The sequence below is a fragment of the Scandinavium sp. NPDC088450 genome (assembly GCF_044900545.1).
GTDB lineage: Bacteria > Pseudomonadota > Gammaproteobacteria > Enterobacterales > Enterobacteriaceae > Scandinavium.
In genome coordinates, this window is sequence record NZ_JBJDNI010000015.1 from 57,672 (window position 1) to 113,878 (window position 56,207).

Genomic DNA, 56,207 nt, shown 5'->3' on the forward strand with positions numbered 1-56,207 from the left:
TGTGCTGGCAGGGCGCGTGTATCGTGCACGATGAATTCAAAACGCAGGCACTGGCTCGGATGAAAGCGCTTTATCCGCAAGCGGCCATTCTGGTGCATCCGGAATCGCCGCAGTCAATAGTGGAGATGGCGGATGCGGTGGGCTCAACCAGCCAGCTGATTGCGGCAGCGAAAACATTACCCAACCAGCAGCTTATCGTGGCGACCGATCGCGGTATTTTCTACAAAATGCAGCAGGCCGTGCCGGAAAAAGAGCTACTGGAAGCGCCGACCGCAGGCGAAGGCGCCACTTGTCGCAGCTGCGCGCACTGTCCGTGGATGGCGATGAACGGGCTGAAGGCGATTGCGGATGGACTGGATCACGGCGGGGCAGAACATGAGATCCATGTTGATGCGGCGCTGCGAGAGGGCGCATTGTTGCCTTTGAACCGCATGCTGGATTTTGCGGCTACACTACGCTCATAACTATCGGATCATAACCACGGCCCTAACCCGTTGTTAACTTTATGACGTCACGTCTGCGGAGATAAAATGGATTTCTTTAGCACGCAAAACATTTTGGTTCATATTCCCCTTGGCGCAGGGGGATACGATCTCTCATGGATTGAAGCCGTAGGCACGATCGCCGGCCTGTTGTGTATCTGGCTCGCGAGCCTCGAAAAAATCAGCAACTACGCCTTCGGTCTGATCAACGTCACGCTGTTCGCGATAATCTTTTTCCAGATCCAACTGTATGCCAGCCTGCTGCTGCAACTCTTCTTCTTTGCCGCAAATATCTACGGCTGGTATGCCTGGTCGCGACAAACCAGCCAGAACGAAGCAGAACTGCAAATTCGCTGGCTACCGTTGCCCAAAGCGCTCACCTGGCTTGCTGTGTGCGTGGTGGCGATTGGCCTGATGACCGTGTTTATCAATCCTGTGTTTGGCTTCCTCACCCGTGTGGCGGTCACGATAATGCAGGGCCTTGGCCTGAAGGTGTCGATGCCGGAATTGCAGCCAGACGCTTTCCCGTTCTGGGATTCCTGCATGATGGTGCTGTCGATTGTGGCGATGATCCTGATGACCCGTAAATACGTTGAAAACTGGCTGCTGTGGGTGGTTATCAATGTGATAAGCGTGGTGATTTTTGCGCTGCAGGGCGTGTATGCGATGTCGCTGGAGTACCTGCTGCTGACCTTTATCGCGCTGAACGGCAGCCGGATGTGGATAAACAGCGCGCGTGAACGAGGCTCGCGCGCGCTTTCCAGCTAGTGGTGATGATGGTGGCTGTGCCCGGATTGCACTTCGTTAAGATGGCATTCCGGGCCGCTGCACGGTTGATATTCCATCTGAATCGTGGCGTGCGCTATCTGGTAGTGATGCTCCAGATAGTGCTGAATTTTTTCCAGCAAAGCATCGTGGTCGTGAGGCGGAATCACGTGCACATGCAGCGTCATGATGGGTTTCTCGCCCACCTGCCAGACGTGAACGTGGTGAACATCCCGCACCTCGGGGATTTCACGACGCAGCCCGCGTTTAAGGGCTGAAATATCCAGTGAACGGGGCGCCCCTTCCAGCAACTCATTCACGCTCTCCTTCAGCAATTGCCACGCACTCTTAAGCACCAGGCAGGAAACCAGCACCGAAAGAATCGGGTCAATCGGCGTCCAGCCGGTGGTCAGAATCACAATGGCCGCGACAATTGCCCCTACGGAACCCAGTAAATCCCCCAGCACGTGCAGCGCGGCGGCGCGAACGTTCAGGTTTTTCTCTTCACTGCCGCGATGCAAAATCCAGAATGAGAGAATATTCGCCAGCAAACCTGCGACAGCAATCACCATCATGGTAGCGCCGGCAATCGGCTGCGGGTCACGGAAGCGTTGCACGGCTTCCCAGACAATCAGGATAGTAATCAACACCAGCGCGATGGCATTGACGAAAGCGGCAAGCGTCGTCAGACGAAGCCAGCCAAAAGTGTGGCGGGCATTGGGCGGGCGTTTAGCAAAATGCACCGCCATCAGTGCAAACAACAACGCTGCGGCATCGGTGAGCATATGCCCGGCATCGGCTAACAGCGCCAGAGAGCCGGATATCAGGCCACCAACAACCTCCAGCAGCATAAACCCGGCAGTAATGATAAATGCCAGCAGCAGGCGGCGTGCGTTGCCGTCATCGGGTTGCTGGGGCGAGGAGTGAGAATGCGAATGCGCCATATGCAGGACCTGCTTTTTTTAATTAGTGCATGACATGATTGCAGATCTTTGGCTATTGCGCATAAAAAAAGGAGAGCGAGGCTCTCCTAGGTGATGACATCAGGGACGGATTACTGCGTCGTACCGTCCGTTTTGGTATTGACGTCATTATTCATCCCGTCGCCGGTTTCAACTTTTTTGTTGATGTCCGGGCATTTGCCGTCTTTGCACATGGTGTTCTTATGGATTTCGTCCTTACTCATGTGCTGAGTGTCGCTGGTGGTGCCGTTTGGATGCAGCATTGTGCCGTTGGACGAGCTGTTCACATTGCTGTTATCGACACCGTTTGGAGCAACATTTTGATGGGCATCAGGGGCGTGCTGGCCCGCATCGGCAGCGGAATTTGCCTGGCCATTATTGTCTGAGGCAGTGTCTGCCGCGAAGGCAGCACCACTCATCATCGAGAGGGTCGCAGTCAGGATCAGTGTTGCCAGTGTGTTGTTTTTCATGGGGATGCTCCTGTTATGGTTGTTAAGTCGGATAACGTCTTCCAACAGTGCATTTCGCTGATGGGTGGATAAAAACTCCACCGCAATGATTTAAGTCAGCGCGTAATCTCGCTAAACATTTAAAAGTCAGCATTTACCTTTAAAAAGTGTAGCGGCGATCTCAGTTATCGCTACTTTCTGGCGTTTTTAAGGTGATTTCCAGGAATTATCCGGCTCAAGTGTAAAACCCGGTTTACACTTCTGACCTGGCGAGATAGATTGAAGGGATTGCACTCAATCGACTAAGTATGGCAACGCTGGAAAGATCATGAATTATCAGAACGACGATTTACGTATTAAAGAGATCAACGAGTTATTACCTCCTGTAGCGCTCCTTGAAAAATTCCCCGCCACTGAAAACGCCGCCAATACGGTGTCGCATGCCCGCAAAGCGATCCACAAGATCCTTAAAGGCAGCGACGATCGCCTGCTGGTGGTGATTGGCCCGTGCTCTATTCATGATCCTGTTGCGGCGAAGGAATACGCCAACCGCTTGCTGGCATTGCGTGAAGAGCTCAAAGGCGAGCTGGAAATCGTCATGCGCGTCTATTTTGAAAAACCACGTACTACCGTGGGCTGGAAAGGGCTGATTAACGATCCGCACATGGATAACAGCTTCCAGATTAACGACGGTCTGCGCATTGCCCGTAAGCTGCTGCTCGAAATTAACGACAGCGGCCTGCCTGCGGCGGGGGAATTCCTCGACATGATCACCCCGCAGTACATGGCAGACCTGATGAGCTGGGGCGCAATTGGTGCGCGTACCACCGAATCTCAGGTTCACCGTGAACTGGCTTCTGGCCTGTCTTGCCCGGTAGGTTTCAAAAACGGCACAGACGGCACCATCAAAGTGGCTATCGATGCCATTAATGCTGCTGGCGCGCCGCATTGCTTCCTGTCTGTGACCAAATGGGGCCACTCTGCCATTGTGAACACCAGCGGCAACGGCGACTGCCATATCATTCTGCGCGGCGGTAAAGAGCCAAACTACAGCGCGCATCATGTGGCGATGGTCAAAGAAGGGCTGCACAAAGCGGGCCTGCCGTCGCAGGTGATGATCGACTTCAGCCACGCCAACTCCAGCAAGCAGTTTAAAAAGCAGATGGACGTGGCGACTGACGTAGCAGGGCAAATCGCGGGTGGCGAAAAAGCCATCATCGGGGTGATGATTGAAAGCCATCTGGTGGAAGGCAATCAGAATCTCGAAAGCAGTGAACCGCTGACTTACGGTAAGAGCATTACCGACGCCTGCATTGGCTGGGACGACACCGATGCGGTGCTGCGCCAGCTGGCGAACGCGGTGAAAGCTCGCCGCGGTTAATCGCCGCAGTCTGGCCCGCACGGGCCAGACTTTCTTCTCGACTTCAGCGGGCGATAGCCAGTTCGCGCTGACCGTGATGACATCCCCAGCACTCTTCATAGGGGTGCCCCACCAACTCTTCAATCACCCGTCGTACTTCTGCAGGAATATCCTCTTTCCTACCACCCGCTTTGATTCTGGCAACCTCACCGAGCACAATCAGGTGGTTTTTCCTGTTCAGCTTCATTTGGCTGCTGAAGACCATGGCGGCAATGGCAAGCAGGACAACCCCGAGACAGAAGACGCAGGCAATGGCGTTGACGGCACTGGCGGGCTGTACAAGCGCTTTGGACTGAAAGCCATAAAAGCTGAGGATCGCTCCCATCGCAAACACGATAGTTGAGCGCAGCAATTTCCCGGCAAAGGTCATTGCTCCGGCATAGACCCCTTCGCGTCGCCGTCCGGTATAAACCTCGTCAATATCTGCCAGGAAGGTATAAACCGTCCACGGAATGTAATACACGCCACCAGTACCGATACCGAATACCACAGTAATGCCGAACATCATGATAGTGGCGATATGGGCAGGCAGATGGAAAAACCACAGCCCGGTGTACATCAGCGTGGCCACGATCACCACCGCCAGGGCGACAATATACGGTTTACTGAAGCCTTTTTTGACACAGATACCGATGAACAGGGCGGTAGAAAATAGCTGCAAGATCGAATTCAGGCTATTTAATCCGGCGACCATCGCCGGGTCGTGCTGTAAAACGAAGATAACAAAATAGGTAAATATTGAGGCGAAAAGCCATTCGGCCCCAAAGCCGCACAAATACATACCCAGATGTTTGCGAAATACCCGTAAATAAAACGTGGAACGCATATCACTGAGTAAAGCCAGCATCGCGGGTAACAGCCCCGTTTTAGTTGAAGCTGTATTTTCCTCTTCAGTTGAAGGCTCAGCAGGGCGCTCCCAACTGAAATGCCAGAGGCAGGCAATGGCGATAACCAGAATCGCGCCATAGGTTAATCCTGTCAGGAAAAAGGGCGTCGCAGACTCTTTGCCGTACAGCAAAATGAATTGCCCGGGAATAAACGCGGCGAGAAAATTCGCCAGCTTGCCAAAAATGGCTTTGTATCCGGTCAATTTTGAACGCTGGGAAAAATCGTCCGTCATCTCGGTCGCCAGTGTCTCGTAAGAAACCATCACCGAGGTATAGATAATTTCGAACATCACGTAGGTGCACAGGTAATAAGCAAAGCCAAGCCCATCAACCCACAGCAGCGGATAGAACAGCATCAGTGGGATGCCCAACAGCAGGAAAAAGCGGCGGCGGCCAAAGCGTCTTCCCAGCCGTGTTTTATTGAAATTATCGGTGATATATCCCATCAACGGATTGCTGATCGCATCAATGATACTGGCGACGGAGAAGATAAAAGAGGCCTCAATCAGCGTCAGCCCGCAGAAGGTGGTGTAGAAATAAAGCAGCCATGCGCCACTGATGGCCAACGCCCCGCTACCGAGCAGATTCCCACCGCCATAAGCAAGCTGATGTCTGAGAGAGATTGTTTTTTCATTGCGCATTGCATACTATCCCTGCATTGTTGTGAAATGGTGTTTTAATTTTATAGGTCTTGTGTTTTATGCTTGTTACTGGCGCAGGGAAAATTGATCTCATTCACAGAAACCCTTATTCACAAGAATATTTTTCGGCAGTGTGGATGAACTCACATAATGTTGTTCGTGAGCAGAAATCCTGATATTCGAGGTTCGGAAAGCACAACGTACGGCGGGAAAAAAAATGGCTAAAGGTTCAGAAGTTCAATTACATTTCCAGACTGTGACTGATCCACACACCGGGGCAAGAGTGACGCGCCTGACGCCACCCGATGTACTTTGTCACCGGAATTATTTCTACCAAAAATGTTTCACTCAGGATGGCCGTCAATTACTTTTTGCCGGTGAGTTCGACGGCCATCGTAACTATTACCTGCTGGATTTAGCCACGCAAAAAGCCGTGCAACTGACGGAAGGGGCAGGGGACAACACCTTTGGCGGATTTCTGTCACCGGATGACCGTGCTCTGTTTTATGTCAAAAACGATCGCACCCTGCAGCGGGTCTCGCTGGACACGCTAGCTGAAACAACGGTCTATCAGGTGCCGGAAGACAAGATGGGTTACGGCACGTGGGTGGCGAACAGCCGCTGTAGCAAACTGGTGGGTATTGAGATTGCCAGAGAGGACTGGGTGCCGCTCAACGACTGGAAAATTTTCCACGACTTCTACCATAAAGGCCCGCGCTGCCGGCTGCTTCGCGTCGATTTAGCCAGCGGAGAAACGGCGGTCATCCTCGAGGATAATCAGTGGCTCGGGCATCCCATTTATCGCCCGTTCGATGATACAACGGTGGCCTTTTGTCACGAAGGTCCGCATGACCTGGTGGATGCGAGAATGTGGCTGGTGAAGGAAGACGGCAGCGAGCTGCGCAAGGTGAAGACCCATGCGCCAGGCGAGAGCTGTACCCATGAATTCTGGACGCCGGATGGCTCTGCGCTGCTGTATGTGTCTTATCTGAAAGGTCAGGCCGAGCGCCATATTCGCCGCTACGATCCCGAGACCCAGCAGGACATCATGCTGATGACCATGCCAGCCTGTTCGCATTTAATGAGCAATAACGACGGCACGCTGCTGGTGGGGGATGGTTCCGGCACGCCGGTGGACGTGGAAGATTCGGCCAGCCATCGCATTGAAAACGATCCGTTTCTCTATCTGTTCGATACCCAAAGCCGCCGCCATATTGCGCTTGCGGCACACAACAGCTCGTGGCGGGTACTCAACGGGGACAGGCAGGTGACGCATCCGCATCCTTCCTTTTCGCCGGATGAACGGCAGGTTCTGTTCACCTCGGATGGCGAAGGTCAGCCCGCGCTGTATCTGGCTACGGTTTCAGACGACCTTCGTCAGTCTCTGCGCAGGGTATAACCGGTTGATATGCCGGGCGGCGCTTTGCTTGCTCCGGCCTACGATCTGCATTGGACTGTGATGCCGGGCGGCGCTTCGCTTGCACCGGCCTACGATCTGCATTGGACTGTGATGCCGGGTGGCGCAACGATTTGCATCGGACCGGTAGGCCTGGCAAGCGCAGCGCCGCCGGGCAATGAAACAAAAAAAAGCGTGGCAAAAACCACGCTTTTTTGTCTCAGGTGAAAACTTACTTCGCTTTACCCTGGTTGGCGACGGCAGCCGCTTTGGCAGCGATTTCGTCGGCATTGCCCAGATAGTAGTGTTTCACCGGCTTGAAGTTTTCATCGAACTCATACACCAGCGGCACGCCAGTTGGGATGTTCAGTTCGAGAATTTCGTCTTCGCCCATGTTGTCCAGGTATTTCACCAGTGCACGCAGGGAGTTGCCGTGAGCCGCGATGATCACGCGCTCGCCGCTTTTCAGGCGTGGCAGAATGGTTTCGTTCCAGTAAGGCACCACGCGATCGATGGTCAGCGCCAGGCTTTCAGTCACTGGCAGCTCTTTATCGGTCAGTTTCGCGTAGCGTGGGTCATGGCCCGGATAGCGCTCGTCATCTTTGGTCAGTTCTGGTGGGGTGATGGCAAAGCCACGACGCCACTGTTTAACCTGCTCGTCACCGTATTTTTCAGCGGTTTCCGCTTTGTTCAGACCCTGCAGCGCACCGTAGTGACGTTCGTTCAGTTTCCAGGATTTCTCAACCGGCAGCCACGCTTGATCCAGCTCATCCAGCACGTTCCACAGGGTGTGGATGGCACGTTTCAGCACAGAGGTATAAGCAAAATCAAAGCTGAAGCCTTCTTCTTTCAGCAGTTTGCCTGCTGCTTTGGCTTCGCCCACACCTTTCTCAGACAGATCAACATCATACCAACCGGTGAAGCGGTTTTCATTGTTCCACTGGCTTTCGCCGTGACGAACAAGCACAAGCTTAGTTACAGCCATACTGTGACTCCTGAACTAGATTGAATGATAACAATTCTCATTATATTGCCGTTGCGCCAGCAGCGGCAACGCTTATTGATAACCATAGCGAAAATAGCGGCGTAGTGTAAGCAGCTTGTGACGAGGTCGTTAGTATTTAATGGTAAGTGCGGTAATTTTCGGCATTTTACTAAAAAAGCCCTCTTTGAAAGAGGGCAGGGGATCACAACGAGGTAAATTGATATTCGGTCACGCTGACATACTCTTCACCCGGCAGCAGCGTGCAGTCGGGCTGCGGCCATTCCGGGTGATTAGGGCTGTCTGGCAGGAATTCGCTTTCCAGCGCCAGCCCTTGCCAGGTGGCGTAAGGCTGCGGTTCGCGTGATGGCGTACCGTCAAGGAAGTTGCCGGAATAAAACTGCAGCGCAGGCGCGGTGGTAAACACCTTCAGCTCCAGCTTGTTATCCGCAGACCACACCGTTGCCACGGGCTGAGAAAGCTCGCCTTTGGCATTGAGCAGGAACGCGTGATCGTAGCCATTGACCTTGCGCTGATCGTCGTCAGACAGGAACTCGCTGGCAATCTGCTTAGGTTTACGGAAATCAAAGCTGGTGCCGGCAACGTCTTTCAGGCCTGCGCGAGGAATGCCCATTTCATCGACCGGCAGATACTGATCGGCCGCGATACTCAGCGTATGGTTGCGCACATCGCTCTGACCGCCATCGAGATTGAAATAGACATGGTTAGTCAGGTTAACCGGACAGGCTTTATCAACCGTCGCCCGGTATTCGATAGCGATGCGATTATCTTCTGTCAGCTGATAGTGCGCGGTAGCACGCAGATTTCCAGGGAAGCCCTGGTCGCCATCGGCTGATTCAAGGGCAAACAGCACTGACGTGTCATTCTGATTCACTACCTGCCAGCGGCGTTTGTCGAACCCTTCCGGGCCGCCGTGCAGCTGGTTTGGGCCCTGGCTCGGCGCAAGCTGCCAGGTTTCCCCGGCAAGCGTAAAACGGCTGTCGGCGATGCGATTTGCATAGCGGCCGACAGAGGCACCCAGAAAAGCAGCCTGACTGGTGTAGTGTTCCGGGCTTGCGCAGCCGAGAAGCGCTTCGCGTACCGAGCCATCGTTCAGCGGAATGCGCGCAGAAAGCAACGTCGCGCCCCAGTCCATCAAAGTGACAACCATGCCTGCGTTGTTACGCAGAGTCAGCAAACGGAACGGCAGGCCGTCCGGTGCTAACGCAGGAGTTCCAATCAGCACTGGCCCGCTCCTTGTGATGCTTTACAGACATAGAAAGTCTCTTTGATACCGGTTTTAGCGTGATATTGCGCAGCAACCGCGTCTTTCACCGCAGGCACCAGTTCTTCAGGCACCAGCGCCACAATGCAGCCACCGAAACCGCCGCCGGTCATGCGTACGCCGCCTTTGTCGCCAATGGTGGCTTTCACAATCTCGACCAGGGTATCAATCTGCGGCACGGTGATTTCGAAGTCATCACGCATGGAAGCATGAGATTCCGCCATCAGCTCACCCATACGTTTCAGGTCACCTTTTGCCAGAGCAGAAGCCGCTTCAACGGTACGGGCGTTTTCCGTCAGCACGTGGCGAACGCGTTTGGCCACAATCGGGTCAAGTTCATGGGCGACGGCGTTGAATTTTTCCAGCGAAACATCGCGCAGAGCAGGCTGCTGGAAGAAGCGCGCGCCTGTCTCACACTGTTCGCGACGGGTGTTGTACTCGCTGCCGACCAGCGTGCGTTTAAAGTTACTGTTGATGATGATCACCGCCGCACCTTTCGGCATGGAAACCGCTTTGGTGCCAAGCGAACGGCAGTCAATCAGCAGCGCATGATCTTTCTTGCCGAGGGCAGAAATCAGCTGATCCATAATGCCGCAGTTACAGCCAACAAACTGGTTCTCCGCTTCCTGACCGTTGAGGGCGATTTGCGCCCCATCCAGCGGCAGATGATAAAGCTGCTGGAAAACCGTGCCCACAGCAACTTCCAACGATGCAGAAGAGCTCAAACCCGCGCCCTGCGGCACATCGCCGCTGATAACCATATCCACGCCACCGAAATTGCGGTTACGTTTTTGCAGATGCTTCACCACGCCGCGCACGTAGTTAGACCACTGCTGGGTATCGTGGCTGACAATGGGCGCATCCAGTGAGAACTCATCTGTCTGGTTTTCGTAGTCGGCCGCAATCACGCGTACCGTTCTGTCCTGGCGCGGCGCGCAGCTGATTACTGTTTGATAATCAATGGCGCACGGCAACACGAAACCATCGTTGTAATCGGTGTGTTCGCCAATCAGGTTCACGCGGCCTGGTGCCTGGATAACGTGGTTGGCAGGGTAGCCAAATTTTTCAGCAAACAGGGACAGGGTTTTCTCTTTCAGACTCATTATTTTTAGACTCCTGATTCGCGATAGTGAACATCACTGACGGCACGCAGACGCTCCGCGGCTTGTTCAGCCGTGAGATCGCGCTGTGTTTCTGCCAGCATTTCATAACCAACCATAAACTTGCGGACGGTAGCCGAGCGCAGCAGGGGGGGATAGAAGTGAGCGTGAAGTTGCCAGTGAGCATTGTCTTCGCCATTGAACGGCGCGCCGTGCCAGCCCATTGAGTAGGGGAAGGAGCACTGGAACAGGTTGTCGTAACGGCTGGTGAGTTTTTTCAGCGCTAGCGCAAGATCGCTGCGTTGAGCTTCCGTTAAATCGGTGATGCGCAGGACATGCGTTTTTGGCAGCAGCAGCGTTTCGAACGGCCACGCCGCCCAGTAAGGCACAACCGCCAGCCAGTGTTCAGTTTCCACCACGGTACGGCTGCCGTCGGCCAATTCGCGCTGGGTGTAATCCACCAGCATGGGCGAACCTTGCTCGGCAAAATAGTCTTTTTGCAGGCGGTCTTCACGTTCCGCTTCATTCGGTAAAAAACTGTTCGCCCAGACCTGGCCGTGTGGGTGTGGGTTAGAGCAACCCATCGCCGCGCCTTTGTTCTCAAACACCTGAACCCAGGGGTAACGCTGGCCTAAATCTGCCGTCTGCTCCTGCCAGGTTTTCACCACTTCTTCTAACGCAGACACGCTCAGCTCAGGCAAGGTTTTGCTGTGATCGGGGGAGAAACAAATCACCCGGCTGGTGCCACGTGCGCTTTCACAACGCATCAGTGGATCTGCGCTTTGTGGCGCGTCTGGCGTGTCGGTCATCAGCGCAGCAAAGTCATTGGTAAAGACATAGGTGCCGGTGTACTGCGGGTTGGTATCGCCCGTGACGCGGGTGTTGCCCGGGCAAAGGAAACAATCGGGATCGTGGGCGGGCAACGTTTGTTTGGCTGGCGTTTCTTGCGCCCCCTGCCAGGGGCGCTTGGCGCGATGCGGTGACACCAAAATCCACTGCCCGGTTAACGGGTTATAGCGGCGGTGCGGATGATCGACAGGGTTGAATTGCGTCATGACAAGTCCTTAATCAGGGTAACCCTGCGGATGGCGGGACTGCCAGTGCCAGGTGTCCTGTGCCATTTCGTCAAGATTACGGGTCACTCGCCAGTTCAGATCGCGATCGGCTTTGTTCGCATCCGCCCAGTAGGCCGGAAGGTCGCCATCGCGACGTGGCGCGAAGTGATAGTTAATCGGTTTGCCGCAGGCTTTGCTGAAGGCGTTCACCACATCCAGTACGCTGCTGCCTACGCCTGCACCCAGGTTGTAAACATGTACACCAGGTTTGTCGGCGAGTTTTTCCATTGCTGCCACGTGCCCGTCGGCCAGGTCCATCACGTGGATGTAATCGCGCACGCCGGTGCCGTCTTGCGTTGGGTAGTCATTGCCGAAAATAGCGAGTGACTCGCGGCGGCCAACAGCGACCTGCGCGATGTACGGCATCAGGTTATTTGGAATGCCTTGCGGATCTTCACCCATGTCACCTGATGGATGTGCGCCAACCGGGTTGAAATAACGCAGCAGGGCGATGCTCCATTCAGGCTGTGCTTTTTGCAGGTCAGCCAGAATTTGCTCAACCATCAGCTTGCTTTTGCCGTAAGGGCTTTGCGGCGTGCCGGTCGGGAAGCTTTCAACATAAGGGATTTTTGGCTGGTCGCCGTAGACGGTGGCGGAGGAGCTGAAAATGAAGTTTTTGACGTTGGCGGCGCGCATCGCGGCAATCAGACGCAAGGTACCGTTGACGTTGTTGTCGTAGTACTCGAGCGGCTTAGCGACCGATTCGCCCACTGCTTTCAGGCCGGCAAAGTGAATAACGGTATCGATAGCGTGATCGTGCAGAATTTCTGTCATCAACGCTTCGTTGCGGATATCACCCTCCACAAACACCGGCTGCTTGCCGCCTAAACGTTCAATCACCGGTAACACGCTGCGTTTGCTGTTGCACAGGTTATCGAGAATGATGACGTCGTGCCCTTGTTTCAGCAACTGCACGCAGGTATGGCTGCCTATGTAACCGCTACCACCTGTAACCAGTACTCTCATAATTCGCTCCGTTAAGCCTATGGTATGGAATAAGCCTAGCATAACAGAGAAGCGAAAAGTGTGACATGGCCTAAATTAGTGGAATCGTTTACACAGCGAAAATTCAGCGCATCGCGGCCCGTTTTTGCATTATAAAACAAGGCGAAGAGAAAGGCAGGCTACTCTTTATCTGAAAAGAGGGGAGCGACAGGCTCCCCAACAGAATGATCAGCGTTTACCAATGGCGTAGCGATAGCCTTCGGGCTGAGGCACAAACTCCAGGCGATGGGTGATGCAGTCCGGTGCATCTTCAGCGTGATGCGAGACAAACAGCAACTGGGTGTTGCCTTCACCAATCAGTACATCCACAAACCGACGGACAAGCTGGCGGTTTAGCGGATCAAGACCCTGAAGCGGCTCATCAAGGATCAGCAGCGTCGGGTGTTTCACCAGCGCACGAACAATCAGGGCCAAACGCTGTTGGCCCCAGGAAAGGCTGTGGAACGGTGCGTCAGCGGTGCGATGGTCGATGCCCAGAATATCCAGCCAGCCTTGCGCCAGCTTGTGTTGTTTATCGGACACCGCCTGATAGATACCGATGGAATCGAAGAAGCCGGAAAGGATCACATTACGCACATTGGTGCTCACGCGGTAATCAAGATGCAGACTGCTGCTGACATAGCCGATGTGCTTTTTAATGTCCCAGATGGTTTCTCCACTGCCACGACGGCGGCCAAACAGCGTCAAATCATTGCTGTAGCCCTGCGGGTGATCGCCGGTGACCAGGCTCAACAGCGTCGATTTTCCGGCACCGTTCGGGCCAACAATCTGCCAGTGTTCACCCGGATTTACCGTCCAGCTCATGTCTTCAATAATGGGTTTATCGTTGTACGACACCACACCGTGATTGAGCACAATCCTCGGCTGATTTTCAGGCAGAGAAAGCCGGGCAGGCGGCGCATCCGGTTCTGGCAACGTAATGCCCGAAAGCTTCTCGCTATGCGCCAGTTGGGCTATCAGCGCTTGCTCCAGCAAGGCTTTTTTAGCGCCAGTTTCCAGCAAGGTGCAGTCCGCCAGCACGCCAGCAAACTCGACGAATTCAGGAATCTCATCGAAACGGTTGAGTACCAACACCAGCGTAATGCCTTCCTGATGCAACGTGGCGAGAAGCTCAGCCAGGGCTTTGCGTGAAGCCACGTCCAGACCATCAAACGGCTCATCCAGAATCAATAAGTCCGGGTTGCTCATCAGCGCCTGGCAAAGCAAGGTTTTGCGCGTTTCACCGGTAGAAAGGTATTTGAAGCGGCGATCCAGCAAAGGCTCGATACCAAAGCGAGTGGCGAGTTCACGGCAACGCGCGGGGTCTTTGACTTCTTCCTGGATAATCTCGGCTGTCGTGCGCCCGGTGTCTTCTTCGCCAGGGCTGAGCAGGTCCGTATTGTTGCGCTGCCATTCATCACTGACCAGTTTCTGTAACTGTTCAAAGGAGAGGCGAGTGGTTCGTGTGAAGGCACTTTCGCGAGTGCCGGCAAGCAAAGTCAGCTCTCCTGAGAGCGAACGAGCCAGCGCTGACTTGCCGCTGCCGTTGCTGCCCACGAACGCCCAGGATTCACCGGCGTGAAGGGTGAGCGACGGAATAGAAAGCGTTTTTGTATCGCTAAGACGAAACGTGCCTTGCGAAATATGCAATGATGACATGGTGTATCCCATTTTTTGCAGCGATTTTATTCAGGGATACGTTTTCTGATGGCGAAAGTCAAGCCATCAGCGAAGGGTGGCGAGGATCACTCTGTCGGCATTAAACCAGGCGATAGCCGGTTCATTTTCCTTTAATTCAGCGGCTTCCTCGACGGGCAGTGTGGCGCAAAGTTCCTGACCATCAGGCAGTGTCATCAGCACTTCACACTGTGCCTGGCCGCGTTCAATGTGGCTGATGACACCGGTGAGCTGGTTGTCTGCCGATGCAGCCACTTTTGCATCGCGCGTAATACCGACCCACGGCGCTTTCAGTAAAACCAGCACTTCTTTGCCTTCCTCAAGCCCAAGACGCTCGCCGCTTTGTGCCGTCACAGCGACTTTCAGGCGCGTTTCACCATCGGCAAGCAGCACATCGACATGTTCCTGCACCTGTTGGTGGTCGCGTCGGGTAATCGTGCCGAACCATTGATTACGCGCGCTGGTTTGCAGAGAAAAACGTGAAATGGCTGCCAGCAGGCTGTCGAGTGGCAGCGCGTCATCGTCACTCAGCACGTCGAACGCTTTCTGCTGGATTTGCGCCAGCAGATCGTAAAGCTGAATCAGACGCTGACCGTAGCGCGTCAGCACTGCACCGCCGCCGCCTTTGCCGCCGGTGGCTCTGTCGACCAGAGGCTGTTCGCTGAGCTGGTTCATTTCGTTGATGGCATCCCAGGCACTTTTGTAGCTGATGCCCGCATTTTTCGCGCCCTGGCTGATGGAACCCGTCACGTCGATTTGTTTGAGCAGGGCAATGCGGCGCGGATCGGCAAACAGACGCTGCTGAAGCTTAAGAGTAAGAAGAATTTCGGCCTGCATATCAATGTCCTGCTCAGTTTTTGGAATGACGTTCCTCTGTATTATTACACAGGGCACCGCACAAAAGGGGAGTGAATTTCCTGAGTATCCGGTTACAATGAAGGAATCACAATGTCAGGAGCTGACCATGTTAGAGTTGTTGAAAAGTCTGGTCTTTGCCGTAATCATGGTTCCCGTGGTGATGGCGATCATTCTGGGGCTGATTTACGGTCTCGGTGAAGTGTTTAACGTTCTGTCGAACGTCGGCCACAAAGATAAAGGCCAGCAGCAAAATCATTGATTTCGAGATGCCCGGTTAAGCCGGGCATTTTTTTGTCCTCATTCCGCTTCATTTCCCCTGTTTAAGTTCTTCTTCTTTCTGCCGATAATCTCCTTGAGTGGTGCCAATTAGCGCTGGGAAAACCCTATAGTTATCGTTATATTATTTCGTACATAACGACACTCACAGGAGTCACAGATGGAACGTTCGTGGTTACGCCTCGTCGCAGGTACAGCTTTATCGCTATCGGTTGCCGGTCATGCTTTTGCTGATGAAGGGAAGATTACGGTCTTTGCGGCCGCCTCGCTGACCAACGCGATGCAGGACATTGCCAAAGAGTACAAGAAAGAGAAAAACGTCGACGTGGTGTCTTCTTTCGCTTCTTCCTCAACGCTTGCTCGCCAGATTGAAGCGGGCGCACCTGCGGATCTGTTCATTTCTGCTGACCAGAAATGGATGGATTACGCGGTCGAGAAAAAAGCCATTGATACCGCAACGCGTGAAACGCTGCTGGGCAACAGCCTGGTGGTCGTTGCGCCAAAAGCCAACGAGCAGGGCGATGTGGCTATTGATGCGAAAACCAACTGGACCAGCCTGCTGAAAGGCGGTCGCCTGGCGGTGGGCGACCCGGATCATGTTCCGGCGGGCATTTACGCGAAAGAAGCGCTGCAGAAACTGGGCGCATGGGATACGCTGTCAGCCAAACTTGCGCCAGCAGAAGATGTGCGCGGGGCGCTGGCCCTGGTTGAGCGTAACGAAGCGCCACTGGGCATTGTGTATGGCTCTGATGCCGTCGCCAGCAAAGGCGTTAAAGTCGTGGGCACCTTCCCGGAAGACTCCCACAAAAAAGTGGAATACCCGGTAGCGATTACCGACGGACATAAAAACGCCGCGGTCACGGCTTTCTATGATTACCTGAAAGGACCGCAGGCTTCCGCCATTTTCAAACAGTACGGATTTACTACGCACGAATGATATTGACCGATCCCGAATGGCAGGCGGTACTGCTGAGCCTGAAAGTTTCTTCCCTGGCCGTGGTGTTCAGTTTGCCCTTCGGGATTTTCTTTGCCTGGTTGCTGGTGCGCCGCACCTTTCCCGGCAAAGCGCTGCTCGACAGCCTTATTCACCTGCCGTTAGTGTTGCCTCCGGTGGTGGTCGGCTATTTATTATTGATAGCGATGGGCCGTCGGGGTTTCATCGGCTCCTGGCTATACGACTGGTTCGGCCTGACCTTCGCCTTTAGCTGGCGCGGGGCGGTGCTGGCGGCCGCGGTGATGTCCTTCCCGCTGATGGTACGAGCCATTCGTCTGGCGCTGGAAGGCGTCGATATCAAACTCGAACAGGCCGCTCGCACGTTGGGCGCAGGGCGCTGGCGAGTGTTTTTCACCATCACCTTACCGCTGACCATGCCGGGCATTATTGTCGGCACGGTGTTGGCCTTTGCGCGTTCGCTTGGCGAATTTGGCGCAACCATCACTTTTGTCTCCAACATTCCAGGGGAAACCCGCACCCTTCCTTCCGCCATGTACACCCTGATTCAGACGCCGGGTGGCGAAGGCGCGGCTGCAAGGCTGTGCCTGATATCCATCGTGCTGGCGCTGGTGTCACTGCTGATTTCGGAATGGCTGGCACGCATTAGCCGCGAACGGACAGGGAGATAACCATGCTGGAACTCAACTTCAGCCAGACCTTAGGCGATCATTGCCTGACTATTAACGAATCGCTTCCTGCTTCCGGCATCACCGCTATTTTTGGGGTTTCTGGCGCGGGTAAAACGTCGTTGATTAACGCCATCAGCGGGCTGACGAAGCCGCAGAAGGGGCGCATCGTGCTCAACAACCGAGTGCTTAACGACGCAGAAAAGAACATTTGCCTGTCGCCGGAAAAGCGCCGTGTCGGCTATGTATTTCAGGATGCACGCCTGTTCCCACACTACAAAGTGCGCGGCAATCTGCGTTATGGCATGGCAAAAAGCATGGCGGGGCAGTTCGATAAACTGGTCTCGCTGCTGGGGATTGAAGGCTTGCTGGACAGGCTGCCGGGTGGGCTTTCCGGCGGAGAAAAACAGCGAGTCGCCATCGGGCGTGCTCTGCTCACTGCACCGGAATTACTGCTGCTGGACGAGCCGCTGGCCTCGCTGGATATTCCCCGCAAACGCGAGCTGTTGCCGTATCTGCAACGCCTGGCGCGTGAAATCAACATTCCGATGCTGTATGTCAGCCACTCGTTAGACGAAATCCTGCATCTGGCCGATAAAGTGCTGGTGTTGGAAGAGGGCAACGTGAAGGCTTTCGGCAACCTTGAGGGTGTCTGGGGCAGTAGCGTGATGCACCCCTGGCTGCCGAAAGAGCAGCAGAGCAGCATCCTGAAAGTGACCGTGCTGGAACATCATCCCCACTATGCAATGAGTGCGCTGGCGCTGGGCGATCAGCATCTTTGGGTCAACAAGCTTGATCTTCCGTTACAGTCGCCGGTGCGCATTCGTGTTCAGGCCTCTGACGTGTCGCTGGTGCTACAGCCGCCGGTGCAAACCAGTATTCGTAACGTCCTGCGGGCGAAAGTGGTGCAGTGCTTTGATGATAACGGTCAGGTGGAAGTGCAGCTGGAAGTGGGAGGCCGTACGCTGTGGGCGCGCATCAGCCCCTGGGCGCGTGATGACCTGGCGGTGAAGCCAGGCCAGTGGTTGTATGCGCAGATTAAGAGCGTTTCAATTACTGCCTGATTACAACAGCTGCTTATAGATAAAGTCGGCGATGCTGGTCTCGGTATTTTCGCCGATAACCACGTTGGCGCGAGCTTTTACCGCGTCATCCGCATTGCCCATCGCTACGCCCATCCCGGCGTTTTCCAGCATGCTGATGTCGTTGAAGTTATCGCCAAACGCGATCACGTCTTTCATCGACAGCCCCTGCGATTCCACCCAGCGAGCCAGTCGGTTGCCTTTGCTGTTGCCTTTGCGCGCCACATCGACCTGATAAATCCATGAGCGCTCGCATTCCAGGCCGAGCTTCTCTTCAACCTGCTGGACGAAGGCGTTGAGGCGGTCACTGTTTTCGTCGGTCAGGGCGAATTTCCAGATGGTGTCGACTTCATGCGCTGCCTTAGCGAAGGACTCAACCTGCTGGAAGACCGGGCGCTGTGCTTCAGGCAGGGTTAAACCCCACTCAATCCCGCGCGTGATGTGGCCTGTCTCTTGTTCGTACACCATGGCGTTATCGACATACATCAGGCCGTGAACGCCGTGTTCGTTGAGCATATCAATCAGCGGCAAAGCCTGTGCGGTGGAAAGCGGATCGGCTTCCAGCACCTTTTTTGCCTGATAATCATACAAATAGGTGCCATTACAGCAAATTGCAGGTGTATCCAGTGCCAGTGCCTGATAAAAAGGATGGATGGCAACGTGATGTCGACCGGTGACGATCAGGATTTGATAACCTGCTTCTTTTGCCCGAGCCAGCGCTTCAAGCGAGGCCGGTAGAATGGTTTTGTTGGGGGTTAGCAGGGTACCGTCTAAATCAAGGGCTATCACGCGAGATGTCATGTTGCAGTCCAGGTTAATGTTGAAAAATGTGCAGCTGACGATGGTACACCGCTGTGTTCTCAGGGCAAATTTTTCAGCACTAACTATCCTGTTAATTTGCTTCCACGTGCAGTAAGGAAAGGAGTTTTCATGAAACAAACCGTATATACCGCGAGCCCGGAAAGCCAACAAATCCACGTCTGGAGCCTGAAACACGACGGTAAACTGACGCTGGTACAGGTGGTGGATGTGCCGGGTCAGGTACAGCCGATGGTCATCAGCCCGGATAAACGCTACCTGTACGTTGGCGTGCGCCCTGAGTTCCGCGTCATCGCCTATCGCATCGCACCGGACGACGGCGCGCTGACCTTTGCGGGTGAATCAGCCCTGCCGGGCAGCCCAACGCACATTTCGACCGACCATCAAGGCCAGTACCTGTTTAGCGGTTCATACAATCAGGCGTGCGTGAGCGTGACCCGTCTGGAAGATGGCCTGCCGGTAGGCGTTGTGGATGTGGTCGAAGGCCTGGAAGGTTGCCACTCAGCCAATATCACCCCGGACAACCGCACCCTGTGGGTGCCTGCGCTGAAGCAAGATCGTATCTGCCTGTTTACCCTGAGCGACGATGGCAAGCTGGTGGCTCAGACTCCAGCGGAAGTGACCACCGTAGAAGGCGCGGGCCCACGTCACATGGCCTTCCACCCGAATCAGCAATACGCCTACTGCGTGAATGAGCTGAACAGCTCCGTCGACGTGTGGGAACTGAAAGATCCGCACGGTGAGATTGAGTGCGTGCAAACGCTGGACATGATGCCGCCAGATTTCACCGGCACGCGCTGGGCGGCAGATATTCACATCACCCCGGACGGTCGCCATCTGTATGCGTGTGACCGTACGTCCAGCACCCTGACAGTGTTCACTGTTTCTGAAGACGGCAGCGTGCTTGAGATTCAGGGCTTCCAGCCGACGGAAACCCAGCCACGTGGTTTCAACATCGACCACAGCGGGAAGTACCTGCTGGCTGTGGGGCAGAAATCTCATCATCTGGCGGTGTATGAGATTCAGGGCGAGCAGGGCCTGCTGCATGAGAAAGGCCGCTATGCCGTTGGGCAAGGCCCGATGTGGGTGGTGGTTAACGCTCACTAAGCGTAACGCTGAAAATAAAAAAACCTCGCGATGCGAGGTTTTTTTATGGCTTTTTGTCAGGCGGCGCTTCGCTGGCCTGACCTACATTTTTGTGTAGGCCCGCGCAAACGCAGTGCCGCCAGGCAAAGTGATGAGCTTACTGCTTCGGTTCCGCCACGACATAACTGCCCACGCCGCGGTTGTTGTATTCCCACATGCGGTTGAAGTTGGTGTCGTTCAGGTTACGCTCAGTTTCGCCTTTGTCGTTCTTCGCGCCGGTGTTGCCGCTGAACGGACGTTTTGACACGGCAGCATCAGCCCAGGGTTTGGCGGAGTTGAAGCCTTCGTTAATCACGCTGTCGCGGATCACGACCTGGCCGTTGGTATTGCCATCAACGTCCAGTGAGCGGCCCAATTGCGCCACGCCATCACCGGAAGCGGTGAAGCGGCTGTTGGTCGCCAGGAAGCCATAGAACAGGTTCGCCTGGGTTGCTGGGGCGAAAACATACCCTTCCTGCTGAGTGCGGGAGTTGACCACGCGGAAGTCGGTGTTATCGAACACCACAGCGCCGCGGCCGGAAACGATATCCACGTCACCTTCGAGGTAGCTGTTGGTTACCAGTGTACGGGTGATGCGGTCGTTTTGCAGTTTGTTCTGCACGCCGCTGTTGGTCACAAAGAAGGTGTTCTGACGACCCAGAATATTGACGTTGTTCAGCTGAACCTGATCGCCATCGTTACGCAGCGCAACGGCCTGATGGTTACCCGCATCCACGCTGTCGCCCAGGTTGTTTTCAATGGTCAGGTTTTGCAGTTGCAGACCGTTGTTCTGAGACCAGAACACCGCAGAGCACATCACGCCAACGGTGGCAGTACGCTTGCTCTGGCAGCTGTCGAACATGTACCAGGCCGGTTTGCCCGGCATATATTTGCCTGCCGGGTTTACCAGACGACGCCAATCGTTCGGGGCGATTTCAGAATCGATAGCCAGGCCGATTTTTACGTCGCCTGCTTTCTCGCCAGTACCGTAAACGGTGATGGAGCCCGGTGCGGCTGGCACGTAAACGGTGCCCTGATATTCACCAGGCATCACGGCGATATACATACGGGAGCTGCTATGACGAGTGATCGCCGCATCAACCGCCGCCTGAATGGTGGTGTGAGTCACGCCCTGAGTGCCCGCCGGGCCAACCACGAAATCAGGTTTTGCTGGCACGGAAATTGGCGATGGTGACCATGGCGCAGCATTCTGGTCCATGGTGGTGAAATAACGAGCCTGAACGAAGTTTTTCGCTTCGCCAGCGGTCAGGATCGGACGAGACGCAGTACCCGGAGCTTCCTGAGTAGAAGGCTGCTGATCGGGCGGCGTAGAGCTACAGGCGGTCAACGTCACGCCAAAAGCGAACGCCAGCGCCAGACGGGAAACCGAGAATGTGTTCATGGTGCTCCAGGCTGAGTAAAAGTGGAAAAGGTCCCTAAAACCTGACTTTTTATACTAAGTTGAGCGAAACGGGAAGCGATGGGGCAAAAAAGATCGTCAAACGCGGTAACAGCCGCGCGGCGAATATCACAAATAAGCAACATATTCGGATCGTCTGTTGACAGCCACGGTGAAGCTATCGATAAATGTCTATACAACACATGACAAGTGGAGGCTCTATGTCTGAGCCAATTGAACATCACGTTATCTGGCACAACGCCCGCCTGGCGACCTTTGATCCGCAGCGCTCTGAGCCTTACGGCATGGTTGATAATCACGCGCTGATTGTTCGTGACGGGCGCATTGTCGCCGTTGTACCTGAAACCGAAGCCGCCTCAGAAAAGGGCAGGCGCATTGACCTGCAAGGGCGGCTGGTCACGCCCGGATTGATTGATTGCCATACACATCTGGTGTTTGGCGGCAGCCGTGCGCAGGAATGGGAGCAACGCCTCAACGGCGTGTCGTATCAGACCATCAGCGCCAATGGCGGCGGAATCAACGCCACGGTGCAGGCAACCCGTGCGGCGAGTGAAGCCGAACTCCTGACTCTGGCGCAGCAGCGGCTTGATCGGCTGATGCGTGAAGGTGTCACCACGCTGGAAGTGAAGTCTGGTTATGGGCTGGATGAGGCCAATGAGCGCAAAATGTTGCACGTCGCGCAGCAGTTGGCCGCCCACAATGCTGTTGAAATCAGCCCAACGCTGCTGGCGGCGCATGCCGTTCCTGCGGACTATAAAGGACGAGCGGACGACTACATCACGCTGGTCTGCGAAGAAATCCTTCCCGCCCTCTGGCAGGAAGGGCTTTTCGAATCCGTCGATGCGTTTTGTGAAAACGTCGGGTTTACGCCTGAACAAACCGAACGCGTCTTCGTGGCGGCACAGTGCCTTGGCATTCCGGTGAAAGGGCACGTAGAGCAACTTTCTTCCCTGGGCGGCGCAGAATTAGTGAGCCGTTATCACGGCCTGTCTGCCGATCATATTGAGTATCTCAGCTTGTCAGGCGTTGAAGCGATGGCGCACAGCCAGACTGTCGCTGTCCTGCTTCCCGGTGCGTTTTATTTCCTCAATGAAACGCAAAAGCCACCTGTCGCTGCCTTGCGCGAACGCGGAGTCCCCATGGCGGTGGCAACGGATTACAACCCCGGCACCAGCCCTTTTGCCAGCCTGCATTTGGCGATGAATATGGCCTGTGTAAAATTCGGGCTAACGCCAGAAGAAGCCTGGAACGGCGTCACACGCCATGCCGCAAGCGCGCTTGGACGCGGACACACGCACGGGCAACTGGCCGCCGGATATGTGGCAGATTTTGCCATCTGGGATGCGAAGCACCCGGTCGAAATGGTCTATGAGCCAGGCCGAAGCCCGCTCTGGCAGCGAGTCTTTCGCGGAGAGGTCACACCATGAAGCTCTGGCATGCAGCCAATAAAACACTCTGGCAGGGCCGCGACGACAGTGCGGAATCCCCGGAAGCAAAACGTCTTTTTCAGACAGTAGAGGTAGAGATCCACTTTGCGCCTGAAAAACATCAGGGGAAAATAGCCCTGCTAGGGTTCGCCTGCGATGAAGGCGTGAAACGCAATCAGGGCCGCCCGGGCGCACAGCTTGGACCCGAAGCACTGCGTAAAGCGCTGGCAAATATGGCCAGCCATAGCGGGCATGATTTACTGGTCGATTTGGGCAATGTGCAAGCCGATCCAGACAAGCTCGAAGAAGCACAACAGGCATTGCATGAAGCGGTTGAAGCCTGCCAGCGCGCACAAATGAAAACGCTGGTTTTAGGTGGTGGGCATGAAACGGCTTACGGGCATGGCGCGGGCGTGCTGGATGCTTTCCCGAATGAGAAAGTGGCGATAGTGAACCTCGATGCGCACCTCGATTTACGTTCTGCCGCGCAGGCCACTTCTGGCACGCCGTTCCGCCAGTTGGCGTTAAAGTGTGAAAGTGATGGGCGCGAGTTCAGCTATACCTGCTACGGCGCGAGCAAAGCCGCGAATACTCAGGCTCTCTGGCAGGAAGCGCAGCAACGCCGCGTGACCGTACTGGAAGACTTAACATTGCTCGATCCGCAGAGTGGCGAACTGGCGCGCGATATAAAGCGGGTAATTGACGAACATGACAGAATTTATCTGACCATCGATCTGGACGTGCTTCCCGCAGCGGAAATGCCCGCTGTTTCTGCGCCCGCTGCGTTAGGTGTGCCGCTGGCAATTCTGTTGCGTATCGTGCTGCCGCTGTGTCAGAGTGGCAAACTGCAGGCGGTTGATTTGGTTGAATTCAATCCGCACTACGATCGCGATGGACAGGGAGCACGCACCGCGGCCAGACTGGCCTGGCAAATTGTGCATAGCTGGCACCTGCCTCAATAAAGGACGACACATGTATTCACCGCGAACCGGCGCGCCTGCGCCGTTCTATGAGAAAATCAAACGGGTCATCAGCGACAACATTGCCGCCGGGATCTGGCGTCCGCACGACAGAATTCCGTCGGAAGCGGAGCTGGTGGCGCAGTTTGGTTTCAGCCGCATGACCATCAACCGTGCGCTGCGTGAGCTGACCGACGAAGGGTTACTGGTGCGTTTACAGGGCGTCGGCACTTTTGTGGCCGAGCCAAAAGGGCAGTCGGCGCTGTTTGAAGTGCACAGCATTGCCGATGAAATTCGTGCCCGCCAGCATCAGCACCGCTGTGAAGTGTTGTTGCTGGAAGAAACGAAAGCCGATAAACATCAGGCTCAGGCGCTGGACGTCGCCGAAGGAACGAGCATATTTCATTCTCTGATGGTGCATTTTGAAAACGATGTGCCGGTGCAGATTGAAGATCGCTGTGTGAATGCCATCGTGGTGCCGGAGTATCTCCAGCAGGATTACACCACCACCACGGCTCACGATTATTTATCGCTTATTGCGCCATTGACGGAAGGCGAGCACATAGTGGAAGCGGTCAAAGCGAGTTCTGAAGAGTGTCGGCTATTGCAGATCCACGAGCACGATCCCTGCCTGATGATCCGTCGTCGCACCTGGTCTCGTTCCAGCATTGTGACCCACGCCCGCCTGATTTTCCCCGGCAGCCGTTATCGCCTGCAAGGCCACTTCGGTTCCTGATAGCTTGCGTCAGCAAATGTGATTGCTGACGCAAGATAGCAAAAATGTATATAACTTGTTAAACCCTGGCTTGCGAATGATTGTATAGACAAGTATATATTTCTTGTCTTCATCGTATCCGTCAGGAGTTCTCCGATGTCCCAGAATAAAACCCGTAACCAGCAAATCCGTGCCCCGCGTGGCACCACGCTCACCGCAAAAAGCTGGCTTACCGAAGCGCCATTGCGCATGTTGATGAACAACCTCGATCCCGAAGTGGCCGAAAATCCGCACGAGCTGGTGGTCTACGGCGGGATAGGGCGCGCCGCCCGTAACTGGGATTGCTTTGATGCGATTGTGGATTCTCTGACAAAACTGGAGCACGACGAAACGCTGCTGGTGCAATCCGGGAAGCCAGTTGGGGTGTTTAAAACACACGACAACGCGCCGCGCGTGCTGATTGCCAACTCTAACCTCGTGCCGCACTGGGCAACCTGGGAACACTTCAACGAGCTGGATGCTAAAGGTCTGGCGATGTACGGCCAGATGACCGCGGGCAGCTGGATTTACATCGGCAGCCAGGGCATCGTGCAGGGCACTTATGAAACCTTCGTCGAAGCAGGTCGCCAGCACTACAACGGCAATTTGCAAGGGCGCTGGGTGCTGACAGCCGGTCTTGGCGGTATGGGCGGAGCACAGCCACTGGCCGCAACCTTAGCGGGCGCTTGCTCATTGGTCATTGAATGCCAGCAAAGTCGCATCGATTTCCGTCTGCGTACCCGCTACATCGACGAACAGGCTGATTCGCTGGATGACGCCCTGGCTCGCATCAAAAAATACACTTCTGAAGGCCGTGCGGTGTCCGTCGCGCTGTGTGCCAACGCCGCCGATGTGCTGCCTGAACTGGTGAAACGGGGCGTTCGTCCGGATATGGTCACCGACCAGACCAGCGCGCACGATCCGCTGCACGGTTATCTGCCGCAGGGCTGGACGTGGGAAAGCTATCAGCAGAAAGCTGAAAGCGATCCGCAAGGCACGGTGAAAGCCGCCAAACAGTCGATGGCAGAGCACGTCAAAGCCATGCTCGCTTTCTGTGCCCAGGGTGTGCCGACCTTCGACTACGGCAACAACATCCGTCAGATGGCAAAAGAGATGGGCGTAACCAATGCCTTCGATTTCCCGGGATTTGTGCCGGCCTATATTCGCCCGCTGTTTTGTCGTGGTATTGGCCCGTTCCGTTGGGTGGCGCTTTCCGGCGATCCGCAGGATATCTACAAAACCGACGCCAAAGTGAAAGAGATTATTCAGGACGATAAACACCTGCATCGCTGGCTGGATATGGCGCGTGAGCGCATCAGCTTCCAGGGCCTGCCTGCCCGTATCTGCTGGGTGGGGCTGGAGTGGCGGCAAAAGCTGGGGCTGGCGTTCAACGAAATGGTGCGTTCGGGTGAAGTGTCTGCGCCGATTGTGATTGGTCGCGATCACCTGGATTCTGGCTCAGTCGCCAGCCCGAACCGCGAAACCGAAGCCATGCGCGATGGCTCTGATGCCGTCTCTGACTGGCCGCTGCTGAATGCTTTACTGAATACGGCGAGCGGGGCGACCTGGGTGTCTCTGCACCACGGTGGCGGCGTGGGAATGGGCTTCTCTCAGCATGCGGGCATGGTGATTGTCTGCGACGGTACTGATGAAGCGGCTGCGCGTATCGCCCGAGTGTTACATAACGATCCGGCCACCGGCGTCATGCGACATGCGGACGCAGGCTATGAAATCGCGGTAGAATGCGCCGCCGAACAAGGACTTAATTTACCGATGATTGCTGCAACCCAGGGGCAGAAATAATGAACACACTCAACCTGATTCCGGGCCAACTGACCCTTGCACAACTGCAGGACGTTTACCGCCATCCGCATAAGCTAACGCTGGATAACAGCGCAGTGCCAGGCATCAATGCCAGCGTGGCGTGCGTCAACGCGATTATGGCTGAAGGGCGTACCGCTTACGGTATCAACACCGGTTTTGGCCTGCTGGCTTCCACCCGCATCGCGACAAACGATCTGGAAAACCTGCAACGTTCGCTGGTGCTTTCCCATGCGGCGGGCGTGGGCGAAGCGCTGGACGACGCGATGGTTCGTCTGATTATGGTGCTGAAAATTAACAGCCTGGCGCGTGGGTTCTCCGGTATTCGCCTGAGCGTGATTGAAGCGCTGATGGCGCTGGTGAATCACGAAGTCTATCCGTGCATTCCGGCGAAAGGCTCAGTGGGAGCTTCAGGCGATCTGGCCCCGCTCGCGCATATGTCATTAACACTGCTGGGTGAAGGCAAAGCTCGCTGGCAGGGAGAATGGCTGCCTGCGACAGAAGCCCTGAAAAAAGCCGGGCTTGAACCGCTCACGCTGGCGGCGAAAGAAGGGCTGGCGCTGCTCAATGGCACGCAGGCCTCCACCGCTTTTGCATTGCGTGGCCTGTTTGAAGGAGAAGAGTTATTCAGTTCTGCCGTGATTTGCGGCGCGCTGACGACAGAAGCGGCGCTGGGTTCGCGTCGTCCTTTCGACGCCCGAATCCACGAAGCACGCGGCCAGCGCGGGCAAATTGATGCGGCAGCGCTGTACCGTCACGTGCTGACCGATGCCAGCGAAGTGTCACAATCGCACGCGAAATGCAGCAAGGTGCAAGACCCGTATTCCCTGCGCTGTCAGCCGCAGGTGATGGGCGCATGTTTAACGCAACTTCGTCAGGCGAAGGAAGTGCTGCTGACCGAGGCCAATGCGGTGTCGGATAACCCGCTGGTGTTTGCCGACGAAAACGAAGTCATTTCAGGCGGCAACTTCCACGCTGAGCCGGTTGCGATGGCGGCCGACAATATCGCGCTGGCCATTGCCGAAATCGGCTCGCTGGCAGAGCGCCGTATCGCGCTACTGATGGACAGCCATATGTCGCAGCTGCCGCCGTTCCTGGTCAAAAATGGCGGTGTGAACTCCGGCTTTATGATTGCGCAGGTGACGGCTGCAGCCCTTGCCAGCGAAAACAAAGCGCTGGCGCATCCGCACAGTGTCGATAGCTTGCCAACGTCGGCCAACCAGGAAGATCACGTGTCCATGGCTCCAGCCGCCGGTCGTCGCCTGTGGGAAATGGCAGCCAACACCCGCGGCGTGATTGCGGTGGAATGGCTGGCGGCAGTACAGGGCATTGATATGCGCGAAGGTTTAACCACCAGTCCGCTGCTGGAACAAGCGCGTCATTTGCTGCGCGAGAAAGTCACGCACTATGTGCAGGACCGCTATTTTGCCCCGGATATTGAAGCCGCGATTGCGATGCTGGCTGATGCTCAGTTGCAGAAGTTGGTGCCAACGGTGTTGTAATGATTGCCCGGCGGCGCAAAGCTTGCCGGGCCTACAAAATCACGGTGTTGTAGGTCGGGTAAGCGCAGCGCCACCCGACACGCTCTCAGCTAAACATCGCCGTCACAGACGCACTCGCCAGGCTGTGGAAATGCACGTTAAAGCCGACCATGGCACCGCTTGCCCCTTCGTCTACTTCAATTTTGGCCACGTCCAGCGCATGCACCGTAAAGATGTAGCGGTGCGTTTCGCCTTTCGGTGGAGCTGCTCCGCCGTAGCCTGCTTTGCCAAAATCGGTACGGGTTTGAATCGCGCCATCTGGCAGGTCGGCGATGCCTGAACCTGCACCTTGCGGTAACACTCTCGTGTCGGCAGGCAGGTTCGCCACAACCCAGTGCCACCAGCCGGAACCGGTTGGCGCGTCCGGGTCATAGCAGGTCACGACAAAGCTTTTCGTGCCGGAAGGCACATCGTCCCACGCCAGGTGTGGCGACAGGTTGTCACCGTCGTAGCCCATGCCGTTGAACACCTGACGGTGCGGGAGCTTATCGCCGTCTTTAAAATCATGACTGACAAGTTTCATCGCTTTTCCTCGCCTCTGAATTAACGACTCAGTGTAGCTCAGCGGCTGAAAAGTGTGTTGTCGCTTAGCGCGGCTTTTACCGCTTTCGTCAACTGAGTTAGCTGTTCAGGCGTAATGATAAACGGCGGCATCAGGTAAATCAGTTTGCCGAAAGGACGAACCCAGACTCCTTGTTCGACAAAGAATTTTTGCAGCTTTGCCATGTTGACGGGCTCTTTGGTTTCCACCACGCCGATAGCGCCGAGAATGCGCACATCCGCCACCAAAGGCGAGTCGATGGCCTCTGACAGTTCACGTTTGAGCTGTGCCTCGATATTCGCCACTTGCTGCTGCCAGTGGCCTTCTTCCAACAGCGCGAGGCTTTCTGCTGCCACGGCGCAGGCTAGCGGGTTGCCCATGAAAGTTGGGCCGTGCATAAAGCAACCGGCTTCCCCGTTGCTGATGGTTTCTGCCACTTCGCGGGTGGTCAGGGTGGCGGAAAGCGTCATGGTGCCGCCGGTCAGGGCTTTGCCCAGACAGAGAATATCTGGCGCAATCCCGGCATGTTCACAGGCAAACAGTTTGCCTGTCCGGCCAAATCCGGTGGCGATTTCATCGGCAATCAGCAGGATCCCTTCGCGGTCGCACATCTTGCGCAGACGACGCAACCATTCCGGGTGGTACATGCGCATCCCGCCCGCGCCCTGAACGATGGGCTCGATGATAACGGCAGCGATTTCGTTGCGATGAGCCGCCATCAGGCGCGCAAAAGCCACCATATCGCGTTCATCCCACTCACCGTCGAAGCGGCTTTGCGGTGCTGGCGCGAACAGGTTTTCCGGCAGATAACCTTTCCACAGGCTGTGCATCGAATTGTCAGGATCGCAGACCGACATCGCGCCAAACGTATCGCCATGATAACCGTTGCGGAACGTCAGGAAGCGGCTGCGAGATTCGCCTTTCGCCTGCCAGTATTGCAGGGCCATTTTCATCGCCACTTCCACCGCGACCGATCCTGAATCGGCCAGGAATACGCATTCGAGCGAGTCCGGCGTCATTGTTACCAGCTTGCGGCACAGCGCGATGGCGGCAGGGTGGGTTATCCCGCCAAACATCACATGCGACATCTGCTCAACCTGCTGCGTCATGGCAGCATTGAGGCGAGGATGGTTGTAGCCGTGGATCGCCGCCCACCATGACGACATGCCATCCACAAGTTGCTCCCCGGAGGCGAGCTGCAACTCGCAGCCGTGCGCAGACACCACGGGGTAAACCGGGAGCGGGGAGATCATTGAGGTGTAGGGGTGCCAGATATGGCGCTGATCGAAAGCGAGATCGTCCTGGGTCATAATCGACTTGTAAACCATTTTGAAAAGTTTTAGGTTTACGATCCTACACTGAACCAAGAAACAACTGAACCCCTTTTGGAGACGCCAATGGCTCACCACCCACGCTGGACACTGTCGCAGGTCACTGAACTTTTTAATAAACCCTTGCTGGAACTGCTGTTTGAAGCACAGCAGGTGCATCGTCAGCACTTCGATCCTCGCCAGGTGCAGGTCAGCACGCTGCTGTCGATTAAAACAGGTGCTTGCCCGGAAGACTGCAAATATTGCCCGCAAAGTGCTCGTTACAAAACCGGGCTGGAAGCCGAACGTCTGATGGAAGTTGATCAGGTGCTCGACTCTGCGCGTAAAGCGAAAAACGCCGGGTCGACCCGTTTTTGCATGGGCGCGGCGTGGAAAAACCCGCATGAACGCGACATGCCGTACCTTGAGCAGATGGTCAAAGGCGTGAAAGAAATGGGCCTGGAAGCCTGCATGACGCTGGGCACGCTGTCCGATTCACAGGCGCAACGTCTGGGCGCAGCGGGGCTGGATTATTACAACCATAACCTGGATACCTCGCCGGAGTTTTACGGCAACATCATCACCACTCGCACCTATCAGGAACGTCTGGATACGCTGGGCAAAGTGCGTGATGCGGGGATCAAAGTCTGCTCTGGTGGCATCGTAGGCCTGGGGGAAACGGTGAACGATCGCGCCGGTTTGTTGCTGCAACTGGCAAACCTGCCAACGCCGCCAGAAAGCGTGCCCATCAACATGCTGGTGAAGGTCAAAGGCACGCCGATGGAGAACAACGAAGACGTGGATGCGTTTGAGTTTATCCGCACCATCGCGGTGGCACGCATCATGATGCCAACTTCGCATGTTCGTCTCTCCGCTGGCCGCGAGAAGATGAACGAGCAAACTCAGGCGATGTGTTTTATGGCGGGCGCAAACTCGATTTTCTATGGCTGCAAGCTGTTGACCACGCCGAACCCGGAAGAAGATAAAGACCTGCTGTTGTTCCGCAAACTGGGGATCAATCCGCAGCAGACTGAAGTGCTTTCAGGTGATATCGAACAACAGCAGAAGCTGGAGCAGGCGTTGTTAACACCGGACACAGACGATTACTACAACGCGGCGACGGTATGAGCTGGCAGCAACGCATAGACACAGCGCTGGCAGAACGACGCTCAGCGCAAACCTTTCGCCAGCGTCAACCCGTTACGCAAGGTGCTGGCCGCTGGTTACAGCAGGGCGAGGAGCGCTGGCTGAATTTTTCCAGTAACGACTATCTGGGGCTGAGTCACCATCCGCAGATTGTCGCCGCCTGGCAGAACGGCGCGGCGCTTTACGGCACAGGTAGCGGGGGTTCCGGGCATGTGACGGGTTACAGCGACGCGCATCAGCAGCTCGAACAGCAGTTGGCGGAGTGGCTGGGTTATCCTCGCGCCTTGCTGTTCATCTCTGGATTTGCCGCCAATCAGGCGCTGATTGCCGCGCTGATGGGCAAAGATGACAGGATTGTGGCCGATCGCCTGAGTCATGCCTCCTTGCTGGAAGCGGCGTCTCTCAGCCCGGCCCAGCTTCGACGGTTTGCGCACAACGACAGCGAGCAGCTTGCCCAACTGCTGGCAAAACCGACTTCAGGTCTTCAGCTCACGGTGACGGAAGGCATTTTCAGCATGGATGGCGACAGTGCGCCGCTGACAGAGATTGCCGCAGCCACCCGTGCGGCTGATGGCTGGCTGATGGTGGATGATGCGCATGGTATCGGCGTTTGCGGCGAAGAGGGGCGAGGAAGCTGCTCGCAGCAGCAGGTTAAGCCCGATCTTCTGGTGGTCACTTTTGGCAAAGCTTTTGGCCTGAGCGGCGCGGCAGTGTTGTGCAGTGAAGCCACAGCCGATTATCTGCTGCAATTTGCTCGCCATTTGATTTACAGCACCAGCATGCCTCCCGCGCAGGCTGTGGCGCTAAGCCAGGCTCTGGCAGTCATTCGAAGTGAAGAAGGCGATAGGCGGCGAGAAACACTGCGCAATCACATCGCCCGTTTTCGCCACGGGGCAGAGCAACTGGGGATGACGCTGACCACTTCACAAAGCGCCATTCAGCCGCTGATTGTCGGCGACAACGAGCGAGCGCTGCGGTTAGCGCACCACTTGCGCGAACAGGCACTCTGGCTAACAGCGATTCGCCCCCCAACCGTGCCCGCAGGCACCGCACGTTTGCGGGTGACGCTGACGGCAGCGCATCAACCGGAAGATATCGACAAGCTATTGGAGGTGCTCAATGCCACCGGTCAATAAATCCGCTGTGGCCGCCGCTTTTGGCCGGGCTGCCGGTCACTATCAGCAGCATGATGCGCTACAGCGTCAGTGCGCGGCGGCGTTGAGGGCCCAGCTCCCCTCGCAGCCATTTGAGCGTGTGTTAGATGCAGGCTGTGGGCCGGGAAGCGTCAGCCGCCTGTGGACGGAAGCCGGGAGTGAAGTCACCGCGCTGGATCTCTCGCCGCAGATGCTGGCGGAAGCACTACGTCAGAATGCCGCGCGTCACTATGTTCAGGCTGATATCGAATCCATGCCGTTAGCCGACGGTCAGTATGATTTGGTCTGGAGCAACCTGGCCGTGCAGTGGTGTGAATCGCTGGGCGTGGCGCTACAAGAGCTCACTCGCACGGCACGTCCCGGCGGCGTGGTGGCATTCAGCACTCTGCTGGCGGACTCACTGCCTGAGCTGAAGCAGGCCTGGCAGAGCGTGGACGGCCAGCCACACGCCAATCGCTTTTTATCGCCAGAGCACATTCTCTCGGCGTTAAAACCGTACCGCTTTGTGCACCAGACTCAGACGTTCAGCCTGACGTTTGACGATGCGTTGAGCGCCATGCGCTCCCTGAAAGGGATTGGGGCGACGCATCTCCATGCGGGCAGAGCGGCGCAAACCCTGACGCGCAGCCATCTGCAACAGCTTCAGTTGGCCTGGCCGAAACAGCAGGGGCGCTGCGTGCTGAGCTACCACATTTTTACAGGAGTGATTTACCGTGACTGAACGTTTCTTTGTCACCGGCACCGATACCGAAGTGGGCAAGACGGTCGCCAGCTGCGCCTTATTGCAGGCGGCAACCCGTCTTGGCTATCAGACTGCGGGCTTTAAGCCTGTAGCCTCGGGCAGCGACATGACAGCGCAAGGGCTGCGCAACAGCGATGCGCTGGCGTTGCAGCACAATAGCGCCGTCGTCTTAAGCTACGAAGAGGTCAACCCGTACACCTTCGCGGAACCCACTTCGCCGCACATTGTGAGCGAAGATGAACAGCGTCCGATCGACATGCAGGTGCTGTCGCAGGGGTTACAAGCGCTCGAAGCCAAAGCCGATTGGGTGCTGGTTGAAGGCGCTGGAGGCTGGTATACGCCGCTTTCATCGTCCACCACCTTTGCTGATTGGGTTAAGGCTGAACAATTGCCAGTGATTCTGGTGGTGGGGGTAAAACTCGGCTGCATCAATCACGCGGTGCTCACGGCGCAGGCCATTCAGCAGGCGGGGCTGACCTTAGCGGGCTGGATAGCCAACGACGTTGTTCCACCTGGAAAACGGCATCAGGAATATCTGGCGACGTTAACGCGAATGCTGCCAGCGCCGTGTCTGGGGGAAATCCCCTGGCTGGAACAGGGCCCGGAGGCCGCTGAGCCAGGGCAGTATCTCACGCTCACAGCACTTCATTCTGGGTCATAAACTGTTCCAGTAGCCGGGTATCCAACTGCTGAACATTGCCCTGCGCCACGTTACGCCCACGGTGCAGCAGGCAGAAGCGGTCAGCGACCCGGCTAATAAACGACAGGTGTTGCTCGGCGAGCAACACCGTCAATCCGAGTTCGCGATTCAGGCGCACAATAAAATCCCCCAATTTATGCATGAACCCTTGCCCCATGCCTCGCGTCGGTTCGTCGAGGATCAGCAGTTTCGGCTGTGTGACCAGTGCGCCAGCCAGTGCCAGCTGATATTGCGTGTCTTCACTCAGCGCGGACCCTTTCACTTGCCGTAACGGGTAGAGTTCCGGCATCAGCTCATAGATATCACGCCCTTGGGGCGTAAACCCATCGTCGCTGCCTGCTCTCTGTGCAATACGCAGATTTTCCTCGACAGTCATTTGCGAAAAAATGCGTTTGTCCTGTGGGACGTAGCCAATGCCCATTGCGGCTCTTAGCGGGGGCGACAGCGTCAGCAAATCACAAGGTGGACCGCTGGCCTCATGCCAGAAGATGCTGCCGCTTTCGATGTCCTGATAGCCCGCGATACAGTTGATGAGGGTCGTTTTTCCCATCCCTGGCAGCCCCATCAGGCAGGTGCAGCGCCCGGGTTCGAGGTCGAGGTCAACGTTCCAGAGCGTATGCTGACTACCGTAATAGTGATTCACTGCACGTAAACTCAACATGAGCCTCTCCTTCGTGGTGTGCCATTGGTGGCGACTGAATGGTGCAATTCCCTTGCCAGAACAGTGAAACGTCCCGCCCGGTGATTGTTTTTCAGACAGAGCCGCAAAAAACCGCACAATGTCAGGGCTCAAGGCGCAACGGGTGCACTTTGCCAGTGCCTGGGGTGAAGCGTAGTGGTGCAGCGGAAATGCTGGATTTGTGAGCAATCTCTCAGTGCAAAATGGCAGATGCTTTGCTGATTAAACGCAAAAAAGAACGATAAATATTTTTTCCCTGTCCGCTTGTCTGACCTGAGGCGTGGAGCGCGAGGGGTAGAGGCGTTGGGCTGCAGACACTTATCCACTATTTCTGTGGATAACCTTGTGTATTAGAGTTAGAAAACTAACGGTGAGCGAGAGAATACGCGGCTTCCCGCCAAATTGATGCGAAACGCGGCTTTTGGATATTTTCTTTTTTAATCAACTGGTTGTATAAAAGCAATGCCTGTAAGAAAAGTGTCACCCGCCGCCACAAAAGATTCATTACCTATATTGACAATTGTTAAAAACGGAAAAGTTCTGGGGATAACCCACCCGGACAGGTGTTTTATCTCGTCACAGGGTAAATTTCCGCCACAGTTGCTTACTTGTGGAAGCGGTAACACAGATACGATAATGCGTTACTGTTTTTTTATCCAGTGTTTTTGATTGGCAAATTTTGGTGCGGGGAGTAGAATTAAGCGTCTGCCCGTTTCCCCTTCATCAGGTTGTTGCCCATGAGTAAAACGTTAAAACTGCATTCTGCTTTTCGTCCCTCTGGGGATCAGCCTGAAGCCATTCGTCGCCTTAAAGAAGGGCTGGAAGATGGTCTGGCGCATCAAACGCTGCTGGGCGTAACAGGGTCAGGGAAAACGTTTACTATCGCTAACGTGATTGCGGATCTTCAGCGTCCCACCATGATCCTCGCGCCCAACAAAACCCTGGCGGCACAACTTTATGGCGAGATGAAAGAGTTCTTCCCTGAAAACGCGGTGGAATTTTTCGTCTCCTACTACGATTACTACCAGCCTGAAGCGTACGTCCCAAGTTCCGATACCTTTATCGAGAAAGATGCTTCGGTGAACGAACACATCGAGCAGATGCGTTTATCTGCCACCAAAGCGATGCTTGAACGCCGCGACGTTATCGTGGTGGCTTCTGTGTCGGCCATCTATGGTCTGGGTGACCCTGACCTGTACCTGAAAATGATGCTGCACCTGACGGTCGGCATGATTATCGATCAGCGCTCCATTTTGCGCCGTCTGGCGGAGCTGCAATACACCCGCAACGATCAGGCGTTCCAGCGTGGTACTTTCCGCGTACGCGGTGAAGTGATAGACATTTTCCCTGCAGAATCTGACGACATCGCGCTACGCGTGGAATTGTTTGATGAAGAAGTTGAGCGTCTGTCGCTGTTCGACCCGCTGACAGGGCAGCTGGAATCGACCATTCAGCGCTTTACGGTGTACCCGAAAACGCACTACGTCACCCCGCGTGAACGTATTTTGCAGGCGATGGAAGAGATCAAAGAAGAGCTGGTCGACCGCCGCAAAGTGCTGCTGGAAAACAACAAGCTGCTTGAAGAACAGCGCCTGTCGCAACGCACGCAGTTTGACCTCGAAATGATGAATGAGCTGGGCTATTGCTCGGGCATTGAAAACTACTCACGCTTCCTCTCCGGGCGCGGGCCGGGCGAGCCACCACCGACGCTGTTTGACTACCTTCCGGCAGACGGCCTGCTGGTGATTGATGAATCCCACGTCACCGTGCCGCAAATTGGCGGGATGTACCGTGGCGACAGGGCGCGTAAAGAGACGCTGGTGGAATATGGCTTCCGTCTGCCGTCGGCGCTGGATAACCGTCCGCTGAAGTTTGAAGAATTTGAAGGCCTGGCACCGCAGACCATTTACGTGTCGGCCACACCGGGCAACTACGAGCTTGAGAAATCAGGTGGTGATGTTGTCGATCAGGTCGTGCGTCCAACCGGTCTGCTGGACCCGATTATCGAAGTGCGTCCTGTCGCCACGCAGGTTGATGACCTGCTGTCTGAAATCCGTTTGCGTGTGGCTATCAACGAACGTGTGCTGGTCACCACGCTGACCAAACGCATGGCCGAGGATTTAACCGAATATCTGGAAGAACACGGCGAGCGCGTGCGGTATCTGCACTCGGACATCGATACCGTTGAACGTATGGAAATCATCCGTGATTTACGCCTCGGTGAGTTCGACGTGCTGGTCGGCATTAACTTGTTGAGGGAAGGCCTCGACATGCCAGAAGTGTCGCTGGTGGCGATTCTGGATGCAGACAAAGAGGGCTTCCTGCGTTCTGAACGTTCTCTGATTCAGACCATGGGCCGCGCGGCGCGTAACGTGAACGGTAAAGCGATTCTCTATGCCGATAAAATCACGCCGTCGATGGCGAAGGCGATGGGTGAAACTGAACGCCGCCGCGAGAAGCAGGAACGTTACAACGAAGAAAACGGCATTGTGCCGCAGGGCCTGAACAAGAAAGTGGTCGATATTCTGTCGTTTGGCGAGAATATCGTGAAGGCGAAAGGCAAAGGCCGGGGCAAAGGGCGTTCTGCTGGCGATGTTGAAGCGGCCGAACTGGCGCTGACCCCGAAAGCGCTGCAGCAGAAAATCAGCGAGCTGGAAACGCAGATGATGAAGCATGCGCAGAATCTCGAATTCGAAGAGGCGGCAGAGGTGCGAGACCGTTTACACCAACTGCGAGACCTGTTTATTGCCGCTTCGTAGAGCCATGCCGGATGGCGGCTTCGCCTTATACCGGCCTACGTTTATCCGGGGTTTGTAGGCCTGGCAAGCGTAGCGCCGCCGGGCAATGAATCAAACATTAAGACCCCGGTCACAGTTGCGGCCGGGGTCTTAATGTTCCGTTAATGTAACCAGGTGATACTACTTTCACTTTAATGAGGGTAGCGCCATGCAAAAACAGAATTTGTTAACAACACTCGCCGTCCTGGCTTCCTTTCTTATCGTCATCGGCTTTTTCCATCAGTGGATTTTGACCTACTGATTAACGCCCACGGCGGGAAAATTTCACCCACGCTTTCACGCCAGACACCGACTTACGGTTATGCAGAAAGAACTGCGCATCGTGCAACTGTGCGATGCGGGTAACAATGCTGAGTCCAAGTCCGATCCCGCCGTACCGGCTGTCCATCCGCACAAATGCTTTACTCAACTCGCCACTTTTCGCTTCATCAATGCCTGGGCCTTCATCTTCAACCGCCATCATCCCTTTATCGACTGTCACGGTAATCGTGGAGTTTTCAGGGCTGTAGCGATGGGCGTTTTCAACCAGATTGCGTAACAGCACTCGCAGTAGCGTGGCATCGCCGGAAACAGTGACTTCGGGTTCATCCTCTGGCAGCTTCAGGGTTTGCCCACGTTGTTCGAGCATGGTTTCCAGTTCGCCCTGAATCGGCAGGATCACCTCTTCAATGAGCGGCACCTGCTGGTAGCTGCCCGCAGAGAACGACTGGCCGACACGGGCCAGTTGCAATAACTGAGAGATGCTTTCGGTCATCTGATCCAGGCGTTGCAACAGCGGATCGACATTCGCGGTGTGCATCTTAGCCATCAGTTCAAGATGCAGTCGCAGCCCGGCAAGCGGAGTGCGAAGCTCATGGGCGACATCGGCGGTAAACATTCTTTCGCGATCCAGAGTCTGATTCAGACGGCCTACCAGCTGATTAATCGCCGCAGTCACCGCATCGACTTCGCTGACAGAATGCGGCAGTTCAATTGGCTTCAGGTTGTCTGGGGTGCGGGAGTTCAGTTCTTGCTGAAGATCCAGCAGTGGGCGAGTAATGCGCTTCACGGCCTGCAAACAAATCCACAGCGCCAGCCCGATGATCAGCATGCTGGGGATCAGCAGGCTGGCAACAGCTTCACGGACTTCATGTTCAATGTGTTTATGGTTGTTGTGGCCGTCAACGGCGCTCTGCACTAAGAGCTGGATCTGCTCCTGGCTTTCATGCCACAGCCAGAACACGCTGATGACCTGACAAACCAGCAGGATGCTGGCAATCGTCAGCAGGAGCTGACGACGCATTGTCCATTTCACACCCTCAAAGAACGGCAGATTCATTTACGCCTCACCGTCGTCTTTCACCAGCATATAGCCAAAACCTCGCACCGTGCGGATGCGGGATTTGCCAATTTTGTCGCGCAGGTTGTGGATATGCACCTCTAACGTATTCGTCGAAGGCTCGTTATCCCAGCTGTAAATATCGTTGTAGAGGATTTCGCGGTGCACCGGACTGCCCGCTTTCGCCATCAGGCGAGAGAGCAGGGCATACTCTTTCGGCGTTAATTCAAGCGGTGTCTCGCCCAGTGAAACCAGGCGACGGGTCACATTGACGTGCAGATTGCCGACACTGATTTCATTGTCGCCCTGATTATTGTGACGACGCAGCAAGGCGCGCACACGGGCGTTGAGTTCTTCCAGCGCAAACGGCTTAACCAGATAGTCATCGGCACCGGTATCCAGCCCGGTGATACGGTCGCTGACGGTATCACGGGCGGTAAGGATTAATACCGGCAGGCTGATTTTTTCCCGACGAATACGTGCGAGGAAACTGAGGCCATCTTCATCAGGCAGCCCGAGATCTAACACGATCAGGCTGTAATGACCGTTGGCCAGGCACAGCGCCGCTTCATGGGCGGTGGTCACGCCATCGCAGACGTACCCTTCGCTTTGCATCGCGAGGATCAATCCTTGCAGTAATAACGCATCGTCTTCAACGACCAGCACTTTCATTTATTTCGCTCCTCTGCACGACGCCAGAATATCGTCGTTCGCCTGGTATTCCCTGGTATTCACACCCGCTAAACCTAACATGGTAGAGAATAAGTTATCCTGGGAATAGTCGTTTGCTTTTGCGTGATTTTTCAGACACTCATAATTCACGCCATAACGCTGCTGGTAATCCGGTGACAGCCAGATGAGCATCGGCACATGCTTCTGCGTATCCGGAGCGATAGACCACGGCAGACCGTGCAGATAAACGCCATTTTCACCGAGTGACTCACCGTGATCGGACAGATAAACCAGGCTGGTGGTAAAGGTGTTCTGCTTTGACTCCAGCAATTTGATGGCCTTATCGACGATATAATCCACGTTCACAATGGTGTTGTCGTAGGTATTCACCAGCTCTTCGCGGGTGCAGTTCTGAATTTCATTGCTGTCACAGGTTGGGCTGAACGTCCGCAGGTCTTTTGGATAGCGGTTGTAATAGGTTGGACCGTGGCTGCCGATGGTGTGTAAGACAATTACGCCATCGCCTTTCAGGTTGTTGATGTAGTCTTCCAGGCCGTGGAACAGCACGTCGTCATAGCATTCGCCGTCGATGCACTGGCCCGGCAAATCCAGACGAGTCATATCCTGATGCGGAACCCTGTCGCAAGCACCTTTACAGCCACCGTCGTTTTCATTCCACAGCACGTTGATGCCGGCTCGCTGGATCACGTCCAGCAGGCCTTCCTGATGCTGCGCCAGTTCCGCGTTGTAGTGGTCGCGTGGCATGTTGGAGAACATGCACGGCACGGAAACGGCTGTCGCGGTGCCACAAGAGGTGGTTTTCGGGAAATACACCACATCGTCTTTTGCCAGACGTGGGTTAGTGTCGCGTTCATAGCCGCCCAGCGAGAAGTTTTCTGCGCGCGATGTTTCGCCCAATACCAGAATCGTCAGGTTACGGCGAGGGCCGTTTTTCATCTCAGGTTTTTGGGTTGCGTCTTCACCGATATGCACCAGCGGCAGGTGTGCCAGGCGGTTGTGTGAATACCAGGAGTTGATGGCCACGACGCTGTTAGACGGGTTGAGTGACTTCACCAGCTCTTTGTTATTACGGAACAGCGACGCGTAATCTTTATAAAACAGCAAGGCAATAATCACGATCAGCAGTGCAGAACCGCCAATACTCGCCAGACGCAGTGCGATGCTTTTCCAGGCGCGGGCCGGTTTTTTCACCTTGATCCACAGTGCAATAAGCACCGCCAATACGCCAGAAAGCGCAATGGTCAGCACCATTTTGGTCGACATCAGGGCAAAGCTTTCTGCTGGTGTGGTGTCGATAATATTGGTGATCATCGAGCGGTCAATCACCACGCCAAACGTCATGATGAAGTACTGAGCCGAGGCACCCAGCAGAATAAACAGGCTGACCAACAGGCGGTCGAGCCACAGGAATGAGGACAGCGTCAGAATGATGTTAAGGGCACAAATCAGCACAATCGGCATGGTGGCGAACACCAGCGCGTTATGCAGGCCATCGACAGGCAGCAGCGCGAACGCTTGTTTATAGAATGCGACATTCAAAAACAGCGACATATAAAACGCGCACAGAATCAGATAGCTAACGTGCCCAAGAGTCGGGCGACGAAGGGAAAATCGTGACATCACAAAGCATCCGGCAGAAAAAGATGACGGTATGATGACAATCCAGCTTTAAGACAACCTTAAGAAATTAAGGTTTGGCTTAAAATGCAGCAGTTCAGCATGTGCAGCCACAGGCGGGGGACTTGCTCGGATGCCGATCTCTTTAATCAACGGCACCTTTACCTCAGGACTTTGTGTCCGAATTGATGAGTACATTCTCGTCAATAGTCGCAATCAGTTCTAAGAAGGAATCCCGGAGAGGGTTTTTTATTTTAGGATTCCACGCGATTCCAATGGGCCAGCTGTCATTGATGAGAGGGCAAGGGATCAAGGTGACGTTCGGAGGCAAAAAATGACGAGCGGCAGAGGGCAGTAATGCAACACCGTTTTGGGCTGCGACTAAAGCGAGAAGGGTATGGATATCATCCGTTTCAGTATACACGGCGGGTTCTAATCCAACGTTCGCAATAAAGTTTTTGGTTAACCCGTAGAGGCAGGGAGAGGCATTTTCATTTATCATGATCAGGTTGTTATCCTGAATTATCTCTTTTATGCTGATTGCATTATTAATATCTTTGTGAACGGCGAGCACAAAATTTTCATTTATGACTATTGCAGTGCTAAGTTTTTCATCAACAGGTAAACGTAAGAATCCTATATCAATACCCCCTTCAATTAACTGTTGGTATTGTATATTTGAAGGCGTGTCTTTTAACGTGATTTCGATATGCTTGTTTTTTTCGTTAAATGCTTTGACTAGTTCAGGCACTATTTTATAACTGGAAATTCCAAATGCAATAGACAGTTTTTGCGACTTTTCGTTTTTGATTGTATTAAGATAGGCATTGAATTCATTGTGCGTTTTTAAAAACTCTTTGCTTTTAGGGTAGAGTTGCTCACCCGCAATGGTGAGATATGAACCATGGCGGCCGCGTATAAATAGCTTTTCTCCTATTTGTTTTTCTAATGTTTGTATGTATTTTGTTAAAGCAGGTTGTGTCACACAAAGGGCTTCAGCAGCAGAATGGTAGCTTTCACTTTCAGCTAAGGCGATGAAGGCTCTAAGCAGTTTTACGTCCATGCTATTCATTCCATTATGTTATCAAACCTACGATTTTCTTGATTATACATTTTATTTATCTTTGGTAAATATGGGGTTTAAGACTGTTTTTGTGACTGGTTAGGGGCGTAATGAGCAATGAGTCATTGCAACTGAGAAATCAAAGTTAAAGTAAAAGGACAGGATAAATGAACGTGGATGACAGAAAAATTAAAGCAGTGCTGTTTGATATGGACGGGGTATTGGTTGATTCTCGAAGCGTGATCGAAAGAGCCTGGACAGAAGCTGGAGAAATGTATGGGATAAAAATCTCAGAGGATGACATACATAATCATATCCACGGGCAACCGGGTCCTCATACGATACAGGCCTTGTTTGGGCACCTGCCAACAATAGATCAGCAAAAAGTACAGACACATATTATCCACACTGAGAATACTGCGGATTGTGTGCCCATCCCTGGTGTTGCGGACTTCGTTAAAAAGTTAAGGGAGGCCGGCATTCCTTTGGGGATCGTCACTAGCGGATGGAGATATAAAATAGATCGTGTGATTGAGGCCCTCAATGCTCAATCATTTTTCTCGGTAATAGTGGAGAGAGATGATGTTAAAAGAGGCAAACCTTATCCCGATCCGTACCTTCTTGCGGCAGAAAAATTGACTCTTTCACCGATGGAAACGCTTGTTTTTGAGGACGCCAAGAGTGGTGTGATTTCAGCAGTGTCTGCAGGCTCTCTCTGCATAGGTATTGGGGGGGATGAATTGATGTCCTGTGGCGCAGTGTTCACTACGCCTGATTTTTTAGAAGCAAAGACATTTACGTATTCCAATGAGGGGACGGTGATTTCTTTCGGGGAAAATAAAACCATTTACATTAAGGCGGAGTGATAAGCGTGCCAGTGCTCAACCGGCACGCAGAAAAGGCGTTAACCCAACGCCTGAATGGCCTGTTCCAGCGCATCGCGCAGCAGGTGTCTGTCGTGGCGATAGCGAATATCACTGGCTTCGAGCTGAGTCTGGATCACGACTCGTCCTGCCATCTCAGACACATCCGCTTTTGGCCCAACGACCACGGCATCAATCACCGGTTTGCCGACGTAATGCTCCATCAGTTCGAGTTTTGCTTTCAGCGACAAACTGGCTGCGGCTGGGCTTAGCTCTTTGCCCAGATTGCCGATATAGACCATCGGCGCGGGTGTGCGTCGTAGCGCCTGCGCCATATCTTCCAGCAGCAGAATCGGCATCAGGCTGGTGTAGAAACTGCCCGGGCCAATCAGGATTAAATCGGCCTTTGCAATCGCGTGCACGGCTTCACGCGTGGCAGGCACGGACGGAGAAAGCATCAGTTCTTTCGGTGGCAGCTTCAGCTGATCGATATTCACTTCACCGTAGATTTCATGGCCTTCATCGTCGATAGCCATCAGGTCAACCGGGACTTCGGACATCGGGATCAGCGAAGCTTCAACTTTCAACAGGTTTCTGATCAGGTTGATCGCTTCCAGTGGCCGAACGCTCAGGTGATCCAGCGCCTTTAACATCAGATTACCGAGGTTATGCCCGGAAAGTTCGCCATTGCCACCAAAACGGTACTCAAACATGGCGGAGGCCACGCTCGGTTCGGTGATCAATTGATTCAGGCAGTTGCGCATGTCGCCCCAGGCAATGCCGCCTTCGGCGCGGCGGATACGACCGGTTGACCCGCCGTTATCGGTGGTGGTGACGATACCTGTCAGGCGAGAACCTAAAGAGGAGAGCGAAGACATCACTCGCCCCAGACCGTGCCCGCCGCCCAGCGCCACAACCCTGTCGAGATCCGCAAAAGTACGATTGCGCATAAAATTCCTTAAGAAAAACGAACCCTGTCACCTTAGCGTAACTACCCCTAAAAGACGATGCCAGGGTTAGGGCAAAATGACACATATCAATGCAAAAGCGTGATTTTTGCGTATTCTGTAGCGAAACTGCACGATCAGGTCGCTATGTATAAGATTATATAGCGAATGTATGGAATGGCGAAACTGGCATTTCCACGCTACTATCGGCTTAACCCGCTTTCGAAAGTCGGAAGCTACACTCTAGCCTTTGTGCCTAAGTCTGAGGATATGGCGCTCTGGCCGTGACGACAGTCACCAGGGTACAGAAAGAAATGACTGTGCCTCCCGTATCTGGAAAGGTGTACATGGCTCCACAACTCACCGATGCTTTCGCGCGCAAGTTCTATTATTTGCGTCTGTCGATTACCGATGTGTGCAACTTCCGTTGCACCTATTGCCTGCCCGATGGCTACAAGCCTGGCGGCGTCAGCAATAACGGCTTTCTCTCCGTAGATGAAATCCGCCGCGTCACCCGTGCATTTTCCGCCATGGGCACGGAAAAAGTGCGCCTGACGGGCGGCGAACCTTCGTTACGTCGCGATTTCACCGACATCATTGCTGCCGTGCGTGAAAACAAAGAGATTCGCCAGATTGCGGTCACCACCAACGGTTATCGTCTTGCGCGTGATGCACAAAACTGGCGCGAGGCCGGGTTAACGCATGTGAATGTCAGCGTCGACAGCCTTGATGCACGCCAGTTTCATGCCATCACCGGGCAGGATAAATTCCAGCAGGTGATGGAGGGTATCGATGCGGCCTTTGCTGCCGGGTTCGAAAAAGTGAAGGTCAACACCGTGCTGATGCGTGATGTGAACCATCACCAGCTCGATACCTTCCTGGCCTGGATCAAACCGCGCCCAATTCAGTTGCGTTTCATCGAACTGATGGAAACCGGCGAGGGCAGCGATCTGTTCCACAAACATCACATCTCCGGCATGGTGCTGCGCGGCGAGCTGCTTAAACGCGGCTGGATCCACCAGATTCGCCAGCGCAGTGACGGCCCGGCGCAGGTCTTCTGCCACCCTGATTATGCAGGGGAAATCGGGCTCATCATGCCGTACGAGAAAGATTTCTGCGCCAGCTGCAACCGGCTGCGCGTCTCCTCCACGGGAAAACTGCATTTGTGCCTGTTCGGCGACGGCGGCGTTGATCTTCGCGATCTGCTGGCCGAAGATGCGCAGCAGTCCGATCTCGAAACCCGTATCTCAACCGCTCTGGCGCAGAAAAAGCAGACCCATTTCCTGCATCAGGGTGATACCGGCATTACTCAGAATCTTTCATATATCGGCGGCTGAGCCGGGCCACCAGAAGAATAAGGAGGTTTGTTATGAGTCAGGTGAGTGCTGAATTTATCCCGACCCGCATCGCTATTCTTACCGTCTCCAGCCGCCGTGGCGAAGACGAAGACACGTCCGGCCATTATCTGCGTGATTCGGCGCAGGAAGCGGGCCACCATATTGCCGACAAGGCTATCGTCAAAGAGAACCGCTACGCGATTCGCGCCCAGGTCTCTGCGTGGATTGCCAGCGATGACGTGCAGGTTGTCCTGATTAACGGTGGCACCGGGTTGACCGAGGGCGATCAGGTGCCAGAAGCGTTGCTGCCGCTGTTTGACCGCGAAGTGGAAGGCTTCGGCGAAGTGTTCCGCATGCTGTCGTTTGAAGAGATTGGCACCTCGACCCTGCAATCTCGTGCCGTCGCGGGCGTTGCCAATAAAACGCTGATTTTCGCTATGCCGGGGTCGACCAAAGCCTGCCGTACCGCGTGGGAAAATATCATTGCGCCGCAGCTTGATGCGCGCACCCGTCCGTGTAATTTCCATCCTCATTTGAAGAAATAAACCATGTCGCAACTGACGCATATTAACGCCGCCGGTGAAGCCCATATGGTGGATGTTTCCGCCAAAGCAGAAACGGTACGCGAAGCGCGCGCCGAAGCGTTCGTCACCATGAAATCGGAAACGCTGGCGATGATCATCGACGGCAGTCACCACAAAGGCGATGTTTTCGCCACAGCGCGTATTGCCGGTATTCAGGCCGCCAAACGCACCTGGGAGCTTATCCCGCTTTGCCATCCTCTGATGCTCAGTAAAGTGGAAGTGAACCTGCAAGCCCAGCCGGAACAAAATCAGGTGCGCATTGAAACGTTATGCCGCCTGACAGGCAAAACGGGTGTTGAAATGGAAGCCCTGACAGCCGCTTCCGTGGCCGCGCTGACCATCTACGACATGTGCAAAGCCGTGCAAAAAGACATGGTGATTGGCCCGGTTCGTCTGCTGACGAAAAGCGGCGGCAAGTCTGGTGATTTTAAGGCGGACGCATGATTAAGGTGCTTTTCTTCGCGCAGGTGCGTGAACTGGTGGGAACCGATGCGCTGCAACTCGACTGCAACGCCGAGACGGTAGAGCAATTACGTGAACAACTGGCCGCAAAAGGCGATCGTTGGGCGTTAGCACTGGAAGAAGGCAAGCTGCTGTCGGCAGTGAACCAGACGCTGGTGGAAAGCTCGCACCCGATTGTCGATGGTGATGAAGTGGCTTTCTTCCCCCCGGTGACAGGAGGCTGAAGATGAGCGAAACGCTGATCCGTGTGACGAGTGAGCGCTTTAACCTCGGTACCGAATATAGCTGGCTGGCGGAGCGTGATGAAGACGGCGCGGTCGTCACCTTTACCGGCAAAGTACGCAACCACAATCTGGGCGACAGCGTGAAAGCGCTGACGCTGGAACACTATCCAGGCATGACGGAAAAGGCGCTGGCGGAAATTGTCGACGAAGCGCGCAACCGCTGGAAACTGGGCCGCGTTTCAGTGATTCATCGCATCGGCGAAATGTGGCCGGGCGAGGAAATTGTATTTGTCGGCGTGACCAGCGTGCACCGCGGCAGCGCTTTTGCCGCCGGGGAATTCATTATGGATTACCTGAAAACGCGCGCCCCGTTCTGGAAACGTGAAGCCACGCCGGAAGGCGAACGCTGGGTGGAATCCCGCGACAGCGATCAGGAAGCCGCAAAGCGCTGGTAAAACACGTTTTTCGGACCTCTACTCCAGAGGCATGTGGTACGCTTAGTAAACACACATCTTTTCAGAGGTATTCATCATGGACCGATACTCGCGTCCCGATTCAATCGTGCAGGCACGCTCTGGCCTGCAGACCTATATGGCGCAGGTATATGGCTGGATGACCTGCGGATTGCTGCTGACGGCGTTTGTGGCGTGGTTTGCCGCGAATACCCCGGCGGTGATGATGTTTGTCTTCTCCAGTAAAATCACTTTCTTTGGTTTGATCATCGTCCAACTGGGGCTGGTGTTCGTGCTTTCCGGTATGGTACAGCGACTGAGCGCTGGCGTGGCGACCACGCTGTTCATGCTGTATTCCGCGCTAACCGGGCTGACGCTTTCCAGTATCTTCCTCGCGTATACCTACAGCTCCATCGCCAGTACGTTTATCGTCACGGCGGGGATGTTTGGCGCAATGAGCCTCTACGGTTACACCACTAAACGCGATTTAACCGGCATGGGCAAAATGCTGTTTATGGCGCTGATTGGGATTGTGCTGGCTTCGCTGGTGAATATCTGGCTGAAGAGCACGCCGCTGATGTGGGCCGTGACCTATATCGGCGTGGTGGTGTTTGTCGGCCTGACAGCGTATGACACGCAGAAACTGAAAAGAATTGGTGAGCAAATTGATACTCGTGACAGCAGCAACCTGCGCAAATATGCGATCCTCGGCGCGCTGACACTGTACCTTGATTTCATCAACCTGTTCCTGATGCTGCTGCGCATTATGGGCAACCGCCGCTAAACCTTGTTGCCCGGTGGCGCTAACGCTTACCGGGCTTACAAGCCCGTAGGCCGGGTCAGGCGAAGCCGCCATCCGGCAATCAGGGAATCTCACTTCGCCATCACCTTCTCATTCTTCGCTCTCAGCTTCTTCGCGCGGCTTTCCAGCCCCAGATAACACACCGTCGCTAACGCAAGTGGAATAAAGAAATAGAGCACCCGATACGCCAGCAGCGCGGCGATAATTGTGCCTTGTGAAGCGTGTTCGCCTGCCAGCAAGGCGATGAATACCGCTTCGAGTACACCAATGCCCGCCGGAATATGTACGATAACGCCTGCGATGCTGCTCACCAGCAACACGCCTAACACGAAGAAATAATTCACCTCTTGCCCCAACAGCAGCCAGATGATTGCCCCCATGGCCATCCAGTTGGCGCTGGAAATCCCCATTTGCACGAGGGCGAAGCGCCACGAAGGCAACACCAGTTTTTGGCCTCTGACCGTCAGATGACGTCGTTTGGCAAAGGCACAAGCCCAGAGATAAACCGCAATCATCAGTAGTAACGCACCGCCGATGATGCGCAGCGTGGTATCGCTGATGTACCAGTGTGCGGGCAAATCAACGACGCCGATGCTGAAGATAACTCCGCCGAGCAGAACGTACCCCAGCCAGTTAGTGGTGATACTCAGGGAGAAGATGCGGGTGATGGTTGCACCGGGTAATCCCAGCCGGGAATACAAGCGATAGCGCATGCCGATCCCGCCAACCCAGGTGCTCAGCGTCAGGTTAAAGGCATAACAGATAAACGACACCAGCATCACCTGGCGTTTCGCCAGCTTGTGGCCGCAGTAGGCTCGCCCGAGCAAATCGTAACAGCCATAAATCAGGTAGCTGAAAATGACCAGCGCCACGGCACTCAGCAGGGCGGTGCGGTTATAGTCACGAATGACATTCCACACTTCCTGCCAGTCGACTTTGCGCGCGTAAACCACCAGCAGCACCGCCACGGCGATGAAAAACAGCCACGTCAGGATTTTTTTTGCCAGCCGCCAGCGAGGATGTGAATGACTCATCAGGGTTTTACCCCCGGATTCTCTGGTTCAATTCGGTCCTGGGTTTCAAGCGTGGTTTGCACTGGCGGCGCCACCTGTGCCAGCTTCGGCGTGTGGGCTGGCAGCCAGCCGACCAGCGCCGGGAAGTGGCGTAAGAAGTGGAACGCCAGCACGCTTTTGCTCAGATTCCACCAGCTGCGTTTGGGGATCATCGAGGCATCGACCTGCTGGCTGTCATGCTCGATGAGCTGATTGAGGTTGTCCCGCAATGTCTGATTAAACGCTCTGTCGTGAACGATCAGGTTCGCTTCCAGATTGAGTGACAGGCTGAGCGGGTCCAGATTGCTGGAACCCACTGTCGCCCAGTGATCGTCCATTAGCGCCACTTTGCCGTGCAGCGGGCGGCGCTGATATTCGAAAATCTGCACGCCGCCTTTCACCAGATAGTTGTACAGCAGGCGTGCGCCGACTTTCACGATGGGCATGTCTGGTTCGCCCTGAACCACCAGTTTGACCGTCACACCCCGGCGTGCGGCATTGCGCATAGCGTGCAGCAGACGATAGCCCGGGAAGAAATAGGCATTGGCGATAATCACTTCCCGGCGGGCATTAGCGAGCATCTTCAGATAATGCCGTTCGATGTCATCGCGATGTTCGTCGTTATCGCGCCAGACGAACAGCGTTTGCGCCTCGCCCGGCGTGCGGTTTTCCTCTGGTCGATGGCGGCGTCGCCAGAAGCGGCGCGCGTTGGCGTTACCGGGCAAGTTTTCCAGCTCGAACTGCAAAATATCCTGTACCACCGGGCCTTCCACTCGGACTGCATAATCCTGTTTTGCTTCCGGGCCGTAGTCGGACATATGCTCTGCGGAATAGTTGATGCCGCCGACAAAAGCCACCACGCCATCGACCACCACAATTTTGCGGTGCATTCTGCGAAAGAGGTTGGTGCGCAGACCAAACAGGCGAGGGCGCGGATCGTAATAGCGAAACACCACGCCCGCGGCGGTTAACTCGCCGACAAAGCGATCGCTCAGATCGGGCGAGCCGTAGCCGTCGAGCAGAACTTCAATTTGCACACCGCGCTGGGCGGCTTTCAGTAACACGTCATGTAATTGCCAGCCGATGTTGTCTTCAAACCAGATAAACGTTTCCAGAATGATTTTGCTTTCAGCGTGCTCGATGGCGCTGAACACCGCGGGATAATACTGGTCACCGTTCTCCAGAAGCTGGATTTGATTGCCTTCTCGCCAGCTGCATTTCATAAATGGATCTCCGCGCTCAACGGCGCATGGTCGGAAAGATGTCGCCACTGGCTCAGCGTCAAGGCTGTCGGCTGGCTGGCGTGAGCGTTTTTGACATAGATTCTGTCCAGCCGTAATAAGGGAAAACGCACCGGGAAGGTTCGCACTGGGCGGCCCAGCGCGCGGGTGAAAATCTCTTCCAGCCCCGCCTGTGTTTTTAACGGGGCATTTGCTCGCAGACGCCAGTCGTTGAAGTCACCCGCCACAATAACCGGCTCATTTTCTGGTAAGCCGTTTACCCACTCGCTCAGCATCGTAATCTGTGCCTGACGATGCGCCTCACGCAAGCCGAGGTGCACGCAGATAACGTGAATGGGCGTTGATAAATGCGGCGGCACAATCCGGCAATAAAGCAGGCCGCGCTTTTCACTCTCGCCCACCGAGATATCTCGGTTTTCGTAATGCTCAATCGGGAAGCGCGACAGCACCGCATTACCGTGATGGCCTTCGGGATAAACCGCGTTACGACCGTAGGCATAGTCACTCCACATGGTATCGGCGAGAAATTCGTAATGACTGGTGTCCGGCCAGTTCTCGACATGCAGCGGGTGAACTTCATGGGCACCAAGGACTTCCTGCAGACAAACTATGTCCGCGCCCACGGTACGAACCGCATCGCGCAGCTCCGGCAACATAAAGCGTCGGTTAAACGCGGCGAAGCCTTTATGGGTGTTGATCGTCAGTATTTTTAGGGAAAAAGGGGCTGAGTTCTGGGTCATCATTCTCCTGCCAGTGTCACTGTCCTGAATAAAATAGTGTAGTAGCCGTCACAAAAAGGTGCGGTGTTACGGAATTTTCCGTAAAGTCCGGTACTCTGAATAACAGTTGAAAATGCTTCGGGAGAGATGACATGAAGTGGCAACAACGAATTCGTGTCGCAACTGGCCTGAGCTGCTGGCAGATTATTTTGCATCTGCTGGTCGTTGCAGTTCTGGTATTGGGATGGATGAGCGGGGCGCTGGTGCGCGTGGGGCTGGGGCTCTGCGTGCTTTACGGCGTAACAGTGCTGTTGATGTTAATGCTCCAGCGCCACCACGAAGAACGCTGGCGTGACGTGGGCGATTTTCTGGAAGAACTGACCACCACCTGGTATTTCGGTGCGGCGGTGATCGTCCTGTGGTTGCTTTCACGCGTGCTGCAAAACAACCTGTTGCTGGCGCTGGCCGGCGTGGTCATTCTGGCTGGCCCGGCGATTGTGTCGCTGCTGGCGAAAGACAAAAAGTTACGCAACGTTACGGCGAAACATCGCGTACGCCACTGAGCCTGTTGTGGTCGCTATCACCAGTAGCGGCCACAAGCTCTGCCAGACGATATCAAAGCTGGCATCCTTCAAATAAATCTGCTTGGTAATATCCGTAAAGTGACGAATCGGGTTAATCCACGTCGCGTTCTGCAGCCACACCGGCATGTTCTCAACCGGGGAAACATATCCCGAAAGCAAAATGGCCGGCATCATAAAGACAAACACGCCGATAAACGCCTGCTGCTGCGTTGAGCACAGCGACGAAATCAACAGGCCAAATCCCACCAGCGACAAGCCATACACAATCATGGTGAAGTAAAACAGCGCCAGCGATCCCGAGAACGGTATTTGATAGGCGAAGATACCTATCGCCAGCACGATACTGGCCTGGAAGGTGGCGACAATCAGCGCTGGCACCGCTTTGCCGACGAAAATTTGCCACGTGGCGAGCGGTGAAACCAGAAGCTGATCCAGCGTGCCTTGCTCACGTTCACGTGCAACGGAAAGCGACGTGACAATCATCACCCCGATAGTGGTGATCATCGCAATCAATGACGGCACTACGAACCATTTGTAATCCAGATTCGGGTTGTACCAGTTGCGCACCACCAACTTGCTGTTGTTGGGCTTCGGTTTGCCGTCGAGCAATTCCTGTTGGTAATCCTCCACAATCTGTTGCAGATAATTCGCCGCAATCTGGGCGCTGTTGGAGTTGCGACCATCCAGAATCAGCTGCATCGGCGCGGTTTGCAGGCTGTCGATATTGCGGGAGAAATCCGCCGGGAAGCGCACCAGCAGCAAGGCCTTTTGCGTGTCGATGGTCGGCTGGATCTCCTGCGGGCTTTTCAGCAACAGAATATGGGTAAAGGCTTTAGCCCGGGCAAACCGCTGAGTCAGTTCTACCGCATGCTTGCCGTTGTCTTCGTTGTAAATGGCAATCGTGGCGTTGGTGACTTCCAGCGTGGCGGCGAACGGGAACAGGAACACCTGAATCAGCACCGGCATAATCAGGATCGCCCGCGTCTGCGGTTCGCGCAGCAGCGATTGCAGCTCTTTTCGAATCAGTGTCCATAAGCGATGAAACATCTTTACTCCTTAATCACCCGCGTCGGGTGGCGGCTGCGCCTGACCCGACCTACAAACTGCATACCTCGTAGGCCCGGTCAGCACAGCGCCACCGGGCAATGTGTCAGTCCAGCCGACGTTTGGTTTTCAGCCATGTCAGGCCGATAAACATCACCGCCGAGGCAATCAAAAACAGCACGTTAATCACCAGCACCACCGGGATATTGCCCGCCAAAAACAGGCTTTGCAGGGTGCTGACGAAGTAACGCGCCGGAATGATGTACGTCACCACGCGAATCGCCGCTGGCATGCTGTCTATCTGGAAAATAAACCCGGACAGCATAATCGACGGCAAAAACGCGGCGTTGAGCGCCACCTGAGCAGCGTTAAACTGATTGCGGGTTATGGTGGAAATCAGCAGCCCCATGCCGAGCGTGCTGAGCAGAAACAGGCTGGTAATGAAGAAGAGAATCACCAGCGAGCCACGGTAGGGCACCCCGAGAATAAACACCGACACCAGCATACAAAGCAGCATCGCCAGCATCCCGAGAAAATAGTAAGGGATCAGTTTGCACAGCAGCAGTTCGGCGCGGGTGACTTCGGTGGAGAGCAGCGCTTCCATGGTCCCGCGCTCCCACTCACGGGCCACCACCAGCGAAGTAAGGATCGCGCCGATAACCGTCATGATGATGGTCACCGCGCCCGGAATAATAAAGTGCTGGCTGATGGCCGCCGGGTTAAACCAGTAGCGCGTCTGGACGTCGATAAGCGGCTCAAATTTTTCGCCCCGGTCTTCCGCTCGCTGCATCTGCCAGATTTGCCAAATCCCTTGCACATAGCCTTGCACAAAGTTGGCGGTATTGGGTTCGCTGCCGTCGGTGATCACCTGAATCGGCGCTTCGTCACCGTCGCGCGCCATTTGCGCTGCAAAGTTCACCGGGATAACCACCAGCCCGCGAATTTTGCCCGCCTGCATTTTCTGGATAAGCGCCTGGCGGTTATCGCTTACGGTGGCGTCAATGTAGGGCGAACCGGTCATGGTGTGGGCGAAGTCGAGCGCTTCCTCGCTTCGCTGTTCCAGTAAAATCCCCACTCGCAGCTTGCTCGAATCGAGGTTGATACCGTAGCCGAAGATAAAGAGCAGCATCAGCGGGATAACCACGGCAATCAGCCAACTGCTGGGATCGCGAATAATCTGCCGGGTTTCTTTCACGCACAGGGCGCGAACCCGCCGCCAGGAGAGAACGTTACTGGCCATCGGCATGCTCCTTATCCCAGTCATGGATAAGCGTAATAAACGCTTGTTCCATCGTTGGATCAGTCGTTTCCTCGTCAGCCGCTTTGGCTTTCAAATCATCCGGCGTGCCGCTGGCAATCAGCTTGCCACGGTACACCAGGCCAATGCGATCGCAGTATTCCGCTTCGTCCATAAAGTGCGTTGTCACCATCACGGTGACACCTTTTTCCACCATGCTGTTGATGTGCAGCCAGAACTCGCGGCGGGTGATAGGGTCGACGCCAGAGGTCGGCTCATCGAGAAACAGAATATCCGGCTCGTGCATCAACGAGCAGGCCAGCGCCAGTCGTTGCTTAAACCCGAGCGGTAAATCGTCCGTGGCGTGGTTGCTGATACTTTTCAGGCCGAAAGCGTCGCTCATCTTGTCGATTTTTTCGGTTTGCGCTTTCCCGCGCAGACCGTACACGCCAGAGAAAAAGCGCATGTTCTGCTCGACCGTCAGGTTGCCGTACAGCGAGAACTTTTGCGCCATGTAGCCCAGATGCTGACGAGCCTTGCCGGAGCTGACTTTTAAATCCATGTCCAGCACCAGCGCTTTGCCGGAGGTGGGCACCAGCAGGCCACACATCATTTTGAAGGTGGTGGATTTGCCCGCACCATTTGGGCCGAGCAGGCCGAAAATCTCACCACGTTTGACAGCAAAATTGACATGATCGGTGGCGGCAAAATCACCGAATTTCTTGGTGAGTTCTTTGGCCTCAATCACTGTTTCGCCGGGCTCGCCCTCTACGGTGTGAAGAATGGCGGCAAGCAGGGATTCGGACGTACCAGCGCCGCCCAGCAGGTCGATAAATGCGTCTTCAAAACGAGGGTCGGTTTCAGCTATCTCAATGTCAGGCATGCCTTCTGCCTGACGAATATCGTTAGCGGTGGCGTCTTTCTTAAGGATGAGGCGCACAGAGCGACCCTGAATCATGCCGTCGCTGACCTGCGGCAATTTGAGCGTGCGTTGCAGCAGCTTGCGATTGTTCTCTTGCGGGCTGTTCAGCAGAAAACTGCGTCCGCGCATGGTGTCGGTCAATGCTTTTGGTTCGCCTTGATACAGCAGCTCGCCTTCGTTCATCAACAGCACGTCTCGGCACTGTTCGGCCTCATCCAGATAAGACGTGCTCCAGAGGATCAGCATCCCGTCGCCAGCCAGTTCATGCACCATTTGCCACAGTTCGCGGCGTGAAATCGGGTCAACCCCGACGCCCGGTTCATCAAGCAGCAAAACTTTTGGCTCGCCGACCAGCGTACAAGCCAGGCCTAATTTTTGTTTCATCCCACCGGAAAGCTTGCCCGCCAGACGTTCGGTAAATGGGCCAAGCGACGTAAATTCCAGCAACCGGGCGAAGGTTTTCTCGCGAACGTCACCGGTGACGCTGCGTAAATCGGCATACAGCGTCAGGTTTTCCATCACCGTTAAATCTTCGTACAGGCCGAATTTCTGCGGCATATAGCCGAGCGCGGCGTGCAGGGCGCTGCTGTCGTGAATTGGGTCGTAGCCGATAACGCTCACGCTGCCTTCATCGGGTTTCAGTAACCCTGCCAGCATCCGCATCAGTGTGGTTTTGCCCGCGCCATCGGGGCCGACGAGCCCGGTGACATAGCCTGATTGTATGGTGCAATCCAGCTTTGCTACGGCAGGCTTATCCATGCCGGTAAAGCGTTTGATAAGCCCGTTAAGCTTAATCACCGCTTCACTCATGAGTGTCTCCCTGCTGGAATTTCACGGTCACCGGCATGCCCTGACGCAGGGCATCATCGGCATCGGTCACGATAATGCGCAAGCGATAGACGAGATCCGTGCGCAGGTCTGGGGTTTCAACCGTTTTGGGGGTGAATTCTGCCGTCGGGGAAACAAAGCCAATTTTGCCGTGATAAGGCTTATTTGGGCGACCGTCAGTATAGAGCAGCAGTTCGCGCCCTGGCTGGGCCTGATTCAGGCTGCTTTCATCGACATAAGCTCGCACCCAAACCGGGCGAGTCAGGGAAAGCGTCAACACGGTGCTTCCGGCATTGAGCATGCTGCCGGGCTCCACGGCGCGAGTCAGAATAGTGCCGTCAGACGGGGCGAGCAGGGTGGTGTCCTGCAAATCGAGCTGCGATTGTGCCAGCTGCGCCTGAGCCTGTTCGAGGCTGGCTTTGGCCTGAGCAATTTCCTGCGGACGGTTACCGGCGTGATACTGGTTCAGTTTGTCCTGGGCAGATTTCAGCGTCGCTTGCGCCTGGTCGCGTGAGGAACGGGCATTTTCCAGGTCGTTGGCGGAAATAGTCCGGCTTTTCCACAACCCCTGCTGACGTTGATAGAAGTTTTGCGCGTAATCAGCGGCGGCTTTTGCCTGGCGTACCGCAGCGGCGGCCTGCGCGATTTCTTCATCGCGATAACCTGCCACCAGCAAGTCATATTTTGCCTGGGCTGCGGCCACGTTGGCTTTGGCCTGCATCAGCGCATTTTCATAAGGGGCATGATCCAGCTCGCCCACTGTTTGCCCGGCTTTGATCGCATCGCCTTCATCGACCTGCAAAGTCTGCAAGCGTCCCCCGACACGGAAGCTCATATTGACGGTGCGAATATCCACGTTGCCATAGAGGGTCAGGCCGTTGTCTTTTTTGCTCTGATACCAGAAAGCCCCTGCGGCAATGGCCGCGACGATGAGTGCCACCGTCAGACCGAGGATAATGGGTTTTTTCATGACTTCAGCTCCTTTGCGAGAGTCCTTGCAGCAAGAGATCGATATGGGTGGCGATCACCTGGAAAATGATCCCGGCTTTTTCCTCATCAAACTTCGCCCAGCCGGTGCGCAGCAAAATGGTTTCCTGGCCTAACCGGAAGGCGAGGATTTGGCCGAGCAACGCGTGGGTGTGCAATATGGTTTGGGTGTCGTTGGGATCAAGCCCTGTCCAGGCGGCAATCAGGCGCGTCAAATGCCCGTGCAGCGGGGCAATCACCTGGTCGTGAATTAATTGATAGGCGGGTGAGGGCGAAAGCTGCTCACGGGAGATAAACTTACTGAGATTGACGGT

The 56,207-nt window shown here is 55.0% G+C and carries 54 protein-coding genes, 1 pseudogene and 1 riboswitch (2 of these 56 cut by a window edge); of the genes and pseudogenes, 27 read left to right on the forward strand and 28 right to left on the reverse strand.

What is annotated here, in order from left to right; all coding sequences use genetic code 11:
• Nucleotides 1–464, forward strand: the 3' portion of a protein-coding gene (gene nadA, locus ACI2I2_RS14490; RefSeq protein ID WP_404658577.1) for a quinolinate synthase NadA. The gene continues 580 nt to the left of window position 1, outside the view; only the last 464 of its 1,044 coding nucleotides appear in the window; the start codon falls outside the window, past its left edge; it ends in the stop codon at nt 462–464.
• Nucleotides 465–530: 66 nt separating this feature from the next.
• Nucleotides 531–1,250 carry a nicotinamide riboside transporter PnuC gene (gene pnuC, locus ACI2I2_RS14495; protein WP_404658527.1) on the forward strand — a complete coding sequence of 240 codons (720 nt, stop codon included), beginning with the start codon at nt 531–533 and terminating at the stop codon, nt 1,248–1,250.
• On the opposite strand, the gene zitB is transcribed toward pnuC, so the two are convergent.
• Together zitB and ACI2I2_RS14505 are read right to left on the reverse strand one after the other, a co-directional pair.
• Nucleotides 1,247–2,191: a CDF family zinc transporter ZitB gene (gene zitB, locus ACI2I2_RS14500; protein ID WP_404658528.1), complete on the reverse strand. Its 945-nt coding sequence runs from the start codon at nt 2,189–2,191 to the stop codon at nt 1,247–1,249. The genes pnuC and zitB overlap by 4 nt on opposite strands.
• A 110-nt stretch (nt 2,192–2,301) precedes the next feature.
• Nucleotides 2,302–2,679, reverse strand: coding sequence for a YbgS-like family protein (locus ACI2I2_RS14505; RefSeq protein ID WP_330985760.1), 378 nt, complete (start codon nt 2,677–2,679; stop codon nt 2,302–2,304).
• Between the two features lie 307 nt (nt 2,680–2,986).
• Between ACI2I2_RS14505 and aroG the strand changes: the two genes are divergently transcribed.
• Nucleotides 2,987–4,039, forward strand: a complete 1,053-nt coding sequence (gene aroG / locus ACI2I2_RS14510; RefSeq protein WP_404658529.1) for a 3-deoxy-7-phosphoheptulonate synthase AroG — start codon at nt 2,987–2,989, stop codon at nt 4,037–4,039.
• A gap of 43 nt (nt 4,040–4,082) precedes the next feature.
• On the opposite strand, the gene ACI2I2_RS14515 is transcribed toward aroG, so the two are convergent.
• Nucleotides 4,083–5,606: an MFS transporter gene (locus ACI2I2_RS14515; RefSeq protein WP_404658530.1), complete on the reverse strand. Its 1,524-nt coding sequence runs from the start codon at nt 5,604–5,606 to the stop codon at nt 4,083–4,085.
• Nucleotides 5,607–5,823: 217 nt separating this feature from the next.
• Here ACI2I2_RS14515 and ACI2I2_RS14520 point away from each other — a divergent pair, with 217 nt between their 5' ends.
• A complete protein-coding gene (locus ACI2I2_RS14520; RefSeq protein WP_404658531.1) occupies nt 5,824–7,005 on the forward strand; it encodes an oligogalacturonate lyase family protein in 1,182 nt (393 codons plus the stop codon).
• Between the two features lie 229 nt (nt 7,006–7,234).
• On the opposite strand, the gene gpmA is transcribed toward ACI2I2_RS14520, so the two are convergent.
• The 7 genes from gpmA to modE form a co-directional block, all read right to left on the reverse strand.
• The gene (gene gpmA, locus ACI2I2_RS14525; RefSeq protein WP_330985765.1) at nt 7,235–7,987 is read right to left on the reverse strand and encodes a 2,3-diphosphoglycerate-dependent phosphoglycerate mutase; all 753 of its coding nucleotides are present in this window, start codon (nt 7,985–7,987) and stop codon (nt 7,235–7,237) included.
• 202 nt (nt 7,988–8,189) lie between these two features.
• Nucleotides 8,190–9,230, reverse strand: coding sequence for a galactose-1-epimerase (gene galM, locus ACI2I2_RS14530; RefSeq protein ID WP_404658532.1), 1,041 nt, complete (start codon nt 9,228–9,230; stop codon nt 8,190–8,192).
• Nucleotides 9,224–10,372, reverse strand: a complete 1,149-nt coding sequence (galK, locus tag ACI2I2_RS14535) for a galactokinase (protein ID WP_404658533.1) — start codon at nt 10,370–10,372, stop codon at nt 9,224–9,226. The genes galM and galK overlap by 7 nt, the downstream gene beginning before the upstream one ends.
• 5 nt (nt 10,373–10,377) lie before the next feature.
• On the reverse strand, nt 10,378–11,424 hold the full coding sequence (gene galT, locus ACI2I2_RS14540; RefSeq protein WP_404658534.1) for a galactose-1-phosphate uridylyltransferase: 1,047 nt from the start codon (nt 11,422–11,424) through the stop codon (nt 10,378–10,380).
• 9 nt (nt 11,425–11,433) lie between these two features.
• Nucleotides 11,434–12,450 carry a UDP-glucose 4-epimerase GalE gene (galE, locus tag ACI2I2_RS14545; protein ID WP_404658535.1) on the reverse strand — a complete coding sequence of 339 codons (1,017 nt, stop codon included), beginning with the start codon at nt 12,448–12,450 and terminating at the stop codon, nt 11,434–11,436.
• 207 nt (nt 12,451–12,657) lie between these two features.
• The gene (modF, locus tag ACI2I2_RS14550; protein WP_404658536.1) at nt 12,658–14,127 is read right to left on the reverse strand and encodes a molybdate ABC transporter ATP-binding protein ModF; all 1,470 of its coding nucleotides are present in this window, start codon (nt 14,125–14,127) and stop codon (nt 12,658–12,660) included.
• A 66-nt stretch (nt 14,128–14,193) separates the two neighbouring features.
• Nucleotides 14,194–14,982 carry a molybdenum-dependent transcriptional regulator gene (gene modE, locus ACI2I2_RS14555; protein WP_404658537.1) on the reverse strand — a complete coding sequence of 263 codons (789 nt, stop codon included), beginning with the start codon at nt 14,980–14,982 and terminating at the stop codon, nt 14,194–14,196.
• Nucleotides 14,983–15,109: 127 nt separating this feature from the next.
• On the opposite strand from modE, the gene ACI2I2_RS14560 reads away from it, so the two are divergent.
• The 4 genes from ACI2I2_RS14560 (at nt 15,110) to modC (ending at nt 17,963) form a co-directional block, all read left to right on the forward strand.
• A complete protein-coding gene (locus ACI2I2_RS14560) occupies nt 15,110–15,262 on the forward strand; it encodes an AcrZ family multidrug efflux pump-associated protein (protein ID WP_330985772.1) in 153 nt (50 codons plus the stop codon).
• 177 nt (nt 15,263–15,439) lie between these two features.
• The gene (modA, locus tag ACI2I2_RS14565; RefSeq protein ID WP_404658538.1) at nt 15,440–16,216 is read left to right on the forward strand and encodes a molybdate ABC transporter substrate-binding protein; all 777 of its coding nucleotides are present in this window, start codon (nt 15,440–15,442) and stop codon (nt 16,214–16,216) included.
• Nucleotides 16,213–16,902 (forward strand): molybdate ABC transporter permease subunit, encoded by a 690-nt coding sequence (gene modB, locus ACI2I2_RS14570; RefSeq protein WP_404658539.1) that lies wholly within the window; start codon nt 16,213–16,215, stop codon nt 16,900–16,902. Before modA ends, modB begins: the two co-directional genes overlap by 4 nt.
• Before the next feature lie 2 nt (nt 16,903–16,904).
• On the forward strand, nt 16,905–17,963 hold the full coding sequence (gene modC / locus ACI2I2_RS14575; RefSeq protein WP_404658540.1) for a molybdenum ABC transporter ATP-binding protein ModC: 1,059 nt from the start codon (nt 16,905–16,907) through the stop codon (nt 17,961–17,963).
• Here the strand turns inward: modC and ACI2I2_RS14580 are convergent, their stop codons facing one another.
• Entirely contained in the window at nt 17,964–18,782 is an 819-nt protein-coding gene (locus ACI2I2_RS14580; protein WP_404658541.1) for a pyridoxal phosphatase, read from the reverse strand.
• Nucleotides 18,783–18,911: 129 nt separating this feature from the next.
• On the opposite strand from ACI2I2_RS14580, the gene pgl reads away from it, so the two are divergent.
• Nucleotides 18,912–19,907, forward strand: coding sequence for a 6-phosphogluconolactonase (pgl, locus tag ACI2I2_RS14585; protein ID WP_404658542.1), 996 nt, complete (start codon nt 18,912–18,914; stop codon nt 19,905–19,907).
• Nucleotides 19,908–20,043: 136 nt separating this feature from the next.
• Here pgl and ACI2I2_RS14590 read toward each other — a convergent pair whose 3' ends face one another.
• A complete protein-coding gene (locus tag ACI2I2_RS14590; RefSeq protein WP_404658543.1) occupies nt 20,044–21,327 on the reverse strand; it encodes a putative acyl-CoA thioester hydrolase in 1,284 nt (427 codons plus the stop codon).
• Between the two features lie 154 nt (nt 21,328–21,481).
• Between ACI2I2_RS14590 and hutI the strand changes: the two are divergent.
• The 5 genes and pseudogenes from hutI (at nt 21,482) to hutH (ending at nt 27,808) form a co-directional block, all read left to right on the forward strand.
• Nucleotides 21,482–22,772 (forward strand): annotated as a pseudogene (gene hutI / locus ACI2I2_RS14595) (imidazolonepropionase).
• Nucleotides 22,769–23,734, forward strand: coding sequence for a formimidoylglutamase (gene hutG, locus ACI2I2_RS14600; protein ID WP_404658544.1), 966 nt, complete (start codon nt 22,769–22,771; stop codon nt 23,732–23,734). Before hutI ends, hutG begins: the two are co-directional and overlap by 4 nt.
• A 10-nt stretch (nt 23,735–23,744) precedes the next feature.
• The gene (locus ACI2I2_RS14605; protein ID WP_404658545.1) at nt 23,745–24,467 is read left to right on the forward strand and encodes a histidine utilization repressor; all 723 of its coding nucleotides are present in this window, start codon (nt 23,745–23,747) and stop codon (nt 24,465–24,467) included.
• Nucleotides 24,468–24,602: 135 nt separating this feature from the next.
• The gene (gene hutU / locus ACI2I2_RS14610; protein WP_404658546.1) at nt 24,603–26,288 is read left to right on the forward strand and encodes a urocanate hydratase; all 1,686 of its coding nucleotides are present in this window, start codon (nt 24,603–24,605) and stop codon (nt 26,286–26,288) included.
• Nucleotides 26,288–27,808 carry a histidine ammonia-lyase gene (hutH, locus tag ACI2I2_RS14615; protein ID WP_404658547.1) on the forward strand — a complete coding sequence of 507 codons (1,521 nt, stop codon included), beginning with the start codon at nt 26,288–26,290 and terminating at the stop codon, nt 27,806–27,808. The genes hutU and hutH overlap by 1 nt, the downstream gene beginning before the upstream one ends.
• Nucleotides 27,809–27,893: 85 nt before the next feature.
• On the opposite strand, the gene ACI2I2_RS14620 is transcribed toward hutH, so the two are convergent.
• Together ACI2I2_RS14620 and bioA are read right to left on the reverse strand one after the other, a co-directional pair.
• Nucleotides 27,894–28,370: a kinase inhibitor gene (locus ACI2I2_RS14620; RefSeq protein ID WP_404658548.1), complete on the reverse strand. Its 477-nt coding sequence runs from the start codon at nt 28,368–28,370 to the stop codon at nt 27,894–27,896.
• Between the two features lie 38 nt (nt 28,371–28,408).
• Nucleotides 28,409–29,698 (reverse strand): adenosylmethionine--8-amino-7-oxononanoate transaminase, encoded by a 1,290-nt coding sequence (gene bioA / locus ACI2I2_RS14625; RefSeq protein WP_404658549.1) that lies wholly within the window; start codon nt 29,696–29,698, stop codon nt 28,409–28,411.
• Between the two features lie 87 nt (nt 29,699–29,785).
• Here bioA and bioB point away from each other — a divergent pair, with 87 nt between their 5' ends.
• Genes bioB through bioD form a run of 4 tightly spaced genes read left to right on the forward strand, consistent with a single transcriptional unit; the run spans nt 29,786 to nt 33,401 of the window.
• Entirely contained in the window at nt 29,786–30,826 is a 1,041-nt protein-coding gene (gene bioB / locus ACI2I2_RS14630) for a biotin synthase BioB (RefSeq protein ID WP_330983397.1), read from the forward strand.
• Nucleotides 30,823–31,980, forward strand: a complete 1,158-nt coding sequence (gene bioF, locus ACI2I2_RS14635; protein ID WP_404658550.1) for an 8-amino-7-oxononanoate synthase — start codon at nt 30,823–30,825, stop codon at nt 31,978–31,980. The genes bioB and bioF overlap by 4 nt, the downstream gene beginning before the upstream one ends.
• The gene (bioC, locus tag ACI2I2_RS14640) at nt 31,964–32,719 is read left to right on the forward strand and encodes a malonyl-ACP O-methyltransferase BioC (RefSeq protein WP_404658551.1); all 756 of its coding nucleotides are present in this window, start codon (nt 31,964–31,966) and stop codon (nt 32,717–32,719) included. Before bioF ends, bioC begins: the two co-directional genes overlap by 17 nt.
• Nucleotides 32,712–33,401: a dethiobiotin synthase gene (gene bioD, locus ACI2I2_RS14645; RefSeq protein ID WP_404658552.1), complete on the forward strand. Its 690-nt coding sequence runs from the start codon at nt 32,712–32,714 to the stop codon at nt 33,399–33,401. Before bioC ends, bioD begins: the two co-directional genes overlap by 8 nt.
• Here the strand turns inward: bioD and ACI2I2_RS14650 are convergent.
• Entirely contained in the window at nt 33,376–34,101 is a 726-nt protein-coding gene (locus ACI2I2_RS14650; RefSeq protein WP_404658553.1) for an ABC transporter ATP-binding protein, read from the reverse strand. The two genes, bioD and ACI2I2_RS14650, sit on opposite strands and share 26 nt — an antisense overlap.
• Before the next feature lie 755 nt (nt 34,102–34,856).
• Between ACI2I2_RS14650 and uvrB the strand changes: the two genes are divergently transcribed.
• Nucleotides 34,857–36,878 carry an excinuclease ABC subunit UvrB gene (gene uvrB, locus ACI2I2_RS14655; RefSeq protein ID WP_404658554.1) on the forward strand — a complete coding sequence of 674 codons (2,022 nt, stop codon included), beginning with the start codon at nt 34,857–34,859 and terminating at the stop codon, nt 36,876–36,878.
• Between the two features lie 280 nt (nt 36,879–37,158).
• On the opposite strand, the gene pmrB is transcribed toward uvrB, so the two are convergent.
• From pmrB to ACI2I2_RS14675, 4 genes are all read right to left on the reverse strand, one after another.
• A complete protein-coding gene (pmrB, locus tag ACI2I2_RS14660; RefSeq protein ID WP_404658555.1) occupies nt 37,159–38,235 on the reverse strand; it encodes a two-component system sensor histidine kinase PmrB in 1,077 nt (358 codons plus the stop codon).
• Entirely contained in the window at nt 38,236–38,907 is a 672-nt protein-coding gene (gene pmrA / locus ACI2I2_RS14665) for a two-component system response regulator PmrA (protein WP_330983404.1), read from the reverse strand.
• Nucleotides 38,908–40,548, reverse strand: coding sequence for a phosphoethanolamine transferase EptA (gene eptA, locus ACI2I2_RS14670; RefSeq protein WP_404658556.1), 1,641 nt, complete (start codon nt 40,546–40,548; stop codon nt 38,908–38,910). It abuts the gene before it with no gap.
• 163 nt (nt 40,549–40,711) lie between these two features.
• Complete coding sequence (locus ACI2I2_RS14675; RefSeq protein ID WP_404658557.1) at nt 40,712–41,608, reverse strand: LysR family transcriptional regulator; 897 nt, start codon at nt 41,606–41,608, stop codon at nt 40,712–40,714.
• Between the two features lie 167 nt (nt 41,609–41,775).
• Here ACI2I2_RS14675 and ACI2I2_RS14680 point away from each other — a divergent pair, with 167 nt between their 5' ends.
• Nucleotides 41,776–42,474: an HAD family hydrolase gene (locus ACI2I2_RS14680; protein ID WP_404658558.1), complete on the forward strand. Its 699-nt coding sequence runs from the start codon at nt 41,776–41,778 to the stop codon at nt 42,472–42,474.
• A gap of 38 nt (nt 42,475–42,512) precedes the next feature.
• On the opposite strand, the gene yvcK is transcribed toward ACI2I2_RS14680, so the two are convergent.
• Nucleotides 42,513–43,421, reverse strand: a complete 909-nt coding sequence (gene yvcK / locus ACI2I2_RS14685) for a uridine diphosphate-N-acetylglucosamine-binding protein YvcK (protein WP_404658559.1) — start codon at nt 43,419–43,421, stop codon at nt 42,513–42,515.
• Between the two features lie 224 nt (nt 43,422–43,645).
• Nucleotides 43,646–43,778, forward strand: a riboswitch (molybdenum cofactor riboswitch).
• On the opposite strand from yvcK, the gene moaA reads away from it, so the two are divergent.
• The 6 genes from moaA to ACI2I2_RS14715 all read left to right on the forward strand — a co-directional run bounded on the left by moaA (nt 43,766) and on the right by ACI2I2_RS14715 (nt 47,261).
• Nucleotides 43,766–44,755, forward strand: a complete 990-nt coding sequence (moaA, locus tag ACI2I2_RS14690) for a GTP 3',8-cyclase MoaA (RefSeq protein WP_404658560.1) — start codon at nt 43,766–43,768, stop codon at nt 44,753–44,755. (Overlaps the previous riboswitch by 13 nt.)
• Nucleotides 44,756–44,787: 32 nt before the next feature.
• The gene (moaB, locus tag ACI2I2_RS14695; protein ID WP_330983410.1) at nt 44,788–45,300 is read left to right on the forward strand and encodes a molybdenum cofactor biosynthesis protein B; all 513 of its coding nucleotides are present in this window, start codon (nt 44,788–44,790) and stop codon (nt 45,298–45,300) included.
• A 3-nt stretch (nt 45,301–45,303) separates the two neighbouring features.
• Nucleotides 45,304–45,783, forward strand: coding sequence for a cyclic pyranopterin monophosphate synthase MoaC (moaC, locus tag ACI2I2_RS14700; RefSeq protein WP_404658561.1), 480 nt, complete (start codon nt 45,304–45,306; stop codon nt 45,781–45,783).
• Entirely contained in the window at nt 45,780–46,025 is a 246-nt protein-coding gene (moaD, locus tag ACI2I2_RS14705) for a molybdopterin synthase sulfur carrier subunit (protein ID WP_404658562.1), read from the forward strand. Before moaC ends, moaD begins: the two co-directional genes overlap by 4 nt.
• A gap of 2 nt (nt 46,026–46,027) precedes the next feature.
• On the forward strand, nt 46,028–46,480 hold the full coding sequence (moaE, locus tag ACI2I2_RS14710; RefSeq protein WP_404658563.1) for a molybdopterin synthase catalytic subunit MoaE: 453 nt from the start codon (nt 46,028–46,030) through the stop codon (nt 46,478–46,480).
• 76 nt (nt 46,481–46,556) lie between these two features.
• Nucleotides 46,557–47,261 (forward strand): Bax inhibitor-1 family protein, encoded by a 705-nt coding sequence (locus tag ACI2I2_RS14715; protein ID WP_404658564.1) that lies wholly within the window; start codon nt 46,557–46,559, stop codon nt 47,259–47,261.
• Between the two features lie 89 nt (nt 47,262–47,350).
• Here the strand turns inward: ACI2I2_RS14715 and ACI2I2_RS14720 are convergent, their stop codons facing one another.
• From ACI2I2_RS14720 to ACI2I2_RS14730, 3 genes are read right to left on the reverse strand one after another with little or no spacing between them, the layout of a single operon-like run.
• Nucleotides 47,351–48,313 (reverse strand): lysylphosphatidylglycerol synthase domain-containing protein, encoded by a 963-nt coding sequence (locus ACI2I2_RS14720; RefSeq protein WP_404658565.1) that lies wholly within the window; start codon nt 48,311–48,313, stop codon nt 47,351–47,353.
• Entirely contained in the window at nt 48,313–49,554 is a 1,242-nt protein-coding gene (gene clsB / locus ACI2I2_RS14725) for a cardiolipin synthase ClsB (RefSeq protein WP_404658566.1), read from the reverse strand. Before clsB ends, ACI2I2_RS14720 begins: the two co-directional genes overlap by 1 nt.
• Nucleotides 49,551–50,312 (reverse strand): endonuclease/exonuclease/phosphatase family protein, encoded by a 762-nt coding sequence (locus ACI2I2_RS14730; protein WP_404658567.1) that lies wholly within the window; start codon nt 50,310–50,312, stop codon nt 49,551–49,553. The genes clsB and ACI2I2_RS14730 overlap by 4 nt, the downstream gene beginning before the upstream one ends.
• Nucleotides 50,313–50,443: 131 nt before the next feature.
• Between ACI2I2_RS14730 and ACI2I2_RS14735 the strand changes: the two genes are divergently transcribed.
• The gene (locus tag ACI2I2_RS14735) at nt 50,444–50,854 is read left to right on the forward strand and encodes a YbhQ family protein (RefSeq protein ID WP_404658568.1); all 411 of its coding nucleotides are present in this window, start codon (nt 50,444–50,446) and stop codon (nt 50,852–50,854) included.
• On the opposite strand, the gene ACI2I2_RS14740 is transcribed toward ACI2I2_RS14735, so the two are convergent.
• The 5 genes from ACI2I2_RS14740 to cecR all read right to left on the reverse strand — a co-directional run.
• On the reverse strand, nt 50,816–51,922 hold the full coding sequence (locus tag ACI2I2_RS14740) for an ABC transporter permease (protein ID WP_404658569.1): 1,107 nt from the start codon (nt 51,920–51,922) through the stop codon (nt 50,816–50,818). The genes ACI2I2_RS14735 and ACI2I2_RS14740 overlap by 39 nt on opposite strands.
• A 103-nt stretch (nt 51,923–52,025) precedes the next feature.
• Nucleotides 52,026–53,159, reverse strand: coding sequence for an ABC transporter permease (locus ACI2I2_RS14745; protein WP_404658570.1), 1,134 nt, complete (start codon nt 53,157–53,159; stop codon nt 52,026–52,028).
• Complete coding sequence (locus tag ACI2I2_RS14750) at nt 53,149–54,888, reverse strand: ATP-binding cassette domain-containing protein (RefSeq protein ID WP_404658571.1); 1,740 nt, start codon at nt 54,886–54,888, stop codon at nt 53,149–53,151. Before ACI2I2_RS14750 ends, ACI2I2_RS14745 begins: the two co-directional genes overlap by 11 nt.
• Complete coding sequence (gene hlyD, locus ACI2I2_RS14755) at nt 54,881–55,876, reverse strand: secretion protein HlyD (RefSeq protein WP_404658572.1); 996 nt, start codon at nt 55,874–55,876, stop codon at nt 54,881–54,883. Before hlyD ends, ACI2I2_RS14750 begins: the two co-directional genes overlap by 8 nt.
• Before the next feature lie 4 nt (nt 55,877–55,880).
• Nucleotides 55,881–56,207 carry the 3' end of a transcriptional regulator CecR gene (gene cecR / locus ACI2I2_RS14760; RefSeq protein WP_330983423.1) on the reverse strand. The gene runs 342 nt beyond the window's last position, so 327 of the gene's 669 nt are visible here — the last part of the coding sequence; its start codon lies off the right edge, out of view; its stop codon occupies nt 55,881–55,883.

Bases quoted from the DNA above. Each gene is read 5' to 3' on its own strand.
- pnuC (WP_404658527.1), top strand. From the start codon at position 531: ATGGATTTCTTTAGCACGCAAAACATTTTGGTTCATATTCCCCTTGGC.
- zitB (WP_404658528.1), bottom strand. From the start codon at position 2,191: ATGGCGCATTCGCATTCTCACTCCTCGCCCCAGCAACCCGATGACGGC.
- ACI2I2_RS14505 (WP_330985760.1), bottom strand. From the start codon at position 2,679: ATGAAAAACAACACACTGGCAACACTGATCCTGACTGCGACCCTCTCG.
- aroG (WP_404658529.1), top strand. From the start codon at position 2,987: ATGAATTATCAGAACGACGATTTACGTATTAAAGAGATCAACGAGTTA.
- ACI2I2_RS14515 (WP_404658530.1), bottom strand. From the start codon at position 5,606: ATGCGCAATGAAAAAACAATCTCTCTCAGACATCAGCTTGCTTATGGC.
- ACI2I2_RS14520 (WP_404658531.1), top strand. From the start codon at position 5,824: ATGGCTAAAGGTTCAGAAGTTCAATTACATTTCCAGACTGTGACTGAT.
- gpmA (WP_330985765.1), bottom strand. From the start codon at position 7,987: ATGGCTGTAACTAAGCTTGTGCTTGTTCGTCACGGCGAAAGCCAGTGG.
- galK (WP_404658533.1), bottom strand. From the start codon at position 10,372: ATGAGTCTGAAAGAGAAAACCCTGTCCCTGTTTGCTGAAAAATTTGGC.
- galT (WP_404658534.1), bottom strand. From the start codon at position 11,424: ATGACGCAATTCAACCCTGTCGATCATCCGCACCGCCGCTATAACCCG.
- galE (WP_404658535.1), bottom strand. From the start codon at position 12,450: ATGAGAGTACTGGTTACAGGTGGTAGCGGTTACATAGGCAGCCATACC.
- modF (WP_404658536.1), bottom strand. From the start codon at position 14,127: ATGTCATCATTGCATATTTCGCAAGGCACGTTTCGTCTTAGCGATACA.
- modE (WP_404658537.1), bottom strand. From the start codon at position 14,982: ATGCAGGCCGAAATTCTTCTTACTCTTAAGCTTCAGCAGCGTCTGTTT.
- ACI2I2_RS14560 (WP_330985772.1), top strand. From the start codon at position 15,110: ATGTTAGAGTTGTTGAAAAGTCTGGTCTTTGCCGTAATCATGGTTCCC.
- modA (WP_404658538.1), top strand. From the start codon at position 15,440: ATGGAACGTTCGTGGTTACGCCTCGTCGCAGGTACAGCTTTATCGCTA.
- modB (WP_404658539.1), top strand. From the start codon at position 16,213: ATGATATTGACCGATCCCGAATGGCAGGCGGTACTGCTGAGCCTGAAA.
- modC (WP_404658540.1), top strand. From the start codon at position 16,905: ATGCTGGAACTCAACTTCAGCCAGACCTTAGGCGATCATTGCCTGACT.
- ACI2I2_RS14580 (WP_404658541.1), bottom strand. From the start codon at position 18,782: ATGACATCTCGCGTGATAGCCCTTGATTTAGACGGTACCCTGCTAACC.
- pgl (WP_404658542.1), top strand. From the start codon at position 18,912: ATGAAACAAACCGTATATACCGCGAGCCCGGAAAGCCAACAAATCCAC.
- ACI2I2_RS14590 (WP_404658543.1), bottom strand. From the start codon at position 21,327: ATGAACACATTCTCGGTTTCCCGTCTGGCGCTGGCGTTCGCTTTTGGC.
- hutG (WP_404658544.1), top strand. From the start codon at position 22,769: ATGAAGCTCTGGCATGCAGCCAATAAAACACTCTGGCAGGGCCGCGAC.
- ACI2I2_RS14605 (WP_404658545.1), top strand. From the start codon at position 23,745: ATGTATTCACCGCGAACCGGCGCGCCTGCGCCGTTCTATGAGAAAATC.
- hutU (WP_404658546.1), top strand. From the start codon at position 24,603: ATGTCCCAGAATAAAACCCGTAACCAGCAAATCCGTGCCCCGCGTGGC.
- hutH (WP_404658547.1), top strand. From the start codon at position 26,288: ATGAACACACTCAACCTGATTCCGGGCCAACTGACCCTTGCACAACTG.
- ACI2I2_RS14620 (WP_404658548.1), bottom strand. From the start codon at position 28,370: ATGAAACTTGTCAGTCATGATTTTAAAGACGGCGATAAGCTCCCGCAC.
- bioA (WP_404658549.1), bottom strand. From the start codon at position 29,698: ATGACCCAGGACGATCTCGCTTTCGATCAGCGCCATATCTGGCACCCC.
- bioB (WP_330983397.1), top strand. From the start codon at position 29,786: ATGGCTCACCACCCACGCTGGACACTGTCGCAGGTCACTGAACTTTTT.
- bioF (WP_404658550.1), top strand. From the start codon at position 30,823: ATGAGCTGGCAGCAACGCATAGACACAGCGCTGGCAGAACGACGCTCA.
- bioC (WP_404658551.1), top strand. From the start codon at position 31,964: ATGCCACCGGTCAATAAATCCGCTGTGGCCGCCGCTTTTGGCCGGGCT.
- ACI2I2_RS14650 (WP_404658553.1), bottom strand. From the start codon at position 34,101: ATGTTGAGTTTACGTGCAGTGAATCACTATTACGGTAGTCAGCATACG.
- uvrB (WP_404658554.1), top strand. From the start codon at position 34,857: ATGAGTAAAACGTTAAAACTGCATTCTGCTTTTCGTCCCTCTGGGGAT.
- pmrB (WP_404658555.1), bottom strand. From the start codon at position 38,235: ATGAATCTGCCGTTCTTTGAGGGTGTGAAATGGACAATGCGTCGTCAG.
- pmrA (WP_330983404.1), bottom strand. From the start codon at position 38,907: ATGAAAGTGCTGGTCGTTGAAGACGATGCGTTATTACTGCAAGGATTG.
- eptA (WP_404658556.1), bottom strand. From the start codon at position 40,548: ATGTCACGATTTTCCCTTCGTCGCCCGACTCTTGGGCACGTTAGCTAT.
- ACI2I2_RS14675 (WP_404658557.1), bottom strand. From the start codon at position 41,608: ATGGACGTAAAACTGCTTAGAGCCTTCATCGCCTTAGCTGAAAGTGAA.
- ACI2I2_RS14680 (WP_404658558.1), top strand. From the start codon at position 41,776: ATGAACGTGGATGACAGAAAAATTAAAGCAGTGCTGTTTGATATGGAC.
- yvcK (WP_404658559.1), bottom strand. From the start codon at position 43,421: ATGCGCAATCGTACTTTTGCGGATCTCGACAGGGTTGTGGCGCTGGGC.
- moaA (WP_404658560.1), top strand. From the start codon at position 43,766: ATGGCTCCACAACTCACCGATGCTTTCGCGCGCAAGTTCTATTATTTG.
- moaB (WP_330983410.1), top strand. From the start codon at position 44,788: ATGAGTCAGGTGAGTGCTGAATTTATCCCGACCCGCATCGCTATTCTT.
- moaC (WP_404658561.1), top strand. From the start codon at position 45,304: ATGTCGCAACTGACGCATATTAACGCCGCCGGTGAAGCCCATATGGTG.
- moaD (WP_404658562.1), top strand. From the start codon at position 45,780: ATGATTAAGGTGCTTTTCTTCGCGCAGGTGCGTGAACTGGTGGGAACC.
- moaE (WP_404658563.1), top strand. From the start codon at position 46,028: ATGAGCGAAACGCTGATCCGTGTGACGAGTGAGCGCTTTAACCTCGGT.
- ACI2I2_RS14715 (WP_404658564.1), top strand. From the start codon at position 46,557: ATGGACCGATACTCGCGTCCCGATTCAATCGTGCAGGCACGCTCTGGC.
- ACI2I2_RS14720 (WP_404658565.1), bottom strand. From the start codon at position 48,313: ATGAGTCATTCACATCCTCGCTGGCGGCTGGCAAAAAAAATCCTGACG.
- clsB (WP_404658566.1), bottom strand. From the start codon at position 49,554: ATGAAATGCAGCTGGCGAGAAGGCAATCAAATCCAGCTTCTGGAGAAC.
- ACI2I2_RS14730 (WP_404658567.1), bottom strand. From the start codon at position 50,312: ATGACCCAGAACTCAGCCCCTTTTTCCCTAAAAATACTGACGATCAAC.
- ACI2I2_RS14735 (WP_404658568.1), top strand. From the start codon at position 50,444: ATGAAGTGGCAACAACGAATTCGTGTCGCAACTGGCCTGAGCTGCTGG.
- ACI2I2_RS14740 (WP_404658569.1), bottom strand. From the start codon at position 51,922: ATGTTTCATCGCTTATGGACACTGATTCGAAAAGAGCTGCAATCGCTG.
- ACI2I2_RS14745 (WP_404658570.1), bottom strand. From the start codon at position 53,159: ATGGCCAGTAACGTTCTCTCCTGGCGGCGGGTTCGCGCCCTGTGCGTG.
- ACI2I2_RS14750 (WP_404658571.1), bottom strand. From the start codon at position 54,888: ATGAGTGAAGCGGTGATTAAGCTTAACGGGCTTATCAAACGCTTTACC.
- hlyD (WP_404658572.1), bottom strand. From the start codon at position 55,876: ATGAAAAAACCCATTATCCTCGGTCTGACGGTGGCACTCATCGTCGCG.